At 67.3% G+C, this 54,856-nt stretch carries 52 protein-coding genes and 1 pseudogene (1 of these 53 running past the window's edge); 29 read left to right on the top strand and 24 right to left on the bottom strand.

The window, feature by feature from the left end; genetic code table 11:
- Window positions 1-22 carry the 3' portion of a hypothetical protein gene (locus tag ACYKG1_RS17840; RefSeq protein WP_100473874.1) on the top strand. 521 nt of this gene lie to the left of the window's left edge, so 22 of the gene's 543 nt are visible here — the last part of the coding sequence; the start codon falls outside the window, past its left edge; the stop codon is at window positions 20-22.
- A gap of 160 nt (window positions 23-182) precedes the next feature.
- Window positions 183-2,480, top strand: coding sequence for a TonB-dependent receptor (locus ACYKG1_RS17845; RefSeq protein WP_478471036.1), 2,298 nt, complete (start codon window positions 183-185; stop codon window positions 2,478-2,480).
- Window positions 2,481-2,785: 305 nt separating this feature from the next.
- Here ACYKG1_RS17845 and ACYKG1_RS17850 read toward each other — a convergent pair whose 3' ends face one another.
- Both ACYKG1_RS17850 and rsgA read right to left on the bottom strand, forming a co-directional pair.
- On the bottom strand, window positions 2,786-4,039 hold the full coding sequence (locus ACYKG1_RS17850) for a flavohemoglobin expression-modulating QEGLA motif protein (protein ID WP_262083698.1): 1,254 nt from the start codon (window positions 4,037-4,039) through the stop codon (window positions 2,786-2,788).
- Between the two features lie 86 nt (window positions 4,040-4,125).
- Window positions 4,126-5,235 carry a ribosome small subunit-dependent GTPase A gene (rsgA, locus tag ACYKG1_RS17855; RefSeq protein ID WP_478472768.1) on the bottom strand — a complete coding sequence of 370 codons (1,110 nt, stop codon included), beginning with the start codon at window positions 5,233-5,235 and terminating at the stop codon, window positions 4,126-4,128.
- 113 nt (window positions 5,236-5,348) lie between these two features.
- Between rsgA and ACYKG1_RS17860 the strand changes: the two genes are divergently transcribed.
- From ACYKG1_RS17860 to ACYKG1_RS17870, 3 genes are read left to right on the top strand one after another with little or no spacing between them, the layout of a single operon-like run.
- Entirely contained in the window at window positions 5,349-6,623 is a 1,275-nt protein-coding gene (locus tag ACYKG1_RS17860; RefSeq protein ID WP_262083697.1) for a pyridoxal phosphate-dependent aminotransferase, read from the top strand.
- Window positions 6,624-6,626: 3 nt separating this feature from the next.
- Window positions 6,627-7,244 carry an SGNH/GDSL hydrolase family protein gene (locus ACYKG1_RS17865; protein ID WP_262227694.1) on the top strand — a complete coding sequence of 206 codons (618 nt, stop codon included), beginning with the start codon at window positions 6,627-6,629 and terminating at the stop codon, window positions 7,242-7,244.
- A gap of 4 nt (window positions 7,245-7,248) precedes the next feature.
- Entirely contained in the window at window positions 7,249-7,968 is a 720-nt protein-coding gene (locus tag ACYKG1_RS17870; protein WP_478471037.1) for a class I SAM-dependent methyltransferase, read from the top strand.
- Window positions 7,969-8,012: 44 nt separating this feature from the next.
- Here the strand turns inward: ACYKG1_RS17870 and ACYKG1_RS17875 are convergent, their stop codons facing one another.
- Entirely contained in the window at window positions 8,013-8,792 is a 780-nt protein-coding gene (locus ACYKG1_RS17875) for a polysaccharide deacetylase family protein (RefSeq protein WP_478471038.1), read from the bottom strand.
- A gap of 59 nt (window positions 8,793-8,851) precedes the next feature.
- On the opposite strand from ACYKG1_RS17875, the gene grxD reads away from it, so the two are divergent.
- Complete coding sequence (gene grxD / locus ACYKG1_RS17880) at window positions 8,852-9,778, top strand: Grx4 family monothiol glutaredoxin (RefSeq protein WP_478471039.1); 927 nt, start codon at window positions 8,852-8,854, stop codon at window positions 9,776-9,778.
- A 77-nt stretch (window positions 9,779-9,855) separates the two neighbouring features.
- Here the strand turns inward: grxD and ACYKG1_RS17885 are convergent, their stop codons facing one another.
- On the bottom strand, window positions 9,856-10,395 hold the full coding sequence (locus ACYKG1_RS17885) for a DUF924 family protein (protein ID WP_100473883.1): 540 nt from the start codon (window positions 10,393-10,395) through the stop codon (window positions 9,856-9,858).
- 41 nt (window positions 10,396-10,436) lie between these two features.
- Entirely contained in the window at window positions 10,437-11,213 is a 777-nt protein-coding gene (locus ACYKG1_RS17890) for an AMP nucleosidase (protein ID WP_005414446.1), read from the bottom strand.
- A 158-nt stretch (window positions 11,214-11,371) separates the two neighbouring features.
- Between ACYKG1_RS17890 and ACYKG1_RS17895 the strand changes: the two genes are divergently transcribed.
- From ACYKG1_RS17895 to ACYKG1_RS17915, 5 genes are all read left to right on the top strand, one after another.
- Window positions 11,372-12,781 (top strand): amidohydrolase, encoded by a 1,410-nt coding sequence (locus tag ACYKG1_RS17895; protein ID WP_100473884.1) that lies wholly within the window; start codon window positions 11,372-11,374, stop codon window positions 12,779-12,781.
- On the top strand, window positions 12,781-14,043 hold the full coding sequence (locus ACYKG1_RS17900; RefSeq protein WP_100473885.1) for an amidohydrolase family protein: 1,263 nt from the start codon (window positions 12,781-12,783) through the stop codon (window positions 14,041-14,043). The genes ACYKG1_RS17895 and ACYKG1_RS17900 overlap by 1 nt, the downstream gene beginning before the upstream one ends.
- A 20-nt stretch (window positions 14,044-14,063) precedes the next feature.
- Window positions 14,064-14,696, top strand: a complete 633-nt coding sequence (locus tag ACYKG1_RS17905; protein ID WP_478471040.1) for a DsbA family protein — start codon at window positions 14,064-14,066, stop codon at window positions 14,694-14,696.
- Between the two features lie 95 nt (window positions 14,697-14,791).
- Window positions 14,792-15,733, top strand: coding sequence for a DegV family protein (locus tag ACYKG1_RS17910; RefSeq protein WP_100473887.1), 942 nt, complete (start codon window positions 14,792-14,794; stop codon window positions 15,731-15,733).
- A gap of 77 nt (window positions 15,734-15,810) precedes the next feature.
- Entirely contained in the window at window positions 15,811-16,149 is a 339-nt protein-coding gene (locus ACYKG1_RS17915; protein WP_040007100.1) for a hypothetical protein, read from the top strand.
- 89 nt (window positions 16,150-16,238) lie between these two features.
- Here the strand turns inward: ACYKG1_RS17915 and ACYKG1_RS17920 are convergent, their stop codons facing one another.
- The 4 genes from ACYKG1_RS17920 to ACYKG1_RS17935 form a co-directional block, all read right to left on the bottom strand.
- Window positions 16,239-17,651, bottom strand: a complete 1,413-nt coding sequence (locus ACYKG1_RS17920) for an efflux transporter outer membrane subunit (RefSeq protein WP_478471041.1) — start codon at window positions 17,649-17,651, stop codon at window positions 16,239-16,241.
- Window positions 17,648-18,730: an HlyD family secretion protein gene (locus ACYKG1_RS17925; protein ID WP_478471042.1), complete on the bottom strand. Its 1,083-nt coding sequence runs from the start codon at window positions 18,728-18,730 to the stop codon at window positions 17,648-17,650. Before ACYKG1_RS17925 ends, ACYKG1_RS17920 begins: the two co-directional genes overlap by 4 nt.
- A 21-nt stretch (window positions 18,731-18,751) precedes the next feature.
- Window positions 18,752-20,281 carry an MFS transporter gene (locus tag ACYKG1_RS17930; RefSeq protein ID WP_262227702.1) on the bottom strand — a complete coding sequence of 510 codons (1,530 nt, stop codon included), beginning with the start codon at window positions 20,279-20,281 and terminating at the stop codon, window positions 18,752-18,754.
- Window positions 20,282-20,433: 152 nt separating this feature from the next.
- Window positions 20,434-21,351: a LysR family transcriptional regulator gene (locus ACYKG1_RS17935; protein ID WP_100473891.1), complete on the bottom strand. Its 918-nt coding sequence runs from the start codon at window positions 21,349-21,351 to the stop codon at window positions 20,434-20,436.
- A 141-nt stretch (window positions 21,352-21,492) separates the two neighbouring features.
- Here ACYKG1_RS17935 and ACYKG1_RS17940 point away from each other — a divergent pair, with 141 nt between their 5' ends.
- Both ACYKG1_RS17940 and ACYKG1_RS17945 read left to right on the top strand, forming a co-directional pair.
- Window positions 21,493-21,939 (top strand): universal stress protein, encoded by a 447-nt coding sequence (locus ACYKG1_RS17940; RefSeq protein WP_100473892.1) that lies wholly within the window; start codon window positions 21,493-21,495, stop codon window positions 21,937-21,939.
- Window positions 21,940-21,944: 5 nt separating this feature from the next.
- Complete coding sequence (locus ACYKG1_RS17945) at window positions 21,945-22,415, top strand: hypothetical protein (protein WP_478471043.1); 471 nt, start codon at window positions 21,945-21,947, stop codon at window positions 22,413-22,415.
- 29 nt (window positions 22,416-22,444) lie between these two features.
- Here ACYKG1_RS17945 and ACYKG1_RS17950 read toward each other — a convergent pair whose 3' ends face one another.
- From ACYKG1_RS17950 to frmR, 4 genes are all read right to left on the bottom strand, one after another.
- On the bottom strand, window positions 22,445-23,890 hold the full coding sequence (locus ACYKG1_RS17950; RefSeq protein ID WP_100473894.1) for a GGDEF domain-containing protein: 1,446 nt from the start codon (window positions 23,888-23,890) through the stop codon (window positions 22,445-22,447).
- A 140-nt stretch (window positions 23,891-24,030) separates the two neighbouring features.
- Window positions 24,031-24,861, bottom strand: a complete 831-nt coding sequence (fghA, locus tag ACYKG1_RS17955) for an S-formylglutathione hydrolase (protein ID WP_100473895.1) — start codon at window positions 24,859-24,861, stop codon at window positions 24,031-24,033.
- 50 nt (window positions 24,862-24,911) lie between these two features.
- On the bottom strand, window positions 24,912-26,021 hold the full coding sequence (locus tag ACYKG1_RS17960; protein ID WP_100473896.1) for an S-(hydroxymethyl)glutathione dehydrogenase/class III alcohol dehydrogenase: 1,110 nt from the start codon (window positions 26,019-26,021) through the stop codon (window positions 24,912-24,914).
- Window positions 26,022-26,080: 59 nt separating this feature from the next.
- Window positions 26,081-26,356: a formaldehyde-responsive transcriptional repressor FrmR gene (gene frmR, locus ACYKG1_RS17965; RefSeq protein ID WP_005411009.1), complete on the bottom strand. Its 276-nt coding sequence runs from the start codon at window positions 26,354-26,356 to the stop codon at window positions 26,081-26,083.
- A gap of 185 nt (window positions 26,357-26,541) precedes the next feature.
- On the opposite strand from frmR, the gene ACYKG1_RS17970 reads away from it, so the two are divergent.
- Window positions 26,542-27,576, top strand: coding sequence for a hypothetical protein (locus ACYKG1_RS17970; RefSeq protein WP_478471044.1), 1,035 nt, complete (start codon window positions 26,542-26,544; stop codon window positions 27,574-27,576).
- Here ACYKG1_RS17970 and ACYKG1_RS17975 read toward each other — a convergent pair.
- The gene (locus ACYKG1_RS17975) at window positions 27,558-28,463 is read right to left on the bottom strand and encodes a LysR family transcriptional regulator (RefSeq protein WP_478471045.1); all 906 of its coding nucleotides are present in this window, start codon (window positions 28,461-28,463) and stop codon (window positions 27,558-27,560) included. The genes ACYKG1_RS17970 and ACYKG1_RS17975 overlap by 19 nt on opposite strands.
- Before the next feature lie 131 nt (window positions 28,464-28,594).
- On the opposite strand from ACYKG1_RS17975, the gene ACYKG1_RS17980 reads away from it, so the two are divergent.
- Complete coding sequence (locus tag ACYKG1_RS17980) at window positions 28,595-29,698, top strand: alkene reductase (protein ID WP_478472770.1); 1,104 nt, start codon at window positions 28,595-28,597, stop codon at window positions 29,696-29,698.
- A 49-nt stretch (window positions 29,699-29,747) separates the two neighbouring features.
- Here the strand turns inward: ACYKG1_RS17980 and ACYKG1_RS17985 are convergent, their stop codons facing one another.
- Window positions 29,748-30,425 (bottom strand): SMI1/KNR4 family protein, encoded by a 678-nt coding sequence (locus ACYKG1_RS17985; RefSeq protein ID WP_478471046.1) that lies wholly within the window; start codon window positions 30,423-30,425, stop codon window positions 29,748-29,750.
- Window positions 30,426-30,539: 114 nt separating this feature from the next.
- Here ACYKG1_RS17985 and ACYKG1_RS17990 point away from each other — a divergent pair, with 114 nt between their 5' ends.
- Window positions 30,540-30,956 carry a VOC family protein gene (locus ACYKG1_RS17990; RefSeq protein ID WP_478471047.1) on the top strand — a complete coding sequence of 139 codons (417 nt, stop codon included), beginning with the start codon at window positions 30,540-30,542 and terminating at the stop codon, window positions 30,954-30,956.
- A 51-nt stretch (window positions 30,957-31,007) separates the two neighbouring features.
- On the opposite strand, the gene ACYKG1_RS17995 is transcribed toward ACYKG1_RS17990, so the two are convergent.
- Entirely contained in the window at window positions 31,008-31,892 is an 885-nt protein-coding gene (locus ACYKG1_RS17995) for a LysR family transcriptional regulator (protein ID WP_262083680.1), read from the bottom strand.
- Window positions 31,893-31,998: 106 nt separating this feature from the next.
- On the opposite strand from ACYKG1_RS17995, the gene ACYKG1_RS18000 reads away from it, so the two are divergent.
- Together ACYKG1_RS18000 and ACYKG1_RS18005 are read left to right on the top strand one after the other, a co-directional pair.
- Window positions 31,999-33,057, top strand: a complete 1,059-nt coding sequence (locus ACYKG1_RS18000; RefSeq protein WP_100473901.1) for an NAD(P)-dependent alcohol dehydrogenase — start codon at window positions 31,999-32,001, stop codon at window positions 33,055-33,057.
- Between the two features lie 91 nt (window positions 33,058-33,148).
- On the top strand, window positions 33,149-34,405 hold the full coding sequence (locus ACYKG1_RS18005; protein WP_478471048.1) for an NnrS family protein: 1,257 nt from the start codon (window positions 33,149-33,151) through the stop codon (window positions 34,403-34,405).
- Between the two features lie 67 nt (window positions 34,406-34,472).
- On the opposite strand, the gene ACYKG1_RS18010 is transcribed toward ACYKG1_RS18005, so the two are convergent.
- Window positions 34,473-35,837: a glutamate--cysteine ligase gene (locus ACYKG1_RS18010; protein WP_100473903.1), complete on the bottom strand. Its 1,365-nt coding sequence runs from the start codon at window positions 35,835-35,837 to the stop codon at window positions 34,473-34,475.
- Window positions 35,838-35,989: 152 nt separating this feature from the next.
- Between ACYKG1_RS18010 and ACYKG1_RS18015 the strand changes: the two genes are divergently transcribed.
- Window positions 35,990-36,694 carry a VIT1/CCC1 transporter family protein gene (locus ACYKG1_RS18015; RefSeq protein WP_262083677.1) on the top strand — a complete coding sequence of 235 codons (705 nt, stop codon included), beginning with the start codon at window positions 35,990-35,992 and terminating at the stop codon, window positions 36,692-36,694.
- Between the two features lie 48 nt (window positions 36,695-36,742).
- Here the strand turns inward: ACYKG1_RS18015 and yihA are convergent, their stop codons facing one another.
- Window positions 36,743-37,345, bottom strand: a complete 603-nt coding sequence (gene yihA, locus ACYKG1_RS18020) for a ribosome biogenesis GTP-binding protein YihA/YsxC (RefSeq protein ID WP_262227716.1) — start codon at window positions 37,343-37,345, stop codon at window positions 36,743-36,745.
- A 156-nt stretch (window positions 37,346-37,501) separates the two neighbouring features.
- Between yihA and ACYKG1_RS18025 the strand changes: the two genes are divergently transcribed.
- The 4 genes from ACYKG1_RS18025 (at window position 37,502) to ACYKG1_RS18040 (ending at window position 40,787) form a co-directional block, all read left to right on the top strand.
- Entirely contained in the window at window positions 37,502-38,302 is an 801-nt protein-coding gene (locus ACYKG1_RS18025) for a c-type cytochrome (RefSeq protein ID WP_100473906.1), read from the top strand.
- A 106-nt stretch (window positions 38,303-38,408) separates the two neighbouring features.
- Window positions 38,409-39,059, top strand: coding sequence for a thiol:disulfide interchange protein DsbA/DsbL (locus tag ACYKG1_RS18030; protein WP_262083675.1), 651 nt, complete (start codon window positions 38,409-38,411; stop codon window positions 39,057-39,059).
- A gap of 106 nt (window positions 39,060-39,165) precedes the next feature.
- Window positions 39,166-39,996, top strand: a complete 831-nt coding sequence (locus ACYKG1_RS18035; RefSeq protein ID WP_262083674.1) for a thiol:disulfide interchange protein DsbA/DsbL — start codon at window positions 39,166-39,168, stop codon at window positions 39,994-39,996.
- Window positions 39,997-40,049: 53 nt separating this feature from the next.
- Window positions 40,050-40,787 carry an endonuclease/exonuclease/phosphatase family protein gene (locus ACYKG1_RS18040; protein ID WP_202908127.1) on the top strand — a complete coding sequence of 246 codons (738 nt, stop codon included), beginning with the start codon at window positions 40,050-40,052 and terminating at the stop codon, window positions 40,785-40,787.
- A gap of 71 nt (window positions 40,788-40,858) precedes the next feature.
- On the opposite strand, the gene ACYKG1_RS18045 is transcribed toward ACYKG1_RS18040, so the two are convergent.
- Window positions 40,859-41,728, bottom strand: coding sequence for an EamA family transporter (locus tag ACYKG1_RS18045; protein WP_033835229.1), 870 nt, complete (start codon window positions 41,726-41,728; stop codon window positions 40,859-40,861).
- A 72-nt stretch (window positions 41,729-41,800) separates the two neighbouring features.
- On the opposite strand from ACYKG1_RS18045, the pseudogene ACYKG1_RS18050 reads away from it, so the two are divergent.
- From ACYKG1_RS18050 to fhuE, 3 genes and pseudogenes are all read left to right on the top strand, one after another.
- Window positions 41,801-42,284 (top strand): annotated as a pseudogene (locus ACYKG1_RS18050) (Lrp/AsnC family transcriptional regulator).
- Between the two features lie 77 nt (window positions 42,285-42,361).
- Window positions 42,362-42,913, top strand: a complete 552-nt coding sequence (locus ACYKG1_RS18055) for a M23 family metallopeptidase (RefSeq protein WP_100473911.1) — start codon at window positions 42,362-42,364, stop codon at window positions 42,911-42,913.
- A gap of 185 nt (window positions 42,914-43,098) precedes the next feature.
- Entirely contained in the window at window positions 43,099-45,258 is a 2,160-nt protein-coding gene (gene fhuE / locus ACYKG1_RS18060; protein ID WP_478471049.1) for a ferric-rhodotorulic acid/ferric-coprogen receptor FhuE, read from the top strand.
- A gap of 98 nt (window positions 45,259-45,356) precedes the next feature.
- Here fhuE and ACYKG1_RS18065 read toward each other — a convergent pair whose 3' ends face one another.
- The 3 genes from ACYKG1_RS18065 to ACYKG1_RS18075 form a co-directional block, all read right to left on the bottom strand.
- Window positions 45,357-48,167: a TonB-dependent receptor gene (locus ACYKG1_RS18065; RefSeq protein ID WP_428993188.1), complete on the bottom strand. Its 2,811-nt coding sequence runs from the start codon at window positions 48,165-48,167 to the stop codon at window positions 45,357-45,359.
- A 322-nt stretch (window positions 48,168-48,489) separates the two neighbouring features.
- Window positions 48,490-48,675 carry a hypothetical protein gene (locus ACYKG1_RS18070; RefSeq protein ID WP_262227721.1) on the bottom strand — a complete coding sequence of 62 codons (186 nt, stop codon included), beginning with the start codon at window positions 48,673-48,675 and terminating at the stop codon, window positions 48,490-48,492.
- Window positions 48,676-48,779: 104 nt separating this feature from the next.
- Window positions 48,780-49,187: an ExbD/TolR family protein gene (locus tag ACYKG1_RS18075; protein WP_478471050.1), complete on the bottom strand. Its 408-nt coding sequence runs from the start codon at window positions 49,185-49,187 to the stop codon at window positions 48,780-48,782.
- A 151-nt stretch (window positions 49,188-49,338) separates the two neighbouring features.
- Between ACYKG1_RS18075 and ACYKG1_RS18080 the strand changes: the two genes are divergently transcribed.
- From ACYKG1_RS18080 to ACYKG1_RS18090, 3 genes are all read left to right on the top strand, one after another.
- Complete coding sequence (locus ACYKG1_RS18080; RefSeq protein WP_478471051.1) at window positions 49,339-51,324, top strand: transglycosylase SLT domain-containing protein; 1,986 nt, start codon at window positions 49,339-49,341, stop codon at window positions 51,322-51,324.
- A gap of 66 nt (window positions 51,325-51,390) precedes the next feature.
- Window positions 51,391-51,627, top strand: coding sequence for a hypothetical protein (locus tag ACYKG1_RS18085; RefSeq protein WP_262227723.1), 237 nt, complete (start codon window positions 51,391-51,393; stop codon window positions 51,625-51,627).
- Window positions 51,628-51,682: 55 nt separating this feature from the next.
- Window positions 51,683-52,903, top strand: a complete 1,221-nt coding sequence (locus ACYKG1_RS18090; protein ID WP_478471052.1) for a multifunctional CCA addition/repair protein — start codon at window positions 51,683-51,685, stop codon at window positions 52,901-52,903.
- A gap of 241 nt (window positions 52,904-53,144) precedes the next feature.
- Here the strand turns inward: ACYKG1_RS18090 and ACYKG1_RS18095 are convergent, their stop codons facing one another.
- Window positions 53,145-54,149, bottom strand: a complete 1,005-nt coding sequence (locus ACYKG1_RS18095) for an RHS repeat-associated core domain-containing protein (protein WP_080347447.1) — start codon at window positions 54,147-54,149, stop codon at window positions 53,145-53,147.
- A 115-nt stretch (window positions 54,150-54,264) separates the two neighbouring features.
- Window positions 54,265-54,699, bottom strand: coding sequence for an SseB family protein (locus ACYKG1_RS18100; protein WP_005411035.1), 435 nt, complete (start codon window positions 54,697-54,699; stop codon window positions 54,265-54,267).
- Between the last annotated feature and the right edge of the window lie 157 nt (window positions 54,700-54,856).

Here is a 54,856-nt window from a genome sequence, read left to right on the forward strand (position 1 = left end):
CTGGCCAGGGGAGCGCTTCTGATTCCCACCGACATACCACCATGACGAACAGGTTGCAGGACGCACACCACTGCCCTGCACCATTCGTTGGTTTTTCGTAAAGAAGGTTTCATGTTCCGTTCGCATAGTGGCCATGCACCGCGCATGCGTGCCGGTGACCATCCCCCATGCAACGGACCACCATGCAGACCCGACACCTGACGATCGCCGTGGCGATCGCGATTTCCGCCGCCGCCAGCGCACATGCCGCCACCGCCGCCGATGCCGGCGCCGGCACCGATGCCGCGCTGAGCGCGCAGACGCTGGATACCGTCTCCGTGATCGGCCAAGGCGAAACCCGCCAGGTGCAGCGCATCACGGCAGTGGACAAGCAGGTGCTGCCGCCGGGCACCAGCGGCCAGAAGATCCTCGACCGCCTGCCGGGCGTGTCGGTGCAGTCCAATGATGCCTTCGGCGCGAACGAAGAATCGCAGACCATCAGCCTGCGCGGCTTCGACAAGAGCCGCCTCGGCTACACGCTGGACGGCATCCCGCTGGGCGACAACAGCTACGGCAACTACAACGGCCTGAGCATCGCCCGCGCGATCATCGCCGAGAACCTGGCCGGTGCCGAGCTGTCGCAGGGCATCGGTTCGCTGGGCGTGGCCTCGACCAGCAACCTGGGCGGCACCATCCAGTACTTCTCGATGGACCCGTCGACCGAATTCGGTGGCCGCGCCAGCGTCACCGTTGGCGACGACAACCAGCGCCGCGGCTACCTGCGCGTGGATACCGGCGACATCAACGGCTTCTCGGCCTACGTGTCCGGCGTGCACCAGGACCAGGACATGTGGGCCGCGCCGTACCAGAACCAGACCACCCGCCAGTTCAACGCCAAGGCGGTGTGGAATATCGGCGACCACCGCTTCGGTGCGTTCGTGGCCACCTCGCGCGCGAGCCAGGCCAACTACGCCTACCTGTCCAAGGACATGCTGGCGCGCGGCCTGGGCTATGACTGGAACATCTACGCACCGGACTGGGATCGCGCCGTCGCTGCCGCGTACTGCGCGCCGGGCACCTACAACAAGGCGCGCTGTGCGTTCAGCGGTGGCGTCAACAGCATCGACGATGCGTACTACCAGAGCCGTGCGCTGCGTGACGACAACCTGTACTCGGTGGATGCCGACCTGCGCCTGGGTGAGCAGGGCCGCCTGAAGCTGCTGGCCTACCATCACGACAACCGTGGCCAGGGCCATTGGTGGGCACCGGGCCAGCCGTCCTACCCGGGCACCGACAGGATGCTGCCGATCTCGATCCGCAGCACCAACTACACGATCAACCGCGATGGCCTGACCGCCGCGCTGTCGTGGACAGTGGGCATCCACGAGCTGGAAGCCGGCCTGTGGTATGAACAGAACGACCACAACGTTTCGCGCAACTTCTACTACATCAGCGGCCCGTTCCTGGACGACCTGTACCTGAAGAACCCGGACCGCCTGCTGTTCAACCAGGACTTCGACATCCGCACGCGCCAGTTCTACGTACAGGACCGCATGCGCTTCCTGGACCAGCGCCTGACCGTGGACGTCGGCATCAAGAGCCCCAACACCCGCATGCGCGCCACCGCCAGGCCGGGCGTGGAAACCAGCATCGCCTCGGGCACGCTGACCGCCAAGGAATCAGTGCTGCCGCAGGTGGGCGTGGGCTTCAAGCTCAACGCCAACAACGAGCTGTTCGCCTCCTACGCCGAGAACATCGCCGCCTTCGTCGGCGGTGGCAGCGGCGGCCCGCTGCAGGTGTCGCCGGAATCGTTCGCGGCCAGCGCCGGGCTGGAGCCGGAGAAGTCCAAGAGCCTGGAAGCCGGCTTCCGTACCTTCGGCGAGAAGTACCAGGCGTCGATCGCGGCCTACAGCGTCAAGTTCGACAACCGCCTGCTGTCGCTGAACCCGTGCTCGAGCATCGAAGTCGGCACGCGCCCGGAGTGCGTGACGCGCTTCATCAACGTCGGTTCGGTGAAGAGCCACGGCGCGGAGCTGACCTTCATCCTCAAGCCGATCGATGGCCTGCAGTGGTACAACGCGTTGTCCTGGAACAAGACCACCTACGAGGATGACTACACCTCGGGCGGCGCGATCGTTCCGGTGGCCGGCAAGATCACGGTGGATACGCCGCAGCGCATGGCCTCCAGCGAGATCAGCTGGAACCGCGACGGCTTCTTCGCCAGCCTGCGCGCCAAGTACACCGGCAAGCGCTACTACACCTACACCAACGATCAGTCGGTGCCGGGCGTGACCACCTTCGATGCCGGTGCAGGCTACGATTTCGGCCCGGGCCTGGGCCTGCGCAACGTACGGGTATCGTTGAACGCGACCAACCTGACCAACAAGCGCTACGCCGGCCAGCTGAGCTCGTTCGCGCCGACTGATCCGAAGGGGACGCGTTATGCGATCCATGCGAGTGCACCGCGGCAGTTGTTCATGACGGTGGCGGCGGAGTTCTAAGTCAGAAGCAGGCGCTGCGGCGCATTGAGTGTTCCTGCATGGCGCGGAGGCAATGAAAAGCAAGAGCAAAAGCAAAGAGCCGGGCGTTGCCCGGCTCTTTGCTTTTCAAGCGCAATCCCTCTGGTGGGCCTGCTACCGCGCCCGCAGAAAACTGTCTGGAGGAGGCGGGGCACCCTGGCCAGGACCGTTGGCGCCATGGATGGCGCCATCGAGCACCATGGATGGGCTTTTGCGTGTCCTGGCCAGGGTGCCCCGCCTCCTCCCCACCGATAGCAGGCAGGCGCTGGAGGGGCCGCCAACGCATTTCATTCCGGCGCCAGCTGGTCCATCCGTATCCGGTTGGCGAACAGCGAAAACGCCAGCATGCCCGCCAGGCCGTTCGCCCGGCTCACCCAATGCGGCAGCCAACGCGGCGGCTTCAATATCCCCGCTTCGAACAGCGGCGCGAACGTGATCGCATCGGTCAGGCTCATCTTGCCCGCGAACAACCAGCGGCAGACCTGCAGGCGGTCCTCGGCCAGCATGTGGCGGAAGAAGGTGTGCACCGACACCAGGCCGCGCAGGTACACCGTGTCCTTGGTGAACGCCAGTCCACCACTCGGCGGCACGCCGCGGAACACGCGCTGCGCCGAGGCGAAACTCTCTTCCGCGTTCTGCCCGGCATCGCAGAAGTAGCGGAAGACCTCGATGAAGTCGGCGCCTTCGCGTGCCATGGCAATCGCTTCGGTGCGCAGGCTGATGCGCTTCAGCCGTTCGATGTCGATGCTGCCGGTGATCTGCTCGGCGAAGGTCGCCAGCCCTTCCTGGGTCGCGGTCACCCGCGGCGAGGACAATGCCAGGCTCGGCAGCACCGGCTGCTCGCGGCCGTTCAACGCGGTCAGCGAATGCACCAGCGCTTCATGGTGGAACAGCTGCGCGCGGTCGTAGGCGCTGAAGCGTGCGCTGGTGCGCAGGCGGATGCGGGTCGGGCCGGCGGCGGCCTTGGACACCAGTTCCGGATCGAGCTGCACCTGGATGATGCGTGATTCGAAGAAGGCGTCCAGATCGTTCTGCAGCTGCAGCTGCAACGCGATGGCCGAGACCGGCACCTGTTCTTCCGGCGCCAGCAGTTCGTGGTCCAGTTCGGCCGCGATCTGGATGAAGTGGCGCGCCGCTTCGCGCGTGCTCGGGCCATTGCCCGGCAGCGGCTGCTCGGGGGCACCGAACAGCTGCACCGAGCAGGTATCGACGGCGGCGGTGCCCAGCCCTTCCAGCAGCTGCGCTGCCAGGTCCCAACTCTGCGCGGACTGCTGCACGTAATGGCCCAGCGGGTGGCTGTCATCGCAGTCGGCAGCGATCGCGGCCAGCGCGCGGCGCTCTTCGCTGAAGTCGAGCCGGGGGTAATCCACCTTTGGCAGCACTGGCTGGCTGCGCGCCATGCTGTCCAGGAACGGTGCCTGCACTGTTGCCGGCCAGCTGGTCAGGCCCAGCAGGCGGATGCCTCCCACGGCCTCGACCAGGCGCGCATCGAGCGCTGCATGGTGGGCCACTTCACGGTCCAGCGTCGCGGTCGGTTCCATGCGCGGACTATAGCGCCCTGCCCGCGCGTTGGTAGGTGCCAACCAAGGTTGGCACCTACCAGGAACAGGTTTCCGGCACCGCGGGGTCAGCGCCTGCGCGGCTTGCCCGCCGCGCGGAACTGCTGGCCCTTGCCCTTCCTGCCGCCGCGCTCCTGCGCGGTCTCGGCCTGGCGCACGGCCAGCTTGGCGGCAGCGGCCGCCACTTCTTCCTTCAGCTTGAAATAGTTCAGCAGGCGGCTCTCTTCGATTTCGCCGGCATCGATCGCCGCGCGCACCGCGCAGCCCGGTTCCTGCTGGTGCTTGCAGTCGTTGAAACGGCACTGAGCGGCCAGCGCTTCGATATCGGCGAAGCCACCTTCAGACAGGGTTTCTTCCCCGGTCGGCTTCAGCTCGCGCATGCCGGGGGTGTCGATCAGGCAGGCGCCGGTCGGCAGCGGCATCAGCGCGCGATGGGTGGTGGTGTGGCGGCCGCGCGAATCATTGGCACGCACCGCGTTGGTCTTCATCCGCTGCTCGCCGAGCAGGGTATTGGTCAACGTGGACTTTCCAGCACCGGAGGAACCGACCAGCACCACCGTGCGGCCCGGGCCCAGCCACGGCTGCAGCACCGCCACGCTGGCGGCATCCAGGCCGTTGATCGCATGCAGCGCGATACCCTGCATCTCCAGCTCTTCCAGCACCGCCAGCGCGTCTTCGCTGTATTCGGTCTGGTCGGCCTTGGTCAGCACCACCACCGGTTCGGCGCCGCCACCGCCAACCAGCAGCAGGTAGCGTTCGATGCGGCGCGGATTGAAGTCGGCATCCAGGCCACAGACGATGAACACCGTATCGATGTTGGCCGCGATCACCTGCTGGTGGTAGTGCTCACCGGCGGCGCCACGCTTGATGGCGGTACGCCGCGGCAGCAGTGCGACGATGCGGATGCCGTCCAGCAGCACCCAGTCACCCACCGCCGGGCGTTCATGGCTGGGGAAGCGCGGGCGCTGCCATTCCGGCAGCGACTCGGCCTTGATCGACGCCTCCGGGCCATCGGCCACCACGTAATGGGTGCGGTGCTGTTCGATCACCCGTGCCGGGCGGGCCTGCGGATGTGCGGCCATCGCGGCCTGCCAGTCGGCCTGCTGCGCCGGGCCCGGCCAGGGCCAGCCAATGGTCTGCAGGGCGATGAAATCGGGGGTCTGGGTCATCGCCGCCATTCTACCTGTGCCGGCGCCCTGCCAGCCCAGCAATGACGGGCCCGGAGCCCTTGCCATGCATTGCAGCAATTCCGGTAGGATGGAAGCCCCATGCCTTTTGACGGCCCGCTCCCATGTCCACCAACTCGCCCAAGCCCTTGGCCATCCGCGAGCGCCTTTCCGAAGTGCGCTACGAAATCCGCGGAGAACTGGCGCGGCGAGCCCGGGAGCTGGAGGCGCAGGGTCGCAAGCTGATCAAGCTCAACATCGGCAACCCCGGCGCTTTCGGCTTCCGTGCACCGGAGCACCTGCAGCGTGCGATCGCCGACGACATGGGTCGCACCGACCCGTACACCCACCAGCAGGGCCTGCCGGTGGCACGTGAAGCCATCGCGGCGTACTACGCGCGCCGTGGCGCGCCCGATGCCCATCCGGACCGTGTCTTCCTCGGCAATGGCGTCAGCGAACTGATCGACCTGTCGCTGCGTGCGCTGCTCAATCCCGGCGACGAAGTGCTGGTGCCTTCGCCCGACTACCCGCTGTGGTCGGCCTCGACCATCCTCAACGATGGCCGCCCGGTGTACTACCGTTGCGCGCCGGAGAACGGCTTCCAGCCGGACCCGAGCGAGATCGAGACGCTGGTGTCGTCACGCACCCGCGCCATCGTGCTGATCAACCCGAACAACCCCAGCGGCGCCAGCTACCCGCGCGAACTGCTCGAGCGCGTGGTCGAGATCGCACGCCGCCACAACCTGCTGCTGCTGGTCGATGAGATCTACGACCAGATCCTCTACGACGATGCGGTGTTCCAGCCGGTCGCGCCGCTGGCCGGCGACCACCCGTGCCTGACCTTCAGTGGCCTGAGCAAGGTACACCGCGCCTGCGGCTGGCGCGTGGGCTGGGCCCACCTCAGCGGAGACGATGCCCGACTGGGCGACTTCCGCGCCGCGCTGGACCTGTTGGGCGCGCTGCGCCTGTGCGCCAACGTGCCGGGCCAGTACGCCATCGAGGCCGCGGTGAACGGCCCGGACACCATTTCCGAGCTGTGCACGCCGGGTGGCCGCCTGTATGAGACCCGCCGTGCTGTGATCGAGGCCTGCGAAGCGAGCGAGCATCTGTCGCTGGTCGCGCCGGCCGGTGCGCTGTACGCGTTCCCGGCCGTGATCGGCGCCGCTGCGAAGGGCTTCGACGACCACAACTTCGCGCTGGACCTGATGAACAACGAAGGCGTGCTGGTGGTACCGGGTTCCAGCTTCAACGTGCCCTACCGCCACCATTTCCGCGTGACCCTGATGCCGGAAGCTTCGGTGATGCGCGATGTGTTCGCGCGCATCGACCGCGTGCTGGCGCGGCGTGCCGAGGACGCCACCAAGGTCGTGCCGTTGAAGCCACGCCGTTCGGTGGCCTGACCTGTGACCCTGTCCTACCTGGCGCTGGGCGATTCGTACACCATCGGTGAAGCGGTTGCAGTCGAAGGCCGCTGGCCGCACCAGCTGGCCGCGGCGCTGCGTGCGCAGGGCATCGACCTGTCCGATCCGCAGACCATCGCCACCACCGGCTGGACCACCGACGAACTCGACGCTGGCATCGATGCGGGTGCACCGCAGGGACCGTTCGATTTCGTCAGCCTGCTGATCGGCGTCAACAACCAGTACCGCGGACGTCCGCTGGACGAATACCGCAGCCAGTTCCAGGCGCTGCTGCAGCGGGCGATCGGCTTCGCGGGCGGTGATGCCGGCCGCGTGCTGGTGCTGTCCTTCCCCGATTGGGGGGCGACCCCGTTCGGCGCCGGCAGTGGCCGCAACCTGGCCGTAATCGAGCTCGAGACCGACGAATTCAACGCCGCCGCGGAGGTGATCAGCGCCCAGCAGGGCGTGGCCTTCGTCGACATCACCGACATCAGCCGTGCCCACGGGGACAACCCGGCGATGATCGCCGACGACGGCCTGCACCCGTCAGCGCGGATGTACGCACTGTGGAGCGCACGCGCGCTGCCGGTCGCCGCGCACCTGCTTGGCGGAACGGACTGACGCGATGGATGGCACGCCACGGAACGGCCTCCCCCTGCCCTGCACACCCCTGAGCGCCGCGCAGGCCCGCACGATCGCCGAGGCGTTCCGCCCGGCACGGGCCTGGGGCAGCCGTCGCGACTACTACTACACCCGCGGCAAGCTCGGCAGCGACCCGCTGTACGACGGCGTGCTGCAGCATCTCCCTGACGACGGGCAACCGCTGCTGGACCTGGGCTGCGGGCTCGGCCTGTTCGCCCATGTGCTGCGCCAGCGCGGCGGCAGCCAACCCTACCTGGGCGTGGACGTGGATGCCGGCAAGATCGCGCGCGCCCGGCGTGCCGCGTCCGGCCTGCACGATGTGCGCTTCGACTGCCTGGACGTGCAGGCACCGCTGCCGGCGCAGGCCGGGCATGTCCTGCTACTGGATGTACTGCAGTACCTGGATGCGGGCCCACAGCAGGCACTGCTGCGCGCGGCCAGTGCACGGGTCGCTCCCGGCGGCCGCCTGCTGCTGCGCACGCCACTGGCCACCGGCGATGGCCGCGACCGCACCACGCGCGTGGCCGATCGGCTGGCATGGATGGTCGGCTGGATGGGTACGCGGCCGCGCCACTACCCCGACCTGCAGGTGCTGCAGGCGACACTGGCCGAAGCGGAATTGCAGGTGACATCGCCACGCCCCCTGCATGGGCGCACCCCGTTCAACAGCTGGCTGCTGGTGGCCGAACGCCCTGCGCTGTAGAGCGGAGCCCAGGCTCGGCTGCTCGATACGGCCACGGCCCGGAGCTATCCGGCCGGCAACTGCGCCTTCAACCCACGCTCGTCCAGCGCCTGCAGCACGCGTTCGATGATCGCCAGGTTGTGGCCGTGGGCGGCCCCCTCGTGCAGCAGCACGATGGCACCTGGACGCAGGTCCGGCAGCAGCCGGTCGAGCACGCCCTGCGCCGTGCAGCCGATACCGTCGAAGCCGCGCGCGCTCCAGCCTACCCGGACCAGGCCCAGCCGCTGCAGCACCGGTGCCACGAACGGATTGGTCATGCCCACCACCGAACGGTACCAGCGCACCGGGCGGCCGCTTACCGCCTGCAGGGCATGCTGGCAGCCCTCGATCTCGGCGCGCATCGCCGCCGGGCCCAGCCGCCAGAAGCGCGCCTGCGGGTGGCTGTGGCTGTGGTTGCCCAGGTCATGTCCGCGGCGCAGGATCTCCTGCACCAGTTCCGGCTGCGCCAGCGCGCGCTCGCCCACCAGGAAGAAGGTGGCACGGGCCTGGTGGCGGTCCAGCAGGTCGAGCACGGCACGGGTTTCCGGGCCAGGACCGTCATCGATGGTCAACCAGACGCTGTTGCCGGCCTCCGGCATCCGGCTCAGCACCGGCGCGTAGAAGCGGCTGTTGGGCAGGAAGACCGGCACCATGAACAGGGCGTGGCTGGCCACCATCAGCGGCAGCCCCCAGTGCCAGCCGGCCAGGGCCCAGGCCAGGATCACGGCCAGCTGCGACGCCACCAGCCAAGGCAGCCAGCGCCAGGGCCGGGTCGGGATGCGATGCAATGTTCCTGCGTTGCTCATCCCCCATGATGCCATGGGGGTTAGAATTGATGATTCGAATTCCCGGAACCCCGACGTCCATGTCCCTCGATCCCGCCCTGCGTTCGCGCATCGAATCCATCCTCAACGCCAACCGCGTCGTGCTGTTCATGAAGGGCCAGCCGTCGATGCCGCAGTGTGGTTTCTCGGCCAAGGCCGTAGGCGCCCTGCAGGACCTGGGCGTCGAGTTCGCCCATGTCAACGTGCTGGCCGACCAGGAAATCCGTGAAGGCATCAAGGCCTATGGCGACTGGCCGACCATCCCGCAGCTGTACATCGACGGCGAACTGGTCGGCGGCAGCGACATCGTGCTGCAGATGGCCGCCAGCGGTGAGCTGAGCAGCGTGCTGGGCCTGGCTGCGCCGGACCGTACCCCGCCGAGCATCACTGTCACTCCGGCCGCCGTGGAAATGCTCAAGGGCGCGTTGGCCGATGCCCCGGGCGCCGCCCTGCAGCTGTCCATCGACGCCGGCTTCCAGCCGAACTTCCAGCTGGCCCCGCACGACGAGGGCGCCATCGCCGCCGAGTCCAACGGCCTGCGCGTGCAGTTCGACCTGGCCAGCGCCCGTCGTGCCAACGGCATCACCATTGACTGGGTGGACGACATCCGCGGCAAGGGCCTGGCCATCGACAACCCGAACGCGCCCAAGCCGGTGCAGGAAATCAGCGTGCGCGATACCGACGACCTGGTGCGTGCAGGCAACATCACCCTGGTGGACGTGCGCCCCGCCGACGAGCGTGAAATCGCCGCTGTGGGCGTGCCGTTCAAGACCTTCGACGGCAACGGCCGCGCCGCGCTGGAAGCCCTTCCGAAGGACACTGCACTGGCCTTCATCTGCCACCACGGTGGCCGCAGCGCGCAGGCCGCCGAGCAGTTCCGCGCCCTGGGCTTCACCAAGGTGTTCAACGTCACCGGCGGCATCAACGCCTGGTCGGAAGACGTCGACAACGGCGTGCCGAAGTACTGATCGGCACTGAAAAAGGGGACGGAGGGGATTAAGTCGTTTGTGGCAATAACGACTTAATCCCCTCCGTCCCCTTTTTCTTAGCCGGCGAAACCGCCTTCGGCCAGGTAATCCAGTTCTTCCGGTGAGGGAATGCGGCCCAGCACGGCGTTGCGGTGCGGGAAGCGACCGAAGCGGCGGATGATGTCGCGGTGCAGTTCGGCGTACTGCAGGTATTCCTTGTCACCCAGCACGTCGAACATCGCCACCGAGCGGTCCTGGTCCAGCGGATCTTCGGAATGCTCGAACGGCAGGTAGATGAAGGCGCGCAGCTTGGGCACCAGCTGCAGGTCCAGGCCTTCCTCGATCGCGCGCATGGCGTAATGGCGGGCCAGGCCATCGGTGGCGTAGGAATGGGCGGTGCCGCGGAAGCAGTTGCGCGGGAACTGGTCCAGCAGCAGCATCAGCGCCAGTGCGCCATCGGCACTGCCCAGCCAGTGTTCGCGCGCGCGCGAAGCCGCCGCGTAGTGCTCATCCAGGAACAACTGGCGGAACTGCGCGTCGAACGCATCGTCGCGGGCGAACCACTTCGCAGGGCCCGCCTCTTTCCAGAAATCCACCACTTGCGCGGCAACGTCCATCACCTACTCCCCAGGGCCGGCGCGCCGCCAGGCCATCATCATCATTCGTCGAAGCGCAGGTGGCGGACCGACTTGCCGTTGCGCCGGATAAGCTTAAGCGCCTCGATACCGATCTGGATATGGTTTTCCACGAACTGGGAGCTGACCTTGGCATCGGAGGCCTCGGTCTTGACCCCGTCGGGGATCATCGGCTGGTCCGATACCAGCAGCAGCGCACCGCTGGGAATGTGGTTGGCGAAGCCAGCAGCGAACACGGTAGCGGTTTCCATGTCGATGGCCATGCAGCGCATCGCCCGCAGCCGCTCCTTGAACGCCTCGTCGTGCTCCCAGACCCGGCGGTTGGTGGTGTAGACGGTGCCGGTCCAGTAGTCGTGGCCGAGGTCGCGGATCATGGTCGAGACCGCACGCTGCAGCGCGAACGCCGGCAGCGCCGGCACCTCCGGCGGCAGGTAGTCACCCGAGGTGCCCTCGCCACGGATCGCCGCGATCGGCAGCACCAGGTCGCCCAGCTGGTTCTTGCGTTTCAGGCCGCCGCACTTGCCCAGGAACAGCACCGCCTTGGGCATCACCGCCGACAGCAGGTCCATGATGATCGCGGCATTGGGGCTGCCCATGCCGAAGTTGATCATGGTGATGCCATCGATGGTGGCACTGGCCATCGGCCGGTCCAGGCCGATGACGGGGGCGCCGGTCAGCTCGGAAAAGGTGTGCAGGTAGCCGCCGAAGTTGGTCAGCAGGATGTGCTGGCCGAACTGGTCCAGGGGCACGCCGGTGTAGCGCGGCAGCCAGTTGTCGACGATTTCCTGCTTGCTCTTCATGGGCGGTGGTCCGGTGTACGGCGTGGGAACCGGCTATTTTCAGCCAGCCGGGCGGCCCCGTCGAGGCATTGCCGGCACGCGTGTGAAGAAGGTCACTTGGCAAGCACGCCGCCGTCCGGCTAGCGTCGGCGGCTGGACTACGCTGCGAGGGGAACTGCATGGCATCGACGTTGTTGCGCGCCGGGGTGGCACTGGCGCTGCTTTCATTGAGCACGGCGCCAGCGGTGGGCGCCTCGCGCTTCGTCGCCGATCCCTACCCCAGCACCTACCAGGCCCATCCCGATGCGCCGGTGCTGATCCAGAACGCCACCGTGCTGACCGGTACCGGCCAGCGCCTGGACAATGCCGACGTGCTGCTGCGCGAGGGCCGCATCGTCGCGGTCGGTCGCCAGCTGCAGGCCGATGCCGGCGTCACCCGCATCGACGCGCAGGGCAAGTGGGTCACCCCGGGCCTGATCGACGTGCATTCGCACCTGGGCGTGTACCCCAGCCCCGGTGTCGGCGCGCACAGTGACGGCAACGAAATGACCGCGCCGGTCACCGCCAACGTCTGGGCCGAGCACTCGGTATGGCCGCAGGACCCGGGCTTCGCCACCGCACTGGCCGGCGGCGTGACCAGCATGCAGGTGCTGCCCGGCTCGGCCAACCTGGTCGGTGGCCGTGGCGTGACCCTGAAGAACGTACCGGCCATCACCTACCAGGCGATGAAGTTTCCCGGCGCACCGTGGGGACTGAAGATGGCCTGCGGCGAGAACCCGAAACGGGTCTACGGCGAGGGCAAGGGCGTGGCCCCGGCCACGCGGATGGGCAATGTCGCCGGCTACCGCGCCGCCTTCATCGATGCCGCCGACTACATCGCCAAAAGCAAACCCAAGCCAGCCAAGCGCAAGGGCTGGTTCGGCAGCGACAAGGGCGACAGCGCCGGTGACGCCGGCGGCAAGCGCGATCTCAAGCTGGACACGCTGGCTGGCGCGATCGAAGGCGACATCCGCGTGCACATCCACTGCTACCGCGCCGACGAGATGGCCACGATGCTCGACCTGGCCAAGGAATTCGGTTTCAAGGTGGCCGCCTTCCACCACGGCGTGGAAGCCTACAAGCTGGCCGACCGACTGGCCGCCGATGGCGTCTGCGGTGCGCTGTGGGCCGACTGGTGGGGCTTCAAGATGGAAGCCTTCGATGGCATTCCCGAGAACATCGCGCTGGTCGACCGCCCGAAGAACAGCTGCGCCATCGTCCACTCCGACTCGCCCGAAGGCATCCAGCGCCTGAACCAGGAAGCGGCCAAGGTGATGGCCGCCGCACGCCGCGCACGCATGCCGGAGATCACGCCCGAACACGCCATCACCTGGATGACCGCCAACGCCGCCAAGGCGCTGGGCATTGAAGGCCAGACCGGCACCCTGGAGGCGGGCAAGATGGCCGACGTGGTGGTGTGGAATGGCAACCCCTTCAGTTCGTATGCGCTGGCCGAACAGGTCTTCGTCGATGGACGACGCCTGTACGACCGCAGTGCGCCGGCAGCAACGCCGCGTTCCGATTTCCAGCTCGGCCAGGAGGTGCACTGATGGGCGCGTTGAACAAGCGTCGCCGGGCATGGCTCGGCCCGATCGTCATGGTGCTGGCCTGCATCTCCGCATCCGCACAGGCACAGGACCTGCTGGTGCGCAACGCGACGGTGCATACCGCCAGCACGCGCGGCAGCCTGCAGAATGCGGACGTACTGGTGCAGGGGGGCATCATCCGTGCGGTGGGCAACGGTCTGGCCGCGCCGGCCGGCGCCACCGTGGTCGAGGCCAACGGCCGGCCGCTGACCCCGGCGCTGTTCGGGGGTATCACCGAGATCGGCATCGAAGAGGTTTCCGGCGAAGCGAGCACGGTCGACAGCACGTTGAAGATCGGCGAGCAGCCGCTGCGCCCGGAATTCGATGTCACCCTGGCCTACAACCCGGCCTCGGTACTGATCCCGGTAACGCGACTGGAAGGCATCGGCTTCACTGCACTGGGCGCGGCCACCGGCGGCGGCTTCGTGGCAGGCCAGGGCGGCGTGATGCGGCTGGACGGCAGCGCCGACCCGATCGGCCCGCGCGCCCTGTTCCTGCGCATCGGCGCAGCGGCCTCCGAACTGACCGGGCATTCGCGCGCCGCGCAATGGATGCTGCTGCAGCAGATGATCGACGAAGCACGCGGACAGGTGGCCGCGGACTCGCCGCACGCGCTGCTGACGCCTGCCGGGCGCCGCACGCTCAGCCGCTACCTGGCCGGCCAGGGCCGCATCGTGGTGGAAGCGGACCGTGCCGCCGACATCCGCCAACTGCTGCGCTGGGCCGCCCGCGAGAAGGTGAAGATCGCCATTGCCGGTGGCAGCGAAGCCTGGCAGCTGGCGCCGGAGCTGGCGGCCGCGCAGGTGCCGGTGTTCGTCGACGTGCTGTCCAACCTGCCGGCCAGCTTCGACCAGATCGGGGCCACTCTGGAAAATGCGGCACGCCTGCAACGTTCCGGCGTAGCCGTCTCGTTCGTGCAACGGGGCGACGCCTCCCACAACGCACGCAAGATGCGCCAGCTGGCGGGCAATGCCGTGGCCAACGGCCTGCCCTGGGCCGACGGCCTGGCCGGGTTGACCCGGGTGCCTGCACAGGCCTTTGGCGTGGGCGACCAGATCGGCAGCATCGAACCGGGCAAGCGCGCCGACCTGGTGCTGTGGGAGGGCGACCCACTGGACGTGGCGCACTATGCCGAGCAGGTCTGGCTGGGCGGTCGTGCAATGCCGATGCGCTCGCGCCAGACCGAACTGCGCGACCGCTACCTGCAGCGCAACGCGCACCCCTGACTGCCTGCAAGGAGCCGCCAATGGCCACGCTGCGCTGGTACTTCGACTTCGTCTCGCCCTATTCCTACCTGCATTGGCAGAAGCTGAAGCAGCTGCCCCGGTTCGCCCAGATCCAGACCGTGCCGATCGCCTTCGGCGCGGTCCTGCACCACCTGGGCAACCTCGGGCCGGCCGAGATTCCGGCCAAGCGCCGCTTCATCTACCGCCAGCTGCTGTGGACCGCGCAGGCCGAAGGCACACCACTGCGGTTTCCGCCGGCTCACCCGTTCAATCCGTTGTCGGCGCTGCGCCTGTGCCTGGCGGCGGGTGGCAGCGTGCAGGCAGTGGACGTGCTGTTCGACTGGATCTGGCGCGACGGCAATGCCGCCGACAGCGCCGAGGCCCTGCGCGAACCGGCTGCACGGCTGGGGATCGAGGATGTCGCCAGCGCCATCGCCGCCCCGGCGGTCAAGGAGCAGCTGCGGCGCAACACCGAGGCCGCCATTGCCGCCGGCGTGTTCGGCGTGCCGACCCTGGCCATCGATGGCGAACTGTTCTGGGGCAACGACGCCCACCCGATGATGGCGGCGGTGCTGGCCGCCCCTGGCCTGCTGCAGCAACCCGAGTGGCAGCGCCTGGCCACCCTGCCGGTGGCGGTGCAGCGCAGTCGCTGAACAGGGCGTGGCGCGTTTCCCTCGCGCGCCCCGCCATGTTTTGAGATAGATTTCACGTTTCCGAACCTACAACCGCCCTGGAGGGGGAGCCGCGGATGCGCATCGGAATCGTCGTCGACTCGGCCTGCGACCTGCCGCAGGACTTCATTGCCGAGCACAACATCGTGCTGCTGCCGATCACTGTACGGATCGGCGAAGCCGTGCTGGCCGATCATCGCGATGAGCAGGCCACGCTGAGCTTCCTGCACGCGCATGTGGCCGAACATGGTGCTGAAGCGGAGACCATCCCCTTCAGCGTCAACCAGATCCGCGACCTGTTCCTGCAGCAGCTGGTGATCGATTACGACCACGTGTTCTGCATGACCATCACCAAGACCCGCAGCCCGATCCACGACAATGCGCTGCAGGCCAGCTTCGCCATCCTCAATGATTACAAGCCGGTGCGGCAGGCGGCGGGCTACAACTCACCGTTCGCGCTGCGCGTGCTCGATACCCAGAACCTGTTCGCCGCGCAGGCGGTGACCGCGGTGGAGGCGGTACGCCTGCGTGGCAGTGGCGCCAGCGTGCAGCAGATCCGCGAACGGTTGGAAGAGCTGGCCGGCAACGTGCACGGCTACATGGTCACCCGCGACCTGTACTACATGCGCGCACGTGCACGGCACAAGGGTGACCGCAGTGTCGGCCTGCTCAGCGCCGCGCTGGGCAGCGCACTGGACATCAAGCCGGTGCTGCACGGCTACCGTGGCGAGACCGGGCCGGTGGCCAAGATCAAGGGTTTCGACAGTGCCGTGCAGAAGCTGTTCGCGGTGGTCGGCCAGCGCGTGCGTGTCGGGCTGATGACGCCAACGGTGTGCGTCAGCTACGGCGGCGAACTGGACGAGCTGCGCACCCTGCCCGGCTATGCACGGATGAAGGAGGTCTGTGCCGGCCACGGCGTGACCGTGTACGAATCGGTGATGAGCCTGACCGGCATGGTCAACGTCGGCAAGGGCGCAGTCACCGTGGGCTTTGCCGATGGGCCGCATCGGTTCGAATGAGCGCTGGCCGCGGCCGGAATCTGCACATCGATTCCACCGCGGTTGTGCCAGCCTTGCCGCACTTCAAGGAGAACTCCATGCCTGCGCAGTACCACATCAGCCTGCCCGACCCGTCCAAGGCCCGCGGCAACGACCCTGACCTGTCCTTCCATTCGCAGGGCGCCGCCGGTTTCGCCGAAGAGCTGCAGGATGCCCTGCGCAACGGCACGCTGTTCGAGCGCTGGAAGGCCAAGCAGCCCGACCCGGATGCGGTGGAACCGCAATGGGGCGTGACCGACCCGGATGCCACCGTGACCGGCGAGCAGAAAGACCTGCGCATCAACCTGGTCGCCACCACCCGCATCGACAGTGACGTGTTCAAGCAGCGCCTGCGCCTGCTGGCTGGCCATCACTGGGAACTGCGCGACGTGCGTTGAGGCCAGGCCCTGGCAGTGCCGGCCGCTGGCCTGCAACCGCAACAACCATGAAGGTGCCGGCCAGCGGCCGGCACTCCCCCGACGATTCCCTACCAGCCGCCACCCAACGCGCGGTACAGCTCCACCCGTGCAATCGCCGCCGTGGCCTGGCTGTTGGCCAGCGCGGCCTGGTTGTCCAGCGCGATGCGCTGGGTGCTCAGCACATCCAGCATGTCGACCACACCGGCCTGGTACTGCCGGCGCGCCGCACCCAGTGCGGTCTCGCTCTCGTCCACGGCCACGTGCAGCTGCACGGTCCGCTGCTGCTCGGCGGCATAGCCATCAATGGCGTCATCCACTTCATGCCAGGCCTGCAGCACGGTGCGGCGGAACTGCAGCGCCGCCTGTTGCTGCTGCAGCCGGCTCAGCGCCAGGTTGGCCTTCAACCGCCCGCCCTGGAAGATCGGCACGCTGATCGACGGCCCGATGCTGAAGCGGTGCGCGTTCCAGCCATCCAGATCATCCAGCTGTCTGGCCTGGAAGCCGGCATCGCCATTCAAGGTGATGCGAGGCAGGAAACTGGCCTTGGCCACGCCGATGCCGGCCGTTGCCGCATGCAATGCCGCTTCGGCACGACGGATGTCCGGGCGACGCTCGGCCAGTTCACTCGGCAACCCCACCGCCACGGCCGGCAACGCCGGCCAGTCACGGCGCACGCCCTGCAGCTGAGCATCCAGCGCCTGCGGCGGTTGCGCCAGCAGGAACGCCAGCGCGTTGCGCAGCTGCGATTCGCGATGCCGCAGCGGCGCGATGCGCGCCTGCAACGATGCCACCTGCGCGGCCGCACTGGACACCTGCAGCATGCTGGCCACGCCCTGTTGCTGGCGTGCCTCGGTCAGGCGCTTCATGTCGAGGGCGATGCTGAGGTTGTCCTCGGTGATCGCCAGCAGCTGCCGCGTCGCGCGCAGCTGCAGGTAATCACGCGCGGTTTCCGCCAGCAGCGCGATGCGCACCGCATGTGCATCTTCCTCGGCCATCTGTACGCGTGCGTCCGCGGCTTCCACCTGGCGACGCACGCGACCCCACAGGTCCAGCTCCCAGCTCAGGCCGATACCGGCCTGGAACAGCCCGTAGTCGTCGCGGCCGCCGTTGCCGGACGGATCGTTCAAGCCCACTTCGCTGTTGCGTGCGCGCATGCCACTGGCGGTTGCGCTGACGCTGGGCAGCCGGTCGGCGGCGCTGATGCCACGCGCGGCGCGGCTCTGCTGCACGCGGTTGGCCGCCAGCTGCAGGTCCAGGTTGGCTGCCAGCACCTGGCCGGCCAACCGCCCCAGCAGCGGATCGTCGAAGCCGGCCCACCAGGCCGCGTCCTGGTCGATGGCGTTGCCGGCAACAACCTCACCCTGCCAGTGGCTGGGCAGTTCCGCCTGCGGGCGTACGAAGTCCGGACCCATCGTGCAGGCAGCCAGGGCCGTACACAGGCTGGCCGCAACGATGGCGCGAAACACGGTGACTGCGCTCATGCACCCTCCCCGCTCTTGTGCCCCGGACGGTGCTGCACGCTCTGCGCGCGGGCGCGGCTGCCCAGGTCAACACTGGCTTCCACCGACATGCCGGCACGCAGCTGGTCCAGCAGTGGCTGGCCCGGTTCCAGCACGATCTTCACCGGAATGCGCTGCACCACCTTGGTGAAGTTGCCGGTGGCGTTTTCCGGCGCGACGGCAGCGAAGGTGACGCCGGTGGCCGGTGCGATGCTGTCGATGTGTCCGCGCAGCGGCTTGCCCGGGAACACGTCCACCTTCAGTTCGACCTGCTGGCCGGCCTGCATGCGGGTCATCTGCGTTTCCTGGAAGTTGGCGACCACGAAGGCGCGCTTCAGCGGCACCACCGCAGCCACCGGCGTCCCCGGGGTCAGGTAGGCACCCACGCGCACTGCGCGACGACCAACCATGCCATCGATCGGTGCACGCAGCACGGTGTGCGACAGATCCAGTTCGGCGCGTGCCTGCGCCGCCTCTGCACGCTGTACCGCTGCCTGCGCGGCCTGCACGCCAGCGCTGAGGATGCCGGTGCGCTGGCGTGCGGTCGACAGCGCAGCCTGGCCCTGCTGCAGGTGGGCACTGGCCACGACCTGCTTCGATTGCGCCTGCTGCGCGTTCTGTACGGTACCGGCGCCGTCGCGGGCCAGTTCGCGGTAACGCTGCTGGTCGGCGCTGGCCAGGGTCAGTTCGGAACGGCTGACATCGACGCTGGCCCTGGCCTGTTCGATCAGCGAGTCCTGCTGGGCCAGTGCGGCCTGTGCGTTGGCCAGCTGTGCACGGGCGTTGGCGAGGTCGGCACGGGCTGCCTGCAAGGCCACCTGGTAGTCGCGATCGTCGATGCGGGCGAGCACGTCACCGGCCTTCACCGGCTGGTTGTCCTCTACGTCCACGGCACTGACGAAGCCCGGAATCTTCGGCGCCACCAGCGTGTAGTCGGCCACGACATAGGCATTGTTTGTGGTCTGGTGGCCGCCGTCGCGCAGCAGCAGCCAGGCGCCGATGGCCAGCGCCAGAACGCCCAGGCCCAGGCCGGTATTGAGAGTGGTTCGATTGATCGTCATGAGGGGGTTCCTGCGAAAGGTTCAGGCCACGGCACGTGGCGGATGGATGCGGGTGGGCATCCAGGCAATGAGGGGAATGAAGGCCAGTGCCACCAGCGCGACCACCCAGTACAGGTCGGCCGAGGTCAGCGCCTGTACCTGTGCATGCAGGCGCGCGCCCAGCTGCGGGCCCTCGGCCAGCCACGGTTGCTCGCCAAGGCGGTCGACCAGCACGGTGGAATGGAAATGACGGCGGCCCTGCGCGACGGCATCCAGCACGCCACTGGCGAGCACTGCAGCGAAGCCCTTGACCGTGTTGAACCACGCCGAGGCAAACGGGCCGTCCTGCGGCGCCAGGCCACCGGTGGCCAGCATCAGCAACGGCAGCACCGCCATCGGCTGGGCGAACACCTGCAGCAGCTGCACCCACAGGAAGTTGTCGCGGATCCAGGCCACATCCAGGTGCGAGCCCAGCCAGCAGGCCAGGGCCAGCATCGCCAGGCCCGTGGCCTGCACCCAGCGGCAGTCCACCGCGCGGATGTTCAGCAGCGCCGCCACCAGCGGCAGCGCGATCACCTGTGGCAACGCCACCCACAGCAGCATCGGTGCGGTCTGCAGCGGCCGGTAGCCCTGCACGCTGGCCAGGAAACCGGACGGGATCGAGATCACTGCCAGCAGCACGAACAACACGCCGCCCAACGTCACCAGCGAGTAGCTGAGGTTGCGGTTGGCCAGCAACTGCAGCTTGAAGAATGGCAGCGGGTGGAACCATTCATTGATCATGAACAGCACCATCAGGCCGGCACCGCCACCGATCATCAGCGTGATCATCGGCGAGTCGAACCAGTTCAGGCGCGGGCCCTGCACCAGGCCCAGCACCAGCAGCACCAGCGCCGGCAGGCCCAGCAGCAAGCCGGCCGTATCGAACTGGGCGAAGCGTTCCAGCCGCAGCGGATCCTGCGGCAGGCCCCAGCTGACCATCGCCATGGCCGCCAGGCAGTACGGCACGATCTGCCAGAACGCCCAATGCCAGCCCACCTGCTCGACCCAGAACGCGGCCAGCGGCGTGCCCATGCTCGGGCCGAACGTCGCCGTCAGCGCGTAGCCGGCCAGGCCGTACAGCTTGATGCCCGGCGGCAGGAAGCGCAGCGCCACGCTCATCAGCAGCGGCGGTAGCGCGCCACCGCACAGGCCCTGCAGCGCGCGCAGCAGCAGGAACACCTGCAGGTTCGGGGCAAGCGGGCACAGCACGCCCAGCACCATGAAGCCACCGATCATCGCCAGCGCGAAGCGGCGCAGCGAGAAAGTGGCGGCACACCACGGTGCGAAGGCCATCGCGCTGACCGACATGGCGCTATAGAGGGCGACGATCCAGCTGCCGTCATCGACGCTGAAACCCATCGCACCGCGGATGTCGGCCAGGGCGACCTTGGTGATGTTCTCGTTGAAGCCCGACACCAGCACCGCCAGCAGCACGCCGCACAGGCCGACCAGGACGCGGCGGTCGAGCCCGGGGGCGGCGGCAGGACGGGGCGCTGCAGCGGCCGGGACAGCGGCGGCCGGCGTACTCATCGCCGGGCACCAATCCGTGCAGGGCACGGCATGTTGGGGGTCATTGGAATGCGCTCAGTGAAACTCCGGGGAGCGCAGTCTAGGGAGCCGGTAACGTGCAAAAAATGGCGTCACCGGCATCGCAGGCGTGCGTCGGGCGCACGCCCGTAACCTCAGCGACGGATGTCCTCGACGCTTTCGCACATGGTCTTGATCGAGCGGCGCAGCCACTGGTGGGCAGCGTCGTTGTCCAGGCGCGGGTGCCAGGCCTGCACGATGGCCGCCGTGCGCACCGGAATCGGCAGCGGGAACAGGCGCAACGGCAGGCGCATGCTGATGATGCGCTCCAGCATCACGCTCGGCATCTGCGGCAGGATCAGGTCCGATTCGGCCGCCGCGAAAATCGCACCGTGGAAGGTCGGGCTGATCAGTGCCACCCGTCGCTGCAGGCCGAGCGCGGCCAGGTCGTCATCGATCGGTCCGCGTGGCAGGCCACGGCGCGACACCGCGATGTGATCGCAGGCGGCAAAGCGTTCGGCACTGATCTCGCCATCGAACAACGGATGATCCTCGCGTGCAGCCCCCATGAACGAGGTACTGAACAGGTTCTGCACCTTGGTGTCGGGCGCGTGCTTGCCGGCGGTGCTGATGTACAGATCGATCCGGCCCTGCGCCATCGCATCATCATCGGTATCGCCTTCAGGCACGAAGCGCAGTACCGCGCGCGGCGCCTGCTGCCGGAATATCTCGCGCAGGCGACCGCCAAAGCCACCGATGAAGACATCGTTGGCACGCACGTTGAAGGTGCGCTCCAGGGTACCCACGTCGATCTCGCGGCCCGCATGGAAAACACGGTGGGCCTGTTCGATGACGTCGCGGACCTGCTCGCGCAGCTGCAGGGCGCGCGGCGTGGGCGCCAACCCGCGACCGGCTCGCACCAGCACCGGGTCACCCAGGGCGGTACGGATCCGGCCGAGGGTACGGCTCATCGCCGGGGCGCTCAGGTTCATCCGCCGCGCGGCGGCGGCCACGCTGCATTCGTCGATCAGCACGTCCAGTGCCAGCAACAGGTTCAGGTCCGGCAGGGGCATGACAGTCTCCCGTAAATCAGATGACTCTACGACACGTGTAACCTCAGTGGATTGCGTTATACGCATTCATTGACTGCCGCGCACGGCATGGGTGCGCGCGGAGACATCGGCGACCATCCCCGGCCTGCCAAGGAGACATCCATGTTCAACACCCTGCTGGTCGCCCTGGACGGCGGCCCCCAGCACGCACGCGTGCTGGACCTGGCCGCGGCCATCGCCGGCCCGCGCAGCCGCCTGCACCTGCTGTGCGTGCTCGACCCCGAATTCGCGCTGGCCGCCGATGCCAGCGAAGCCGACCGCATCGAGTACCCGGAAGCCGCGCGCCAGCGCTCACGGGCCGAGGCGGTGCTGGCCGAAGCCCTGGCCGAGCTGCGCGAGCGCGGCGTCGACGCCATCGCGCAGATTCCCTCCGGCGATCCGGGCGAAGTGATCAGCGAGCAGGCCCGGCGCCTGAAGTGCGACCTGATCGTGATCGGCCACCGCCATCTGTCCCGCCTGGAACGCCTGTTCGAACCCTCGATCGGGCAATGGACCATCGACCACGCGCCCTGTCCCGTGCTGGTGGAAACCCGCGACCCACAGCCCTAGCAACCATGGCTTCCCGTTCCCCGTTGTTTCCCACCCGGGTCAGCTACCGTGCCTTCGGCCGCCAGTTCGGCCGTGGCGAACAGGCGCTACTGGCGGCGATACGCCAGCTGCGTGACCCTATGCTGCAGCCCGAAGGGCTGGCCGGCTTGCGCCACCTTGGCCTGGACCGCGAGGGCCGCGATGCGTTCGTCGCCCTGCTGCCATTGCTGGCCGCGCCCGCCGCCCCGATCGACCTGCTACCCGCCGGCTCTCCCTTCATTGCCGCCAGCGAACTGGACCTGCTGGTCTGTCTGCTGCGCATTGCCCAGTGGCGGCATGCACGCCCCCGCGAGGACGACGCGCTGGCAACGTTGCGCCAGCAGTTGGCGCGCTGCGCACGTGCTGTCCACGCGGCGAACCTGACGTTGCGACAGCGCTCGCTGTCACCGGTCGGGCTGAGATTGCTGGACCCGGCCGGCTGGCTGCGTCAGCGCTGAACCCACGCGCGGACGCGGCCGCAGGGCATTCAGCAGTCGATCGTTCCGTGTGCGCTGCCTTCGTCGTCAAGCACCTGCGCATGCAGTACCACCCGGTTGCGGCCGGCGCGCTTGGCGGCGTAAAGGCCGGCGTCGGCATCGGCCAGCAGCTGGTCCGCACTGGCCAGCGCGGGCGGGTGCAGGTAGCCCACGCCAACGCTGATGCTCACCCGCCCCTCCGGCAGCGGCAGCACTTCCACTGCCTCGCGCAGGCGTTCGGCCAGTGCCAGCACGCCCGACAGCGGGCTTGCCGGCACGATCACCGCGAATTCTTCGCCGCCGTAACGCGCAACACTGTCGCCGCCGCGACCGGCAATGACCTTCAGCACCGCAGCCACCGCCTGCAGGCAGCGGTCCCCGGCCGGGTGCCCGTGCTGGTCGTTGAATGCCTTGAAGTGATCGATGTCGACCAGCAGCAGGGCCAGCTCGCTGCCGCTGCGGCGCGCCCGGTTCCACTCCGCCTGCAGCAGTGCGTCGAACTGGCGACGATTGGCCACGCCGGTCAGGCCATCCTGGCGCGCCAGCTGATCCAGCGACGCCTGCCGTTCCATCAGGTCCATCTGCAGCAGGATGCTGCGCAGGCCGAAGCCCAGCGTCGCCACCACGAAACCGGTGACCGCCAGAGGCCGTGCGTGGTCGACCACCAGGGTGCCCACCACCAGCAGCAGCAACGGCAGGATCATCGGCCCGGCCGCCTGCACTGTGCGCGCCAGCCGTGGATGCGGCATGGAGGCCGGCAGCGGCGTATGGCTCAGTGCCAGCAGCGCCAGCAGCAGGAACGGCAGATCGATCAGCAGATCGTTGTAGGCACCGAAGGAATCCTCCGAGGTGAAGTGGTTGATGTAGTAGGCCACCACCAGGTAAGCCAGCGCGTAGAGCGCTAACGCGCGGAAGAAACTGCGCCGCTCGGGCACGTCAACGGCCAGCCATCGCACCACCGCGAACCCGGCGATGCACAGGTTCTGGATGTCGAACAAGCGTTGCATGCTGGCCATCGCCGAATCATCGACGTCGATACGGGCGGCGAACGATTGCGCATGCACGAAGAACAGCACGCCCAGCAGCGCCGCCATCGCGGCATCGATCAGGCTGATGCTCATCCGCTCGCGGCGCGCGCGGGCCAGGATGAACACCAGCGGGACGCCGTACAGCACGTACAGGAACAGGCTGGCCTGCGGCGTCGCATCCGCGCGCCCTGCCCCCAGCGCGTCGATCATGTTCATGACCATGCCGCCCGCCCACAGCAGCAGCGCCAGTGCGGTGGCACGCCAGCCCAGCGCGGCACGGTCACGACGCGCCCGCCACAGGCAGGCGGCCGCAGCCAGCAGCGGCGCCCCGGCCAGGAACACGAAGGAACCCGCGCCGGTCACCCCAGGCCACACGGTGACGACCAGGCCATGGCACACCACGTACAGCAGCGCCAGCACTACCGGCATGCTTCCCCCGATCCGCAAGGCCGTATGCGCGCACGATAGCGCGGCAGCGCGCCACAAGGGCGTGATCCACCGCAGAAAACCCGATTGGACACACCGGCGCCGGAGGGTGCCGGCCGGTGGCCGGCACTACCGGACTGCGTTCAGCCCTGCAGGGCCTGGGCGTGGTGGGCGATATGCTCGCCGATGAAGCTGCCAATGAAGTAGTAGCTGTGGTCGTAACCCGGCTGCAGGCGCAGGGTCAGCGGATGGCCTGCGGCATTGCAGGCTTCCCGCAGGCGCTGCGGCTGCAGCTGGCTCTGCAGGAACTCATCCGCCTCGCCCTGGTCGACCAGCAGCGGCAGGCGCTCGCCGGCCACGGCGATCAGCTCGCAGGCATCCCACTGCGCCCAGTCGGCCGGGTTGTCCCCCAGGTAGGCATGGAACGCCTTCTGCCCCCACGGCACATGGCTGGGCGCGACGATCGGCGAGAACGCCGACACGCTGCGGTAGCGCCCCGGGTTGCGCAGGGCGATCACCAGCGCGCCATGGCCGCCCATCGAATGGCCACTGATCGCGCGCCCATCGGTCACCGCGAAGTTCGCCTCGATCAGCGCCGGCAACTCCTGCGCCACGTAGTCGTGCATGCGGTAGTGCTTTGCCCACGGAGCGCGGGTGGCATTGAGGTAGAAGCCAGCCCCCTTGCCCAGGTCGTAGCCTTCGGCATCGGCCACGTCATCGCCCCGCGGGCTGGTGTCCGGCGCGACGATGATCACCCCGTGCTCGGCTGCGTAACGCTGCGCGCCGGACTTGGTGATGAAATTCTGCTCGGTGCAGGTCAGGCCGCTCAGCCAGTACAGCACCGGCAGTTTCTGTGTTTCCGCCTGCGGCGGCAGGTACACGGCGAACTGCATGTCGCAGCCCAGCGTGGCCGAATGATGGCGGTAGACGTCCTGCCAGCCGCCGAAACAGGCGCGATGCTCAATGCGTTCCATGGGTTCCTCCGGAAGAGTGGCAGGCACGGCGGCCTGCCACCCGGCGTTGCTCAGTAGTGGACCACCGAACGGATCGACTTGCCTTCATGCATCAGGTCGAAGGCTTCGTTGATCTTGTCCAGGTCCATGGTGTGGGTGACGAACGGCGCCAGTTCGATATCGCCCTTCATCGCGTCTTCCACCATGCCCGGCAGCTGGCTGCGGCCCTTCACGCCACCGAAGGCGGTGCCCATCCACTTGCGGCCGGTCACCAGCTGGAACGGGCGGGTGGAGATTTCCTGGCCGGCACCCGCCACGCCGATCACCACGCTCTGGCCCCAGCCACGGTGCGCGCATTCCAGCGCCGCACGCATCACGTTGACGTTGCCGATGCACTCGAAACTGTGGTCCACGCCCCAGGTGGTCATCTCGACGATGACCTGCTGGATGGGCGTGTCGTAGTCCTTCGGGTTGATGCAGTCGGTGGCGCCGAATGCGCGCGCCAGCTCGAACTTGGACGGATTGGTGTCCACCGCGATGATGCGGCCGGCCTTGGCCTGGCGCGCGCCCTGGATCACCGCCAGGCCGATGCCACCGAGGCCGAACACCGCCACGCTGTCGCCTTCCTGCACCTTGGCGGTGTTGTGCACCGCGCCGATGCCGGTGGTGACGCCGCAGCCGAGCAGGCAGACGTGCTCCGGGTTTGCTTCCGGATTGATCTTCGCCAGCGACACCTCGGCCACCACGGTGTACTCGCTGAAGGTCGAGCAGCCCATGTAGTGGTACAGCGGCTCGCCGTTGTAGCTGAAGCGGCTGGTGCCGTCGGGCATCACGCCCTTGCCCTGGGTGGCGCGCACCGACACGCACAGGTTGGTCTTGCCGCTCTTGCAGAACAGGCACTCGCCGCACTCGGCGGTGTACAGCGGAATCACGTGGTCGCCCGGCTTGACGCTGGTCACGCCCTCGCCCACCTCCACCACGATGCCGGCGCCTTCATGGCCCAGCACCACCGGGAACAGGCCTTCCGGATCATCGCCGGACAGGGTGAACGCATCGGTGTGGCAGACACCGGTGTGGGTGATCTTGACCAGCACTTCGCCCTTCTTCGGCGGGGCGACGTCGATCTCGACGATCTGCAGCGGCTGGCCGGGACCAAAGGCGACGGCGGCACGGGACTTCATGGGTGGTTTCTCCAGAGACAGGCAATGACAGGATGGGCGGCGCCATGTTGCGCCGTCGTTTATTTCAGGTACGAGCGGATCAACGCGCTCATGTCGCGCACGCGTTCGGCGCGTTGTTCGTCAGAGGCCGCAGGCTGGCCGAACTCCTCGCGCAGATGGGCCTCCATCACCTCGGACATCAGGCCGTTGACCGCGCCACGGATGGCGGCGATCTGCTGCAGCACCGGCCCGCAGTCGGCTCCGGCTTCCAGCGCGCGGTCCAGCGCATCGCACTGGCCGCGGATGCGACGCACGCGGGCCAGGACTTTTTTCTTCTCTTCGGGGGAGTGCGGCATGGCGAGGCCACCTCGGAACTATACTGGGGGATAGTATACACAGTGACCCAGCCAGTGCCACCGACCGCTCCCTGCCGCCATCGCGATCCGCCTGCAAACCCGAGCTAAAGAACACCACCACGCGGCCGCTACTCCGTGCCTGAAGGCGAATGAGTCGCCGGCTATGACACGGAGTTCTGCTGATCATGCGTCCCCTGCTGCCCGCCTGCCTGGCCATGGCCCTGGCATTTCCTGCACTGGCCGAGCAGGCCCCCTCCACCGCAGCCGCCCGGGTCGATCTGCAGCAACCGGCGCGCATCCGCCTGTTCAGCGCCAATGGCCAGTATCTGGCGATGCGCAAGAACCACACGCGCAGCGGTGCCGAAGCCGAAGTGGTCAGGGTGGAGAGCAAGGCATCCAAGGGCGTGTTCAGTACGCTCGCCTCGCTGGCCACCGGCAATGAGAGCACCTCGATCGGCATGCCCGAGTCATTCGCCACCGGTACGCTGGGCGGTATCCGCAAGCCCTTCTATCGCGAATTCGCGCTGGTGCCGGGCCAGCTGGTCAATGTGATGGCCAACTTCGAGGGCAATCGCCGCTGCGTTCCCGCGGGCGAAAAGGTTAGCGACCCGCGCTTTGCGCTGCCACCCTCCCTTCTGCTGACGCCGGAACCCGGCCTGGATTACGAAGTATCGTTCGGTACCGACGGCAGCAGCTGCGGCATGAACGCCAGGCTGCTGCTGGCCGACGGACGCTCAGTGCCACTCCCCACCGAGTTGCAGCGGCAACGCTCACCGAAGACGTACAAGGTGGAAGGAACGCATCTGTATACCTTCCTGTTCCGCCCTGGCAGCGTGTACTACCGCCCGGTCGGCGAGGCGGAGGACCTGCAGCTGCGCACCGACGATGCCGAGCATGCCGACGCGTTCGAAGCGGCGATGCGCGAGATCGCCTCGCGGCCCGGCACCCAGATGTGCATCGTGTTGCCGGACTTCTTCTACAAGAGCCCCCTGAAAGACCGGTTGGACCGCGTCCTGGACGAGCAGGGCAAGGAATTTCCGGCCATCCTCGAACCGATCGAAGGACTGCGCAAAACCCGCCAGCTTGAGGACCATGTGCCCACAACCTTCCTGGATGCTGCCGCTTACTGCCAGTTGGCGGGGATGATGGCGTTCCCGCCACGCAACTCGCTCGATGGGGCGCCCGACGTGGCGGCCCCAGCTCAGTCAAACACGCCCTGAGCCGCCAGCCGCGCCAGCTCGTCCACCACATAGCGCACCTTCGGCCGCAGGTGGCGGGTCGGTGGCCACAGCGCATGGATGTCGATGTGCCGCTGCATGTGTGCGTCCAGCACCGAGTGCAGCACGCCGGATTCCAGATGACGGCGTACCAGTGAAATGGGCATCTGGCAGATGCCCAGCCCGGCGATGGCCGCGTCGATCACCGCGTCACCATCGTTGAGCTGGTAGGCCGCGTTCGGGACGAACGTTCCCTCGGCATCGTCACTGCCAATCCGCCACCACACCGGCTGCCCGTGGCGGAAGCCAACGATGCTGCGGTGCTGCGCCAGTTCCTCCACGGTAGCCGGCACGCCATGCGACTGCAGGTACTCCGGCGATGCGCAGGTGACCAGGCGTTGGCGGCCCAGCCGACGCGCGACCAGGTGCTCTGCGTGGTGCAGGCCGCCGAAACGGATCAGCAGGTCGATGCCCTCTTCGACCGGATCGACGAAGTGATCGGTGAAGGTCATCGTCAGCTGCAGGTCCGGGTAGTGCCGGCACAGGCGCAACAGCACCGGCAGCACCACCAGGCGCCCGAACGAGGACGGCATGTCGATGCGCAGCCGTCCGCTGGGCAGGCCGGCCGAACCCAGGCAGGCCTCGGCGGCGGAGATCTCTTCCAGCGCCGCCGCACACGATGCGTAGTACGCCTCGCCGTCGGTGGTCAGCGCGATGCGCCGCGTGGTGCGGTGGAACAGGCGCACGCCCAGCCGCGCTTCCAGCCGGGCGATGGCCTTGCCCACCGCCGAGCGCGAGATGCCCAGTGCATCGGCAGCCTCGGTGAAGCTGCCCGAGCGGGCCGTGGTGACGAACGTGACCAGGCCGTTCAACGATTCCAGCGGCAGCATCTCTCACCCCACATTGGGGACAAATAGTCCCGTCCGAAGGGAGATCGAAGCGCTTTATGCGCCTGCATGTCAACTCCATCCTGTGTGCATCGCGCCCCTGGCGCTCCTCCCCCCGCACCGAGATGACCGACATGACCGCCGCCCTGTTCCACCCCTTCGACCTGGCAGGCACCGCCCTGCGCAACCGCATCGCGATGGCCCCGATGACCCGTGCCCGCAACCCCGGTGCGGTCGCCAACGAGCTGACCGCCCAGTACTACCGGCAGCGCGCCAGCGCCGGCCTGATCATCAGTGAAGGCACGCCGGTCTCGCCGCAGGGCCAGGGCTACATCGACGTGCCCGGCATCTGGTCGGCCGAGCAGGTGGCCGGGTGGAAGGTCGTCACCGAGGCGGTGCATGCCGCGCAGGGCACGATCTTCGCCCAGCTCTGGCACGTCGGCCGCATGTCGCATTCCTCGCTGCAGCCTGACGGCGGACAACCGGTCAGCGCCGGTACCCGCCCGGTCGCCAGCGCACCGAAGAACACCTCGTTCGTGTACCTGGCCGATGGCAGCCGCGGCCACGCCGATCCCACCCCGGCACGTACACTGGAGACCGCAGAGATTCCCGGCATCGTCGAGGACTTCGCACGCGGGGCGGACAACGCCATCGCCGCCGGCTTCGATGGCATCGAGCTGCATGCCGCCAACGGCTACCTGTTCGAGCAGTTCCTCAACCCACTCATCAACCAGCGCGAAGACCGCTACGGCGGCTCATTGCCGAACCGAGCGCGATTGATCCTGGAGACGGTGGATGCGATGGCCCAGCGCATCGGCGCCCACCGCATCGGCGTGCGCCTGGCGCCGAACAACCTCACCTTCGACATGCCGTACTACCCCGACAACGAGGCCACCTACCTGTACCTGGCCGAGGAACTGGGCAAGCGCGGGCTGGCCTATGTGCACCTCAATGACAACCTGCAGGCGGGGCAGTCAGTGCTGGGCGAGGCCTTCCTGCAGCAGTTCAAGCAGGCCTACGGTGGCAACGTGATCCTGGCCGGCGGCATGACCCGCGAACGCGCGCTGCGCCTGGTCGACGAAGGCACCATCGATATCGCCGCCTTCGGCCAACCGTTCATCGCCAACCCGGATCTGGTCGAACGCCTGCAGCGGGACATCGCGCTGGCCACGCCCGACCGCAGCACCTACTACGGGGGCGGCAGGGAAGGCTACCTGGACTACCCGGCTGCAGGCTGATCCCGCACGAGGTCGGATCCCTACCACAGGCGGGGCTCCGACCTTTGGTTCAGGCGTCCTCGCGCACGTAGGCGAACGACTCGTCCAACCGCGCAAAGCCGATCACGTCAGCGACGATCGCCTGCGCGTCGTCTTCACTGATGTTGCCTTCTTCAATATCGTCAACGCGGGCGAACAGCCGCTGCAACGCCACGCACTGGTCGCCGCGCAGGAAGGACTGATGGGTCTGCAGCCAGCGCTGCAGATTCCCGGCCAGCTCGCCGTGCGACAGCAGCGTGTACGGCGGCTGGTAGTCGGCAACGGCTTCGACCATCTTGCGGAACAGGAAATCCTGGTAGCTGGCGGCCAGCACATCCGCGCGGTCGTCGTCATGCCACACCATCACCACCGGCGGCTCGCTGAAACCGGGCGCGTTGCTCCAGAAGCAGTAGCTGTCACCCGCGCCGGTGCGCGCAAAGGGCAGCAGCTGCAGGTCAGTGCGCAGGGGGTTGTAGTGATCCTCGGCGGTCAGCTCCTGCCACGCCTCGAGCAGCTCATCGTGTTCCAACGGCTCGTAGTCCTGGGCGTACAGCAGCACCGGCGGATCCGCCTGCAGCGTAGGGAACACCACCTCGGACCATTCCGGATGGGGAGTGCCCCAGCTCAATCGACCCGCGGCATGCAACTGCTTGAACAAGGGCGGGAAGGACTGGCCGGTGGCCTGTTCGATGTCAGATAGCGCGCTCATGGATGTCCTTGCCGATGGAGGCCGCCCAGCTTGCCCGAATCCGCGCAGGAGATGTACCGGCAGCAGCCGGCGGCAGGACTAGACTGCAAGCACCGGAAGCTGGAAATCGCCGCCATGAACGCCACTGCCCGCAGCTTCATCGTCAACATCGACGTGCCCGACCTGGCCGCCGCCGAAGTCTTCTACGTGGCCGCCTTTGGATTGCATATCGGACGTCGGCTCGGTGCCGGCGCGGTGGAACTGCTCGGTGGACCGACACCGCTGTACCTGCTGCAGAACGAGGCTGGCAGCGCCGCCACCGAAGACGGCGATGTACGCGACTACGAGCGCCACTGGACGCCGCTGCACCTGGACTGGGTGGTGGATGACATCGACGCCGCGCTGACACGCGCGGTAACGGCTGGGGCAACACTCGAACAACCGATGCGCGCGCGACGCTGGGGGTGGATCGCCGTACTGGCCGATCCGTTCGGCCACGGCTTCTGCCTGATCCAGTTCAGCCGCGAAGGCTACGATGCGCTGGTCGAATGACCGATCGTGGTCGGTGCCGGCCCTTGGCCGGGACTGCATCTCCCATCGCAGCTACTCCCGCAACATATCCACGAACGCGCGCAGCGCGCCAGGCATCTGCCGCTGCTTCGGGTAATACAACGCGAATCCCGCGAACGGTTCGCTCCAGTCTTCCAGCACCGCCACCATCTGCCCCGAATCGATGTACGGCCGCGCGGTGTCTTCCAGCACATAGGCCAGCCCGATGCCATCGAGCACGGCACTGACCACGGTGCCCTGCTCGCCCAGGGTCAGCCGCCCCGGCACGTCGATCTCCAGCGCCTGCCCCTCGCGCTCGAACTGCCACTTGTACAGATGACCACTGGCAAAGCGGAAACGGATGCATTCGTGCATGGCCAGCTCACGCGGGTGCCGGGGTGCGGGCCGCCGCCGCAGGTACTCCGGCGCACCAACGATCAGGCCGCGCAGCGGCGGGCCCATCGGCACCGCGACCATGTCTTCGGGCACGAACTCATGCAGGCGCACACCGGCGTCGTAGCCCTCGGCGACAATGTCGACCAGGCCATCGTTTTCGGTCAGTTCCACGCGGATGTCCGGATGCGCGTGCAGGAAGCGCGCCAGCCGCGGCCCCAGCTGGGTCGGCACCGCCGCGCGGGTGGCGTTGATGCGTAGCAGGCCCGCCGGAGCGGCGCGGAACTGGTTCATCTCTTCCAGTGCGTCATGCACCTGCCCCAAGGCCGGCTGCAACCGCTCCAGCAGGCGCTGCCCGGCCTCGGTCAGGGCAACGCTGCGGGTGGTGCGATGGAACAGGCCCACGCCCAACCGCTCTTCCAGGGCGCGGATGGCATAGCTCACCGCCGAGGTCGACAGCGCCAGCTCGGCGCCGGCGCGGCGGAAGCTGCGGTGACGGGCGACCGCCGCGAACGCGGCCAGGTGGGACAGATTGTCAGTGGCCATGATTGTGCAGTTCCACTTGATGAATCATGCCGATATCCGGGCTTCTTGGCCCGGGTTACGGCGCGTATTGTAAAACGCCTTTCGACAAACCCGCCAAGGATCCCCCATGTCCCTCGCCCGTGGTTACGCCGCCCATACCCATACCGACCCGCTGGTACCCTTCGAGTTCGAGCGCCGCGCCGTTGGCCCGAACGATGTGCGCATCGAGATCCTCTACAGCGGCATCTGCCATTCGGACCTGCACCAGGCCCGTGATGACTGGGGTGGCTCGATCTACCCGATGGTGCCGGGCCACGAGATCATCGGCCGGGTCACCGAGGTCGGCAGCAACGTCACCCGCTTCAAGGTCGGCGACCACGCCGGCGTGGGCTGCATGGTCGACTCGTGCCGCCACTGCGACGCCTGCGAGCACGATCTGGAGCAGTACTGCGCCGAAGGCGCGACCTGGACCTACAACGGCCGTGAACGCGAAAGCGGTGCGCCGACCTACGGCGGCTATTCCGACCACGTGGTGGTCGAGCAGCGCTTCGTGGTGAAGGTGTCCGACAGCCTCGACCTGAAGGCGGCCGCGCCGCTGCTGTGCGCCGGCATCACCACCTGGTCGCCGCTGCGCCATTGGAAGGTCGGCCCCGGCCAGAAGGTCGGCGTGATCGGCCTCGGCGGCCTCGGCCACATGGGCGTGAAGTTCGCCAAGGCGCTCGGCGCGCACGTGGTGATGATCACCACCACGCCGGAAAAGGGTGCCGACGCCAAGCGCCTGGGCGCCGATGAAGTACTGGTCTCGCGCGATGCCGCGCAGATGAAGGCCCACGCCGGCAGCTTCGACTTCCTGCTCAATACCATCCCGGTCGGCCATGACACCAACCCGTACATGGGCCTGCTCAAGCGCGAGGCCACCATGTGCCTGGTCGGCGTGCTGACCGAACTGGACCCGCCGCTGACCGGCGGCAGCGTGATCTTCGGCCGCAAGCACCTGACCGGCTCGGCGATCGGCGGCATGGCCGAAACCCAGGAAATGATGGACTTCTGTGCCGAGCACGGCATCGTCAGCGACGTCGAGATGATCGACATCAAGAACGTCAACGAGGCCTGGGAACGCATGGCGAAGAACGATGTGCGCTACCGCTTCGTGATCGACATGGCGACGATGAAGAACGCCGCCTGACCGATTGGCGACTGTGAACGAAGAACCCCGGCACTGCCGGGGTTCTTTTGGGTCGCGTCGGCCGCTGGCCGGCACGACCCATGCATTGGGCATGACGAAGGTCAAGGAGGCGGCAACCGCCCAGGCGCAGACTCACCGCATGGCCCGCCTGCCCTCCCCTGCGATGCTGATGCGCGCGCCGCATCGACTGCTGTTCTTCATCGGCGCCAGCAACCTGCTGCTGGCGATGCTGTGGTGGGCGTTGTGGCTGGGCGCATTGCGCGGGTTGTGGACGCCGCAGCCACCGCCACTGCCGCCGGCCTGGTTGCACGCGCTGCTGATGCAGTACCTGGTGCTGCCCAGTTTCATCTTCGGTTTCCTGCTCACGGTGTTCCCGCGCTGGATGGCGCAACCGGAGCTGCCACGCAACCATTACGCGCCGGTGGGCATCGGCCTGTTTGGCGGGCAGGCGCTGCTGATTGCCACCGCCTGCGGCTGGGCACCCGGGTTGTGGCCCGGCCTGCTGCTGGCACTGGCCGGCTGGAGCGCCGGACTGATCGTGCTGGGACGCGTGCTCAAGGCCGCCGGCCCCAACCGCAACTGGCATGCGCGCGCCTGCCATGCAGCTCTGCTGTTGGGCTGGCTGGGGCTGCTGCTGTTCATGGCGGTGGTGCGCGGCCACGCCACGCTGATGCCGGTCACTGTGGCACTCGGTACGTTCGGCCTGCTGCTGCCGGTCTACCTCACCGTCGCGCATCGGATGATCCCGTTCTTCGCCAACAACGTGGTGGACGGCTACGTGCCGTGGCGACCGCTGCGCTGGCTGGCCGCGATGTGGGCGCTGCTGATGCTGCGCTTGCTGCTGAGTGCGTTGCAGATCGACAACCTGCTGTGGCTGGCCGATGCGCCGCTGCTGGTGTTGTCGCTGCAGGCGCTATGGCACTGGTGGCCACGCGGGCCGATGCCGGGCCTGCTCGTGGCCCTGTTCCTGGCGCTGGCGTGGCTGCCGATCAGCTTCGCGTTGTATCTGCTGCAGGACATCGGCCAGATGCTCGCCCATCCGCAGCTGCTCGGCCGCGCGCCGCTGCACGCACTCGCCGTGGGACTGTTCGGCAGCCTGCTGGTGGCGATGGTGACCCGGGTCACCCAAGGTCATTCCGGGCGACCGCTGGTGATGCCGGCAGTGGCCTGGTTCGCGTTCGTCGCGCTGCAGGCAGTGGCGATCATGCGCATCCTTGCCGAGCTGATGCCCGATGCCTATGCGTGGCATTTCGCCGCCGCCATCGGTTGGCTGCTGGCACTGTCCCCATGGGTGGCCCGGCTGGGCTGGATCTACCTGAGCCCTCGACGCGACGGCAAACCGGGCTGACCGCATCGCCGGCCAGGCAACGTCCATCGGTAGCGCCGGGCCATGCCCGGCCGCCACCGCAATCCACTCAGTACGCGAACTCGCGGAACACCGGATCGACATCACCGTGCCAGCGGCCATGGAACAGGGCCAGCTTTCGCTCGGCCGGGGTCAGGCCGGATTCGACGATCTCCTGCAGCACGTCCAGGAACTTGCTCTCGTCCTGGCCATCGGCATTGCGCGCCGCGCGGCGCTTGAGGCCTTCCACCGAAATCTTCACCGCCTCGCGGGCCAGGTCGCGCACCGTGCCGTTGCGGAACGGCAGGTTCATCGCATGCTTCGGCACGCCGTCACGCAGTGCATGGCGCTCGGCCAGGGTGAAGTCACGCACCAGGTCCCACGCCGCATCCAGCGCGGTGTCGTCGTACAGCAGGCCGACCCAGAACGCCGGCAGCGCACACAGGCGGCTCCACGGGCCACCGTCGGCACCACGCATCTCCAGGTACTTCTTCAGGCGCACTTCCGGGAATGCGGTGGTCATGTGGTCCGACCAGTCGCGCAGCGTGGGCAGCGCACCCGGCAGCACCGGCAGCCTGGCCTGCATGAAATCGCGGAAGCTCTGCCCGCTGGCGTCGTGGTAGGTGCCGTCGCGGTAGGAGAAGTACATCGGCACGTCGAGCAGGTAGTCGACATAGCGCTCGTAACCGAAGCCATCCTCGAACACGAAGTCGAGCATGCCGGTGCGGTCGGCGTCGGTGTCGGTCCAGATGTGCGAGCGGTAGCTCAGGTAGCCGTTCGGCTTGCCTTCGGTGAACGGCGAATCGGCGAACAGCGCGGTGGCGATCGGCTGCAGCGCCAGCGACACGCGGAACTTCTTCACCATGTCCGCTTCGGTGGCGTAGTCCAGGTTCACCTGCACCGTGCAGGTGCGGGTCATCATGTCCAGGCCGAGCGAGCCGACCTTGGGCATGTACGCGCGCATGATCTTGTAGCGGCCTTTCGGCATCCACGGCATTTCATCGCGCTTCCACTTCGGCTGGAAACCCATGCCGAGGAAACCCAGCTGCAGTTCACCGGCCACCTGTGCCACTTCGTTGAGATGGGTACCGGTCTCGACGCAGGTCTGGTGGATGGTCTCCAGCGCCGCGCCGGACAGTTCCAGCTGGCCGGCCGGTTCCAGCGTTACCGAGGCCCCGTCGCGCAACAGGGCGATGGTGTTGCCATTCTCCCGCACCGGCTCCCAGCCGAAGCGGACCAGGCCGTTGAGCAGCGCTTCGATGCCGCGCTCGCCTTCGAAGGTCGGCGGGCGCAGGTCATCCAGGCGGAACCCGAACTTCTCGTGCTCGGTACCGATGCGCCACTGTGCGCGGGGCTTCTCGCCGGAGGCGATCACCTCCACCAGCTGCGAGCGGTCGGTAATGGGGGTATCGGCGACGTGGCTGGGGCTCGACAAGGGGAAGGCTCGCTGGACTGTGGCGGGGGATGTGGGGCCCGGGGCCTTCCATCGCAAGGGCGCACTATAGCGTGGCGACCCGTTGCGTCATGCGACGGTGGCAGGTTGCAGCATCCCACCGACGCCCTCTTGACCCTCGTACACTCAAGGCCATGAGCCGCCATTCGCGACACCCCGAACTGCATCGCTCCGAGCGCGTCGGCTGGCTGCGTGCCGCGGTGCTGGGGGCCAACGATGGCATCGTCTCGGTGGCCGGCCTGGTGGTGGGCGTGGCCGCCAGCGGTGCCTCCGCAGTGACCATCCTGGCCACCGGTGTGGCTGGCACCGTGGCCGGCGCGATGTCGATGGCCGCCGGCGAGTATGTCTCGGTGCAGACCCAGGCCGACACCGAAGACGCCGACCTGGCGATGGAAAAGCGCGAACTGCACGAAGACCCGCACAGCGAGCTGGAAGAACTGGCCGCGATCTACCGCCACCGCGGCCTGGAGCCTGCGCTTGCCCGGCAGGTGGCCGAACAGCTCACTGCCCACGATGCACTGGGCGCCCACGCCCGCGATGAACTGGGCATCACCGATACGCTGCGCGCCCGCCCGCTGCAGGCGGCGCTGGCCTCGGCCGGCGCCTTCACCTGTGGCGCGGCGCTGCCGGTGCTGACCGCACTGCTCGCGCCGTCGGACAAGGTCGCGATGATGACCACCGCCAGCACCCTGCTCGGCCTGTGCCTGACCGGCGCGATGGCGGCCCAGGCCGGCGGTGCTTCGCCGTTGCGCGGTGCACTCCGCGTCGTGTTCTGGGGTGCGTTGGCGATGGCCGCCGCCGCCGGCGTCGGTCGCCTGCTCGGCGCCCATGTGGCATGAGTACCGGCAGCGTATTTCCCGCTGGAATGAGCCGCTGTTGCCGAGTTCTTACTCCAGCCCCAGCCAGCCGCCGATCACGCCACGGGCTTCGTCCACGCCGGTGCGGTCCTCGCCGGAGAACACCTGCACGCTGACGCTGTCACCGTAAGCCGATTGCAGCTCCTTGCGCACCTTCTGCAGGGACTGCATCTGCTGGCTGCGGCTGAGCTTGTCGGCCTTGGTCAGCAGCGCGTGCGCCGGCAGGCCACGCTGCACGGCATAGGACAGCATCTGCCGGTCGTAATCCTTCAGCGGATGGCGGATGTCCATCACCACCACCAGCCCCTTCAGGGCCTCGCGGGTACGGAAATACCGGTCGATGAAGGCCTGCCAGTGCGCCTGCAGGTCCAGCGGCACCTTGGCGTAGCCGTAACCGGGCAGGTCGACCAGATGGGCGTCCGGGGTGACCTGGAAGAACACCAGCTGCTGGGTACGGCCGGGCGTCTTGGAGACACGGGCCAGGGCGTTCTGGCGGGTCAGCGCGTTGAGCGCACTGGACTTGCCGGCATTGGAGCGGCCGGCAAAGGCCACTTCGGCCCCTTCGTCGGGCGGCAGCTGCCGCACGTTGTGGGCCGAAAGGTGGTAACGGGCGCGTTCGATGAGCAATGACATGTGCCTAGGATCGCATGTTGCGGCGCCGCGCGCCCGTGCCGGCGGCCGCTGCGGCCATTTTGCTGCACTGCTGCGTTGACCGTGCGCGGAAACGGCGTTGATAATCCGGGCGATGCCGGCGGCCACCGCCCGGCCCGGTCCATACGGAGCTTCAGCATGCGCCACGCTCGCGTTCTTGCCGTATCTGCCCTTGCCACTGCCGTCGTTGTTGCCGCTGCTGCGTTCGCGCAGACCACGTTGACCCCGCTGCCCGACAACGGGCCGATCAACACCGCCTCGCTGGAGGTGGACTTCAGCAAGACCCACTGGGGCGATGCCAAGGCCGGCCAGACCAAGGCCTCGGCCTGCGCGGCCTGCCATGGCGCCGACGGCAATTCCACGGTGGAGATGTACCCGTCCATCGCCGGCCAGAGCGAACGCTACGTGGCCCAGCAGATGGCCCTGATCGCCAATGGCCAGCGCAGTTCGGGCGCAGCGGTGGCGATGGTGCCGTTCGTGCAGAACCTCACCCCGCAGGACATGCGTGATATCGGCGCCTTCTTCGCCACGCAGAAGGCCACCGCCGGCATCGCCGACGACACCGTGGTTGCCGACGGCCCCTACAAGGGCATGAAGTTCTATGAGATCGGCCAGCAGCTGTACCGCGGTGGCGACGCCAAGCGTGGGCTGCCGGCCTGCATGGCCTGCCACGGCCCCAGTGGCGCCGGCAATCCGGGTCCGGCCTATCCGCACATCGGTGGCCAGCACGCCAGTTATGTCGCGCGCCGCCTGCAGGAGTACCAGGCCGGCCAGACCAACGAAACCGACAAGGCGCACTTCCAGATCATGGCCGCGGTCGCGCAGAAGCTCAGCGAGCAGGAGGTGCAGGCGCTGTCGAGCTACCTGCAGGGCCTGCACAACAAGGCTGATGATGTCGCCGCAGCCACCCCGCCGGTGCAACCGGCTGCCGCCCCCTGACCACCACTGGTCGGCCCGGGCCGTCACCGCGGCCCTCGCCTGCGGTATGTTTCCTTCACGCCGGCGACCGCGCCGGCGTTGCTTTTTTCAACGGAGATGCGTGTCGATGAGGTTGATTTCCCGCCTGCTGTTGTCCTTGCTGGTGCTGCTGCCGCTGGTAGCCTGCGCCGCCACCCCCGCTAATGCCCCGCTGGTCGAGGGCAAAGACTACGAGCGCATCGCCCAGCCTGGCCCGTTCCAGCCGCTGGCCGGCAAGATCGAGGTGGTCGAGGTGTTCGGCTACACCTGCCCGCACTGCGCCCGTTTCGAACCGCAGCTGGAAGCCTGGGCGGCCAAGCTGCCGGCCGACGTGCGCTTCACCCCGGTTCCGGCCGCCTTCGGCGGCGCCTGGGACGCCTGGGCCCTGGCCTATTACGCCGCCGATGAAGTCGGCGTGGCCAAGCGCAGCCACGCGGCCGTGTTCAAGGCCCTGCACCAGGACGGCTCGCTGCCGATGCAGAACGTCTCGGCCGATGAGCTCGCCACCTTCTACAAGGCGTACGGCGTGACCCCGGACCGTTACCTGCAGGCCCTGCGCGGTGATGCCGTACAGAAGAAGGTCGATGCCGCCCGCGCATTCGCCCAGCGCACCAGGATCCCGGGGACCCCGGCGCTGATCATCAACGGCCAGTACCTGGTCCGTGGTGACAGCTTCGACGATCAGCTGCGCATCGCCTCGGCGCTGATTGCCCAGGCCCGCGCTGCCCGCGGCCGCTGAACCAACACCCACCACCGACACGGCGCTGTCGCCGCCGCGTGTCATCATTTCCCTCTGGCCGGCGCCTGCCGCCGGCCCCACCATTCCAGATGCTGGAGACGTTTCCATGAAGATCCGTTACGCCCTCGCCCTCGCAGCGCTGCTGCCGATCCTGGCCGCCTGCAAGGCCGACGACGGCAGCACCAACACCACCGCCGCCCCGGTCGAACCGGCAGCTACCCCGGCCACCACCGAACCCGCTGCGCCTGCCGCTGGCGCCGAGGGCGCGGCCCCAGCCGCCGCCGAAGGCGAGAAGGCCCCGGCCGAAGCCGCCCCCGCCGCCGCGCCGGCCCCGACCACCGCTGCGCTGACCGGCCCGGCCCCGGTGGAAGGCACCGACTACCAGGTGATCCCGAACGGCCAGCCGTTCCAGCCGGCCGCCGGCAAGATCGAAGTGACCGAGATCTTCGGCTACGTCTGCCCGGCCTGCGCCGCGTTCCAGCCGCTGGTCGGCCCGTGGAAGGCCGGCCTGCCGAGTGACGTGAACTTCGTCTACGTGCCGGCCATGTTCGGCGGCACCTGGGATGACTACGCCCGTGCGTTCTACGCCGCGCAGACCCTGGGCGTGCAGGAAAAGACCCACGAAGCACTGTATGCCGCCATCCACTCGCAGAAGACCCTGAAGGGCGAGCGCGGCCGTGACTCGGTGGAAGACATCGCCAAGTTCTACACCGCCTACGGCGTGGACCCGAAGCAGTTCGCCGCCACCATGGGCAGCTTCGCGGTGAATGCCAAGACCAACTCGGCCAAGCAGTTCGCCCAGCGCAGCCAGATCAGCGGCACCCCGTCGATCATCGTCAACGGCAAGTACCTGGTGAAAGGCAAGAGCTTCCCGGACATGCTGCGCATTGCCGACCACCTGATCGCCCGCGAACGCGGTGCGGCCCAGGCTCACTGATCCAAGAGAAGCGTTTCCCGGCCGTGAATTCCCCCCGTACACGGATCCTGCGCTTGCTGACGGCCAACATCCAGGCCGGCTCAAGTACCCGCCGCTACAGCGACTATGTGACCCGCAGCTGGTCACATGCGCTGCCGGCGGGTCGCAAGCGCAGCAGCCTGGATGCGATCGCCACCCTGGCGCGCGAACATGACATCGTCGGCCTGCAGGAGGCCGACCCGGGCAGCCTGCGCTCGGGCTTCACCAACCAGACCCACTACCTGGCCCAGCGCGCCGGCTTCAACTACTGGAGCCACCAGCCGAACCGGCGCATGGGCGGCGTCGCGTCCAGCGCCAATGGCCTGCTGAGCAAGCTGGAACCGGTGGAGGTACAGGACCACGCCCTGCCCGGCCGCATCGGCGGGCGCGGCGTGCTGCTGGCCAAGTTCGGCGACGGTACCGACGGCCTGGCGGTGGCGGTGGCCCATCTGTCGCTGGGCGCGGGCTCTCGGATGTCGCAGCTGGGCTTCATCGCCGAGCTGCTGTCCGACCATCCCAATGCGGTACTGATGGGCGACTTCAACTGCCTGGCCGAACGCCCGGAAATGCAGGTGCTGTACCAGAAGACCCGGCTGCAGCCGCCAGGCTGCATCGTGCCGACCTTCCCCAGCTGGCGCCCCGACCGCGCCATCGACCACATCCTGGTCAGCAGTGGCCTGCAGACCCGTACCGTGGAAGCCATACCGGCCGCATTTTCCGATCACCTTGCCCTGGCGATGGCGATCGACGTCCCAGCCAACGCCCTGCGCTGAACCCGAAAAAGGGGACGGAGGGGATTAAGTCGTTTGAGGCACAAACGACTTAATCCCCTCCGTCCCTTTTTTCATGCGGTGACCGGTACCTTCAACCGCCGCGCGGTCATCGTGCTGCCCACCGAGGCCAGCACCGTGCAGCCGATCGCCAGCCACTGCAGCCCGTGCAGGTGCTCGTGCAGCAGCAGCATCGCCCACAGCGCGGCGACCGCCGGTTCCATGCTGATCAGGATGCCGAAGGTCTCCTTCGGCAGGCGCTTGAGTGCCATCATCTCCAGCGACATCGGGATCGCGCTGGATACCAGCGCCACCAGCAGGCCAGCGGCCAGGATCTTCGGATCGAGCAGCGCGGCACCGGCATGCACCACGCCCACCGGCACCACCACCAGCGACGCCGCCAGCAGCCCCAGCGACACCGAATGCCCAGCGTGCAGGTGGCCGGCGCGCTTGCCGAATACGATGTACAGGCCCCAGCACGCCGCTGCGCCCATCGCATACAGCACGCCGGCCGGATCCAGCGCCGGGCCGCCGCCGATCGGCAGCAGCAACAGCAACCCCACCGCCGCACAACCCACCCAGAGGAAATCGATGGGCCGCCGCGACGACAACATCGCCACCGTCAGCGGTCCGGTGAACTCGATGGCCACCGCAATGCCGAAGGGAATCGTGCGCAGGGCCATGTAGAACAGCAGGTTCATCAGGCCCAGGGTGAGCCCGTAGCGCAGGATGGTGATCGCATCCACGCGGCTGGTCTTCCAGCGCCACGGCCGCCAGAACAGCAGCAGCAACAGCGCCGAGAAGCCCACGCGCAGCGCGCTGGTGCCTTGGGCGCCGATCAGCGGGAACAGGTGTTTTGCGTAGGAGGTGCCGATGGCCAGCGAGGTGACCGAGCCAAGCACCGCCAGCGCCGGCAACATCGGCGCAAGTCGTGAGGTCTGCATGGGCAAAGTCTATTGCGCCGGCGCCGAGCACTTGGCTCAATTGACGGCCCGTTCGTGCAACTTCTGCTCGCCATGGCCACCGCCCCTGTGCTCGACAGCTTCGACCGCGCCATCCTCGACCTGCTGCAGCGGGGACAACACGCTGCCGCAGCGCGAAATCGCCGAGGCCGTGCACCTGTCCACCCCGGCCGTGCAGCGCCGCATCAAGCGCCTGCAGGACAGCGGCGTGATCGCGGCCAACGTGGCGGTGCTCGCCGCCGCCAAGGTCGGGCGGCCGCTGACCATCATCGTCGAGGTGCGCGTGGTCAGCGAGCAGCGTGAACGCGTGGCGCCGTTCAAGCGCCGCGTGCAGGATGACCCCGCGGTGCAGCAGTGTTACTCGATCACCGGCGATGGCGATTTCCTGCTGCTGCTTTCGGCGGCGTCGATGGAGGAGTACGAGGCGATCACCGAGCGCCTGTTCGGTGGCGATGACAACATCGAGCGCTTCCGCACCTCGGTGGCACTGGGCACGCTGAAGCGGAGTTTCGAGGTCCCGCTGGCACCGGTTCTGTAGCGTCGAGCCATGCTCGACTGCCTTTTTACCGCAAAGCGACAGCCATCGAGCATGGCTCGACGCTACAGTCGGAAACCATGAATGCACTCCCCTCCCCCGCCCGTCGCCTGCGCCGCTGGCTGCTGCGTGGCCTGTGGCTGGCCATGGCCCTCGTTGCGGCGATGGCGTTGTGGAACAGCCCATGGGCGGCCGCACCGAAGATGCTCTGGTCGCTTTCGCGGATGCCGGCCGCCACGCACCTGCCGGTGCCGGTGGAGGGCGTCCGCCCCCGCCAGATCGCCGACACTTTCGGCGCGCCGCGTGGCCGTGACCGCTCCCACGCCGGCATCGACATCTTCGCCAAGCGCGGTACCCCGGTGCGCAGTGCCACCGCCGGCGTCGTCGTGGATGTCAGCGACCGCGGCCTCGGTGGCCGCCAGGTGTGGGTGATCGGGCCCGGGCGCGAACGCTACTACTACGCGCATCTGGAGGACTGGGCCGAGGGCCTGGCGCGCGGCCAGGTGGTCCAGGCCGGGGACCTGCTCGGCCACGTCGGCGACAGCGGCAATGCCAGGGGCACGCCGCCGCACCTGCACTGGGGCATCTACGGCGCCGACGGCGCGCGCGATCCACTGCCACTACTGCGCTGAGCCCCATGCACGGCGTCGCACCTCGCTTGAGCGCCTTCGTCGTTCATGATTTGTAAATAGGAATAGTTCGTATTACCATTTCTTTCGTTTCCGGTGGTGCCAGGACGGCCTGCCCGCCCGTTTCCCACCCGTAGCGCCTCGCCTTCTGGATGCCGGCCGAGCGCGCGTGCTCGTCCAGGACCCCCATGACCCGTTCCGCCTTCCGTATTCCGCAGCCCCAACGGCTGTCCGTTGCCGTGCTTGCCGTACTCTGCGCCGTGGCTCCGGCCGCCTTCGCCGACACCGCCGCCGACCCGACCACCCTCGACAAGGTGGTGGTGAAGGGCGAACGCGCCGAAGGCTATTCGGTGCGCCGCACTTCGGCCGGTACCCGCTTCGACCTTGCACCGCGCGAGATCCCGCAGTCGGTCAGCATCATCAGCCACCAGCGCATCGAAGATCAGAACCTGGACGACATCATCGACGTGCTGGCCAACACCACCGGCGTGACCAGCACCCAGTCCGACAGCGAGCGCACCGAGTTCTACGCGCGCGGGTTCTACATCGATGCCTACCAGTTCGATGGCCTGCCGACGCAGATGGTGCAGAACTGGAGCTACGGCGATTCCGGCCTCGACCTGGCCCTGTACGACCGCGTGGAAGTGGTGCGCGGTGCCACCGGCCTGCTCAGCGGTGCCGGCAATCCCTCGGCGTCGGTGAACCTGATCCGCAAGCACGCCGACAGCGCCGAGCTGGCCGGCAGCGTCTCGGTGAACGTCGGCAGCTGGGGCCGCACCCGCACCACGGTGGACGTGGGCAGCGCACTGAACGCCAGTGGCACGGTGCGAGGCCGCGTGATCGGCAGCTACCTGGACACCGATGGCCAGATGGACCGCTACAACCAGCGCAAGACGCTGGGCTATGCCGTCATCGACGCCGACCTGACCCCGGACACGCAGTTGAGCGTGGGTTACGACTACCAACAGAAGCGCGCCAATGGCGCGACCTGGGGCGGCTTCCCGATGCTGTACTCCGATGGCTCGCGCACGGGCTACGACGAATCGTTCAACGCCAGCCCGAACTGGACCTACTGGGACACCACCAGCAAGCGTGCGTTCGCCACCCTGCAGCACGCCTTCAGCAACGGCTGGAAGTTCAAGGTGGGTGCCACGCACGATGAGACGAAGGCCGACGACAAGCTGTTCTACCCGGCCTACAACGACTGGACCACGGGCGCGTCGAATTTCGACAAGAGCACCGGCACAGGCATCTCGCCATCCGCGGGCTTCTACAACACCGAGCGCAAGGTCACCGGCGTTGACGGCTACGTTGACGGTCCGTTCCAGCTGTTCGGCCGTGAGCACCAGTTCATGGCCGGCCTGAGCTACAACAAGCGCGAGTATGCCAACTACGGCGACTACCAGGTCGGAGGCGCGGGCCAGACGTGGGACCCGTTCGCCAGCTATCTGAACTGGACGGGCAACATCAGCGAACCGAACTGGAACCCGCTGGCACTGGCCAGCGAGGGCACCATCACCCAGAAGGCCGGCTACGCGGCCGCACGCCTGTCACTGGCCGACCCGCTGAAGCTGATCATCGGCGCCCGCTACACCGACTGGAAAAGCGAGGGCGAAGGCGCCGACCGCGCGCACAAGGTCACCACGCCCTACGCCGGACTGGTGTTCGACATCAACGGTACGTACTCCACCTATGCCAGCTACACCGAGATCTTCCAGCCGCAGACACTGAAGGACCGCAACGGCAGCTACCTCGACCCAGTCGACGGCAAGAGCTACGAAGTGGGCGTCAAGGGCGCCTGGTTCGATAACCGCCTGAATGCCTCGCTGGCCGTGTTCCGCATCGAACAGGACAACGTCGGCCAGGCCACCGGTGAACCGGTGCAGGGCAGCCAGAACGAATTCGCCTATCGCGCTGCGCGCGGCACCGTCAGCCGTGGCTTCGAGTTCGAAGTGAACGGCGAGCTGGAACCCGGCTGGAACGCGACCTTTGGTGCTTCGCGTTATGTGGCCAAGGACATCAACGACGCCGACATCAACACCAACCTGCCACAGACCGCGTTGAAGCTGTTCACCAGCTATACCCCGCAGTCGCTGCAGGAGCTGACCGTCGGTGGCGGTGCGAACTGGCAGAACCGCATTTACTACCCGGTACCGGCCTATGGCCGCATCGAGCAGAGCGGCTACGCACTGGTCAGTGCCTTCGTGCGCTACCGCATCTCGCCGGAGTTCAGCGTGCAGGCCAACCTCAACAACCTGCTGGACAAGAAGTACTACTCGCAGATCAACGGCTACGGTGCGTACGGCGATGGCCGCAATGGCTCACTGACGTTCACCTGGTCGTTCTGATCAGGCGCGGGGCATGATCGCCTCGCACCTGTAGCCGAGCGTGAGCTCGGCTCTACGCCACAACGCGGCGCCGGGATTAACCCGGCGCCGCTCTCACATCAGAACCGCAGGTCCGCGCGCAGGTACCAGTAGCGGCCACGCGGGATGTCGTAGGTCGAAGCGTCGTAGCCGTTCAACGAGCACGACAGGCAGATCGGCGGATCCTTGTCGAACACGTTGTTCAGGCCCGCAGTCAGCTGCAGCCCCTTCATCCAGTCGATCTTGTAGCCCACCTGCATGTCGTGGAAGGTGGTGGCCGAGAGCGTGTTGGTGCCGGCGGCCTGGTTGCTGCACACCGGGAACGCCACGGCATCGCCGCAGTCCTCGGTCAGTTCAGAGATGTGCCGCACCGTCCAGTTCGCACTCCAGCGGTCCAGCGTCCAGCCGATGCTGGCATTGCTGGTCCATTCCGGAATCGAACTGTCAGCCACTTCCACGCCCGGCTTCTGCGGCTGCTTCTGCCCGGCCGCGCCGGTGGCTTCGTAACGGCCGACGAAGGTGTTCTTCCAGGCCAGCTTGAACTGGCCGATGGAGCTCTGCGGCAGCGTCCAGAACAGGTCCACGTCCCAGCCGTCGGTCTTGATCGAGCCCAGGTTGGTCAGGCGGTTGTTGAAGCTGCTGACCGCACCGGTGCTGGCGCGGGTGATGCCATCGCAGTACACCGGGTCGAGCGTGTCCACGCACAGGTCCAGCTGGGTCTGCGCGTTGATCGCCTGGATCGCGCCATCGATGGCATGGCGATAGAAGGTCACTTCCACGTCGAAGCGCTCCGACCACGATGCGTTGTTGCCGAACCACGGGCTCCACACGAAGCCGGTGCTGAAGCTGCGCGAGCGCTCCGGTTCCAGCTCGCGGTTGCCGCCGGTGGTCACCGAGATCTGCGAATTGGCCTGCTGGAAGCCGGCCGGCACGCCCAGCGCGGCACAGTTGGCGGCGCTGCCACGCGGCGGCGTACCGCCCAGGCCCACCGAGCACGGGTCGAACAGCTGCAGGTCGGCGCGCGCGGCCGAGCCGTACAGTTCGCCGATCGACGGCGCACGGAAGCCTTCGGCATAGGTCGTGCGCAGCACGAAGTCGTCGGTCACCTGCCAGCGCAGGCCGTACTTGGGAGTGAACTCGCCACCGAAGGTGGAGTAGTCCGAGTAGCGCCCAGCCAGGCTCAGGTCCAGCTTCTTGCCAAGCGCCGAGTCGGCGAAGATCGGGACGCTCAGCTCCAGGTACGCTTCGTTGACGTCATACGAACCGGACGTCGGCTGCGACGGCACACCGTTGTAGTGGCCGATCACCGTCAGCGGATCAGGCTGGTACCAGCCCTTGTACTTGCGGTACTCATAGCCGCTGGCGAACGACACCGGGCCGGCCGGCAGGGTGAACAGGTCGCTGGACAGGTTGGCGGTGAACAGGCTCAGCTCGTTCTGGCTGCGGTCGCGCACCACCGGCTGGATCCACTTCAGCATGTCCGGGGTGATCGAGCCGACACCGCCGAAGATGTTCAGCGGCACGCAGCCCGGCGTTGCCGCACACACCGCCGGATCACCCAGCGCCATGTTGACGTTGTAGATGTTGTAGCTGCCGTAGTTGGTCTGTTCGGCCTTGTTCTTGCTGTACATGCCGTTGACGTCCCAGTACCAGCTGCGGTCGGCGGCCTGGAAGTTGCCGACCAGGCCGGTGGCCACGTACGTCGTGTTGACCTCCTGCTTGAACACGCGCGCGCCGCCCTCCACCGGTCGGCGGCCGATCAGGCTCATGTTGCCCGAGGACACCAGATCGAAGCCGAACGGGTTGTACGGGTTCAGGCGCGAGACCACGATGTTGTCGGCCAGCGGGTTGCCGGTGGCACCGTCCGGGCCGAAGAACAGCGGCTCGGGGCCGGCCTGGTTGGTCGACTCGCGGCGGTTGCCCAGCGCCTTGATGTACCACTGCACGTTGTCGGTGATGTCGAAGCGGAACTGGCCGAACAGGCCCTTACGCTCGGACGGGGTCAGCACCATGTTGTATTCGGCGAAGTTGAAGCGATCGGCGCTGGTGAAGCAGTGGTAATCGTCGGTGCGGTTGCAGCCGGCGCTGCCGTCGTAGCGCGGGCTGTTCACTCCGGTGTTGGGCACGATGTCCTGTTCCGCACCGGTGTTGGGGTCGACGAAGGCGAAGCGGCCCTGCGGAATGCCGCCGCTGCCGAAGGCCAGGCCGGTGCCCGGGATCGGGAAGCGCGACTGCTCGCGGTCGCGGGCGAACACCGGGTCCTGCTTGGTCCAGCTGGCACCGAGGAACAGGCTGTAGCGATCGCCACTCTTGCCCCACGCCAGGTCCACGCCCTTCTGCGTGCCGTCGCCCTTGCTGTACTCGCCGTAGTTCAGGGTCACCTGGCCGCCATCGAAGTCGCGGCGGGTGATGATGTTGACCACGCCGGCGATGGCGTCGGAGCCATACAGCGACGATGCGCCATCCTCCAGCACCTCGATGCGTTCGACGATGGCCAGCGGAATGGTGTTGAGGTCGGTGGCCGCACCCACGCCCGATGCCGACGACTCGTTGACCCAGCGGATGCCATCGACCAGTACCAGCACGCGCTTGGCACCGAGGTGGCGCAGGTCGACCTGCGCCGAACCGGCACCCACGCCGCTGCCATCCGGCGGGAAGCCGAAGTTGCCGGACGAATTGAACTTGGCATTGAGCGCCGAACCGGAGCCGGTGAGCTGCTGCAGCACCTCGCTGATCGAGTTCAGGCCGGTGCGTTCGATATCGCCGCGGGTCAGCGTCTGGATCGGGACCTGGCCCTCGACTTCAGCGCGCTTGATGCGGGTACCGGTGACTTCCACCGCGTCGAGGTTGGTGGTGGATTGTGCAGCGGCACCCAAGGGTGCCAGGGCCATCACGCACAGCGTGACGGCAACCGCCAACGGGCGGTGGTGCAGGTGATTCATTCGCTCTCTCTCCAAAGGAATGTCGGGACATGGACTGCCGCGCTCCCCCCTGCATGGCGGCAGCGTCTCCTTTGTAAACAAGCGGTAAAAATCACGGCGTGATGATCGACACTATTTCACGTAGTTTTGACGCAATTGACGGCCATTTACGTCACATGAGGGCGTCTTAGAACCGGACGATACTGTTCACCACTCTTTATCTTGATGCCGACTGCGACAGCCTGCGCCGAGATCCGCCACAGCCCATCAAGCGGTCTTGCCAGCGCCGCCGCTAATTGCCTGGCGCGTCGATGCGCAGGTCGATCGGCGCGGGCGAGGACGCCGGCCAGGGTGGGCACGAGGTGCGCTGCTGGAACGCCAGCAGGCCGGTCGCCTGGGCCATCGGCAACGTGGTGATCACCAGCGCCAGCAGCACCAGCAACACATCCACCAGCGGTGCCAGATTGGGGGTGGCCATCAGTGAGGTCGCGCGCTGTGTCCCGTATCGCATGCCACGTTCCCTGACAGGAAGAGCGGCCCGCCGACAGCAGGCCGCCCGTTGCGGGATTCACCGCATGAAACTCACTGCACGAAGGCGATGCGCTCCATGCCAGTGGCCTCGGCGGCGGCCAGGATCCGCGCCATGCCTTCGTACTCGGCTGACGGATCGGTGGCGATGCGCAGCTCCGGCAGGTTGCCGGCATGCTCGCCGGCCTGCGCCTGCAGGCGCGCCTGCAGATCGTCGATGGCCATCGGCTGGCCATCCCAGCTCAGCTGGTTCGACGCATCCAGGCGCAGCTCGATCGGCGGCGGTGGTTCGGGGCGATCGATCGTGCGATCGGTGGACTGTGGCAACTGCACGGCAATCGGCCGGGCCACGATCGGCGCGGTCACGATGAAGATGATCAACAGCACCAGCATCACATCCACCAGTGGCGTGACATTGATGTCCGCCAGCGGGCCGCTTCTTCCTGCGCTACTGAACGCCATGTGCCGCTCCCTGCAGCCGGGCCGTTCGCCCAAGGCCGACGTTACGACGCCTGCCATCACCTGCGGCAGTGGCCTGCGCGGGTTCATTCAGCTGTCGTTGCCGACGCCCGGCGTGCACGCAATGCGAAACTGAATTCAGCCATTGCCCGCTATGCTGCCCGCCATGACCCGACGCTCTTCGACCGCCCTGTCCCTGCTGCCCTTGGCCACCACGCTGCTGATCGGCTACGCCAATGCCCAGTCCCTCGACGCCCAGAACGCGCAGCTCAAGGCCGCGATCGCGGCCGCCGAACGCGGCCAGTTCGATCCCGGCCCGGCCGCTGCGCTCAGCCGCCATCCGGCTTACGGCTGGCTGGAGTACGCCAACCTGCGCCGCAACATCGACACCGTCGATACCGCGCAGGCCCAGGCCTTCCTCAAGCGTTACGACGGCCAGGCTGTGGCCACCACCTTCCGCAGCGTGTGGCTGCCCTCGGTCGCACGCCGCCAGGACTGGCCGACCCTGCTCGCCAACTGGGCGCCTACCGACAACACCGGCCTGCGCTGTGCGCAGCTGACCGCGCGCCAGGTGACCGGCAAGGTCGATCCGCAATGGATCAGTGAAGCGCAGGACCTGTGGCGCAAGAACGGCAAGTCGCTGCCGGACGGCTGTGATGCGGTTTTCGCCGTGCTGCAGGCACAGGGTGGTCTGAGCGACGCCCTGCGTTGGGAACGCATCGACGCCGCCGCCGACGCCCAGCAGCCGGCGGTCATGCGCAGTGCCGCACGAGGCCTCCCTGCCACCGACCTCGCATTGGCGAACACTTACGCTGCCTTTGTCGACAAACCCAATGCCAGCGCGTTGAACTGGCCGCGCAACGAGCGCAGCCGGCGCATTGCCACCGATGGCCTGGCCAAGCTGGCCAAGGCCGACCCCGGCGCCACCGAACAGCAGCTGCCGCAGTACGCCCAGGCCCTCGGCCTGAGTGCCGAGCAGCAGGGCCAGGTGCTGTACCAGATCGCGCTGTGGACGGTGGCCTCCTACCTGCCCGATTCGGCGCGCCGCCTCAACGCGGTGCCAGAATCGGCGTATGACGAACGCCTGCACGAGTGGCGCGTGCGCGAGGCAATGTCGCGCGGCGATTGGCCGGCGGCGCTGACCGCAATCCGCAAGATGGGCAGCAAGCAGCGCAGCGATCCGCGCTGGCGCTACTTCGAAGGCCGCATGCTGGAGAAGACCGGCCAGGCCCAACAGGCGCAGCCGCTGTTCCGCGAGGCGGCGCGCGCACCGACCTTCCACGGCTTCCTCGCCGCCGACAAGCTGCAGCAGGGCTACACGCTGTGCCCGTGGAAGCCGAACGACAGCGCGCAGGCGCAGGCGGTGATCGCGCGTGACCCGGCCATCCAGCGCGCGATGGCGCTTTACCAGATCGATCGCGCCGGCTGGGCCGTGGCCGAATGGAACAGCGCGCTGTCGCGTTTCGATGACACCCAGCGCCGCCTCGCCGTGCGCGTGGCGCAGGACAACGGCTGGTTCGACCGCGCCGTGTTCGCGCTCGGCAAGCAGCCGCAGGAGCAGCGTCTCTACGACCTGCGCTTCCCGCTGCACCACGACGCCACCATCCGCCGCGAGTCGGCACGCAACGCGATCGATCCGGCCTGGGTGGCGGCGGAGATCCGCGCCGAGAGCACTTTCACCCCGCGTGCGCGCTCGCCCGCCAATGCCATGGGCCTGATGCAGGTGCTGCCGGCCACCGGTGCCGGCGTGGCCAAGTCGATCGGCCTGACCGGCTACGGCGGTGCCGACAGCCTGTATGACCCGGATACCAACATCGCCATCGGCACCGCCTACCTGCGCCAGCTGATGAACAAGTACGACGGCCTGCCGTACGTGACCATCGCTGCCTACAACGCCGGTCCCACGCCCACCGCGCGCTGGCAGAGCCAGCGCCCGGGCTTTGATCCGGACCTGTGGATCGAAACCATCAGCTACAAGGAAACCCGCGAGTACGTGGCGCGCGTGCTGGCGTTCAGCGTGATCTACGACTGGCGCCTCAACGGCGATGCGCTGCCGCTGAGCGACCGCCTGATGGGTCGCCTGGTGGACAAGCGCAAGAGCTTCAGCTGCGCGGCCAACGCCGACCAGGGCGGCGATTGATCGCAGCACGGTCGTGCCGGCCGCTGGCCGGCACGACCCGATATCCTTTCCCTGGGGAGGGAAACAATGAGCCTGCTGGCCTGGATCGGCATATTCGCCGCTTGGAGCCTGTTCACCACCTGGGTGCTGCGCTGGGGTGGCGCGGCCTGGATGGAAGGCTGGAAGTCGTTGGCCTTCGTCGACAGCTGGGGCAGCCTGTGGGACGAAGCGCAGATCAAGCTCTACTTCCTCTGTCTGTGGATCGTCTACGGCCTGTGGTTCGTGGCCGGCCTGTTCGTGCCGGAGTGGCGCGGTTCGCCGTGATGCCGCTGCATCGGTAGTGCCGGTACATCGGCGCCGGGCATGCGATCATCCCCCCATGAAGATCTATCTTGTCGGCGGCGCCGTGCGCGACCGCCTGCTGCAGCGCCCTGCCGGCGACCGTGACTGGGTGGTGGTCGGCGCCACGCCCGCGCAGATGGAAGCGCAGGGCTACGCCGCCGTCGGCCGCGATTTCCCGGTGTTCCTGCATCCGAAGACCGGCGAGGAATACGCGCTGGCGCGCACCGAGCGCAAATCCGGCCGTGGCTATCGCGGCTTCGTGGTCGATGCCGATCCGGCGGTGACGCTGGAAGAAGACCTGCAGCGCCGCGACTTCACCATCAACGCAATTGCCTGTGACGAAGACACCGGCACGCTGGTCGATCCCTATGGCGGTGTGCGCGATATCGAGCAGCGCGTGTTGCGCCACGTCGGCCCTGCGTTCGTGGAAGATCCACTGCGCGTGCTGCGCGCGGCGCGCTTCATGGCGCGCTTCGCGCCACTGGGCTTCACCGTCGCCGAGGAGACCATGGCGCTGATGCGCGAAGTCGCCGCCAGTGGCGAACTGGATGCGCTGGTGCCGGAACGCGTCTGGCAGGAACTGCGCAAGGCGCTGGTCAGTGAACGGCCCTCCGCCTTTCTGCGCACGCTGCACGATGCGCAGGCACTGGGCCCGATCCTGCCCGAGCTGGAAGCGCTGTATGGCGTGCCGCAGCGTGCCGAATTCCACCCGGAAGTCGACACCGGGATTCACCAGGAGATGGTCAGCGACATGGCCGCGAGGCTGGCGCCGGGCGATGACCTGGTCGGCTTCGCTGCCCTCACCCACGATCTCGGCAAGGGCCTGACCCCGCCGGAGGAATGGCCGCGCCACATCATGCACGAGCAGCGCGGCATCAAGCCACTGAAGGCACTGTGCGCGCGGTTGAAGATTCCCACCGAGCACCAGCAGCTGGCAGAAGCGGTCTGCCGCGAACACTTGAACGTGCACCGCATCGACGAACTGCGCGATGCCACCGTGCTGGAACTGCTGGGCCGCTGTGATGCACTGCGCCGGCCAGAACGCGTGGCTCGTATCGCACTGTGCTGCGAGGCCGACAAACGCGGCCGGCTCGGCTTCGAGGACGCCGCTTACCCACAGGGCGAGACGCTCAAGCGGCTGCACCAGGCGGCACTGTCAGTGCAGGCGCGGGACCTGGATACCACGCATCTGAAGGGCCCGGCCATCGGCGAAGCGCTGGCCAAGGCGCGGGTGAAAGCCATCGCCGCTGCCCGCTGAAGCACCGGGTAGTGCCGGCCGCTGGCCGGCACCTTCACATCTCCCGTCTATCGACGGCGCTTGCGCGAAAAATGGTCGACAGCATGAGCACCCAACAAGATGGGTTGCATCAAGAGGAACAGCCATCCACCCAACCGGAGCGTCTCCACCGGATTGAACCGGGTGATGAAGAATGCGAGCAGTATGAATACGACTAGAAGCCCAAGCTCGTACACAAGGAGAGATCGATTAAAAAATCTCATCACTTCAACCTGTCCTCAGCGATTTTCTGTCCAGTTCCAACTGCGGCATCAGCACCGCGTTGGCCCGCATTAGACAATGCACCCTGTACCGCCCCTTGCTTTGCTCCAATTGCGCCGGCGCTCGCAGTCGCCTCTGCAATATGTGCACCGATGCCAGCAGGTGAACTCACTGGCGCCTTCATCATATTACTCACTGCCCCTTGAGTAGACGCCTGCGAAAAGTCTCCAGCAAGTTTTCCAATTCCGCTGCCCGCCAAACTGCCAACACTCCCGCCGACAGCCGATAAGCCCAGTTGAGCGCTTGTCACTGGTGTTCCTTCGATTGCGCCCTGTGCAGCCGTACCCGCAACACCAGTCGCGGCACCCACCGTCGCTTGAATTGCTACGACCTGACCGATCGAAATCGTCCCTCTCGCCAGGGCTCCAACCACCAGGCCGCCGGTACCACCAGTTACAACTCCAGCAACGCCGGCAATTGCCAGCTCTGTCTTGTTGATTGGCTTTCCGGGATTCATATACTTCTGAATCCCATAGTCAACCGCCATGCCACCGGCGCCTCCAAACAGGGCTGGGCAGATTGGACAACGGCCATCAGGATCTTTGAATGTGTAGGGTGAGTTGAATCCATATGCATAGGCATTGAAATGTCTCCCATCACCATTCCCGTACATTGTGACTGGATCCACTGACAAGAAACGCCCCAAGCCTGGATCGTAATAGCGCTGCTGCATGTAGCTCAGCCCAGTCGCCGAATCACTCACGTGCCCGGCGTAACCCACTCCATCTTCAATACCAGTTCCAATCTGCGCTCCGTACGGCTCATAGCTATAGCGCTTTGTCACCCGGCCAGTCTCATCTGACTCGGCAACTACTGACCCCAGAGCATCAGTATGAATATATGTAACCGTTTCCGCCTTGGATTCAAAAGCATAGATTACAGAGAAAACAGCGAAAACTAGACCAACACCTATCGACCGCATAGCTACTCTCTCCTTGAACAGCATGTTCGCTCTTAAGCTCTTCACCAATGCTCTTGCTCTTACATTCCCAAATCGAATGGCATATCAATGCCTAGCAGCAAGGAACGAAGAGGACGGTTCGATTTCTATGCCATCAATCTCAATGCGCCATGCCACGTGTGATCGCTGCCGCACGCTGCTTCAGCTGGGCCACGGCATCGGGAATCATCTCCATGCCCACGTCCAGGCCCGGGTTCAGCACCAGGCCGACGCCATCGCCGATACCGGCCAGCAGCGCGTGCACCGCGATCGGCATGGCATGCGCGAACTGCGGCAGCTGCTCGTGCCACAGGCCCGCGCGCTCGGGGGCGGTGAACACCGCGAACATCGGCTCGCCGCTCTCGCTGGTCAGCACCAGCGGCGAGATGCTCTCGTCCCAGGCGCCGTCTTCGCCAATAGCCTTGTCCAGCAGCACGAACGCCGTCGAGGTCAGCAGCCCGTCGAGGAACTGCGATGCGGTCAGCGTGCCGTCCTGGGCCTGCAGCAGGCGCACCTCGAGGTCGTTGAGGGGTTCGAACGGGGTGTCGTGGTCCATGGTCGGTTCCGGTACGTGATTGCAGGCTGCAACTTTAGCAGGCCGGGGGTGAGGCACGGCAGCGCATCGGCAGGGACTCGCGGGGCTTCAGTGGCCGATGTACCAAAGCGCCCAGCGCTCACCGGCCTGGGCCCCGCCATAGGGATTCGGGGCCGTG

It is taken from the genome of Stenotrophomonas sp. 85239_Sma, from assembly GCF_056481725.1.

What these genes read in the sequence shown, in the direction of transcription:
- ACYKG1_RS17875 (WP_478471038.1), bottom strand. Translation starts at nt 8,792, where the DNA reads ATGAGCAACGCAGGAACATTGCATCGCATCCCGACCCGGCCCTGGCGC.
- ACYKG1_RS17900 (WP_100473885.1), top strand. Translation starts at nt 12,781, where the DNA reads ATGGGCGCGTTGAACAAGCGTCGCCGGGCATGGCTCGGCCCGATCGTC.
- grxD (WP_478471039.1), top strand. Translation starts at nt 8,852, where the DNA reads ATGTCCCTCGATCCCGCCCTGCGTTCGCGCATCGAATCCATCCTCAAC.
- ACYKG1_RS18055 (WP_100473911.1), top strand. Translation starts at nt 42,362, where the DNA reads ATGAATGCACTCCCCTCCCCCGCCCGTCGCCTGCGCCGCTGGCTGCTG.
- ACYKG1_RS18025 (WP_100473906.1), top strand. Translation starts at nt 37,502, where the DNA reads ATGCGCCACGCTCGCGTTCTTGCCGTATCTGCCCTTGCCACTGCCGTC.
- ACYKG1_RS17920 (WP_478471041.1), bottom strand. Translation starts at nt 17,651, where the DNA reads ATGAGCGCAGTCACCGTGTTTCGCGCCATCGTTGCGGCCAGCCTGTGT.
- ACYKG1_RS17870 (WP_478471037.1), top strand. Translation starts at nt 7,249, where the DNA reads ATGGATGGCACGCCACGGAACGGCCTCCCCCTGCCCTGCACACCCCTG.
- ACYKG1_RS18045 (WP_033835229.1), bottom strand. Translation starts at nt 41,728, where the DNA reads ATGCAGACCTCACGACTTGCGCCGATGTTGCCGGCGCTGGCGGTGCTT.
- ACYKG1_RS17915 (WP_040007100.1), top strand. Translation starts at nt 15,811, where the DNA reads ATGCCTGCGCAGTACCACATCAGCCTGCCCGACCCGTCCAAGGCCCGC.
- ACYKG1_RS18015 (WP_262083677.1), top strand. Translation starts at nt 35,990, where the DNA reads ATGAGCCGCCATTCGCGACACCCCGAACTGCATCGCTCCGAGCGCGTC.
- ACYKG1_RS17895 (WP_100473884.1), top strand. Translation starts at nt 11,372, where the DNA reads ATGGCATCGACGTTGTTGCGCGCCGGGGTGGCACTGGCGCTGCTTTCA.
- ACYKG1_RS17945 (WP_478471043.1), top strand. Translation starts at nt 21,945, where the DNA reads ATGGCTTCCCGTTCCCCGTTGTTTCCCACCCGGGTCAGCTACCGTGCC.
- ACYKG1_RS18080 (WP_478471051.1), top strand. Translation starts at nt 49,339, where the DNA reads ATGCTGCCCGCCATGACCCGACGCTCTTCGACCGCCCTGTCCCTGCTG.
- ACYKG1_RS18100 (WP_005411035.1), bottom strand. Translation starts at nt 54,699, where the DNA reads ATGGACCACGACACCCCGTTCGAACCCCTCAACGACCTCGAGGTGCGC.
- ACYKG1_RS17905 (WP_478471040.1), top strand. Translation starts at nt 14,064, where the DNA reads ATGGCCACGCTGCGCTGGTACTTCGACTTCGTCTCGCCCTATTCCTAC.
- rsgA (WP_478472768.1), bottom strand. Translation starts at nt 5,235, where the DNA reads ATGGCGGCGATGACCCAGACCCCCGATTTCATCGCCCTGCAGACCATT.
- ACYKG1_RS18070 (WP_262227721.1), bottom strand. Translation starts at nt 48,675, where the DNA reads ATGGCCACCCCCAATCTGGCACCGCTGGTGGATGTGTTGCTGGTGCTG.
- ACYKG1_RS17860 (WP_262083697.1), top strand. Translation starts at nt 5,349, where the DNA reads ATGTCCACCAACTCGCCCAAGCCCTTGGCCATCCGCGAGCGCCTTTCC.
- ACYKG1_RS17940 (WP_100473892.1), top strand. Translation starts at nt 21,493, where the DNA reads ATGTTCAACACCCTGCTGGTCGCCCTGGACGGCGGCCCCCAGCACGCA.
- ACYKG1_RS18085 (WP_262227723.1), top strand. Translation starts at nt 51,391, where the DNA reads ATGAGCCTGCTGGCCTGGATCGGCATATTCGCCGCTTGGAGCCTGTTC.
- ACYKG1_RS17950 (WP_100473894.1), bottom strand. Translation starts at nt 23,890, where the DNA reads ATGCCGGTAGTGCTGGCGCTGCTGTACGTGGTGTGCCATGGCCTGGTC.
- frmR (WP_005411009.1), bottom strand. Translation starts at nt 26,356, where the DNA reads ATGCCGCACTCCCCCGAAGAGAAGAAAAAAGTCCTGGCCCGCGTGCGT.
- ACYKG1_RS17990 (WP_478471047.1), top strand. Translation starts at nt 30,540, where the DNA reads ATGAACGCCACTGCCCGCAGCTTCATCGTCAACATCGACGTGCCCGAC.
- ACYKG1_RS18030 (WP_262083675.1), top strand. Translation starts at nt 38,409, where the DNA reads ATGAGGTTGATTTCCCGCCTGCTGTTGTCCTTGCTGGTGCTGCTGCCG.
- ACYKG1_RS18090 (WP_478471052.1), top strand. Translation starts at nt 51,683, where the DNA reads ATGAAGATCTATCTTGTCGGCGGCGCCGTGCGCGACCGCCTGCTGCAG.
- ACYKG1_RS17850 (WP_262083698.1), bottom strand. Translation starts at nt 4,039, where the DNA reads ATGGAACCGACCGCGACGCTGGACCGTGAAGTGGCCCACCATGCAGCG.
- ACYKG1_RS17890 (WP_005414446.1), bottom strand. Translation starts at nt 11,213, where the DNA reads ATGAAGAGCAAGCAGGAAATCGTCGACAACTGGCTGCCGCGCTACACC.
- ACYKG1_RS17910 (WP_100473887.1), top strand. Translation starts at nt 14,792, where the DNA reads ATGCGCATCGGAATCGTCGTCGACTCGGCCTGCGACCTGCCGCAGGAC.
- ACYKG1_RS18075 (WP_478471050.1), bottom strand. Translation starts at nt 49,187, where the DNA reads ATGGCGTTCAGTAGCGCAGGAAGAAGCGGCCCGCTGGCGGACATCAAT.
- fghA (WP_100473895.1), bottom strand. Translation starts at nt 24,861, where the DNA reads ATGGAACGCATTGAGCATCGCGCCTGTTTCGGCGGCTGGCAGGACGTC.
- ACYKG1_RS17960 (WP_100473896.1), bottom strand. Translation starts at nt 26,021, where the DNA reads ATGAAGTCCCGTGCCGCCGTCGCCTTTGGTCCCGGCCAGCCGCTGCAG.
- yihA (WP_262227716.1), bottom strand. Translation starts at nt 37,345, where the DNA reads ATGTCATTGCTCATCGAACGCGCCCGTTACCACCTTTCGGCCCACAAC.
- ACYKG1_RS17935 (WP_100473891.1), bottom strand. Translation starts at nt 21,351, where the DNA reads ATGCCCCTGCCGGACCTGAACCTGTTGCTGGCACTGGACGTGCTGATC.
- ACYKG1_RS17985 (WP_478471046.1), bottom strand. Translation starts at nt 30,425, where the DNA reads ATGAGCGCGCTATCTGACATCGAACAGGCCACCGGCCAGTCCTTCCCG.
- ACYKG1_RS17845 (WP_478471036.1), top strand. Translation starts at nt 183, where the DNA reads ATGCAGACCCGACACCTGACGATCGCCGTGGCGATCGCGATTTCCGCC.
- ACYKG1_RS18065 (WP_428993188.1), bottom strand. Translation starts at nt 48,167, where the DNA reads ATGGCCCTGGCACCCTTGGGTGCCGCTGCACAATCCACCACCAACCTC.
- ACYKG1_RS17980 (WP_478472770.1), top strand. Translation starts at nt 28,595, where the DNA reads ATGACCGCCGCCCTGTTCCACCCCTTCGACCTGGCAGGCACCGCCCTG.
- ACYKG1_RS17885 (WP_100473883.1), bottom strand. Translation starts at nt 10,395, where the DNA reads ATGGACGTTGCCGCGCAAGTGGTGGATTTCTGGAAAGAGGCGGGCCCT.
- ACYKG1_RS18000 (WP_100473901.1), top strand. Translation starts at nt 31,999, where the DNA reads ATGTCCCTCGCCCGTGGTTACGCCGCCCATACCCATACCGACCCGCTG.
- fhuE (WP_478471049.1), top strand. Translation starts at nt 43,099, where the DNA reads ATGACCCGTTCCGCCTTCCGTATTCCGCAGCCCCAACGGCTGTCCGTT.
- ACYKG1_RS17930 (WP_262227702.1), bottom strand. Translation starts at nt 20,281, where the DNA reads ATGAGTACGCCGGCCGCCGCTGTCCCGGCCGCTGCAGCGCCCCGTCCT.
- ACYKG1_RS18095 (WP_080347447.1), bottom strand. Translation starts at nt 54,149, where the DNA reads ATGCTGTTCAAGGAGAGAGTAGCTATGCGGTCGATAGGTGTTGGTCTA.
- ACYKG1_RS18005 (WP_478471048.1), top strand. Translation starts at nt 33,149, where the DNA reads ATGACGAAGGTCAAGGAGGCGGCAACCGCCCAGGCGCAGACTCACCGC.
- ACYKG1_RS17995 (WP_262083680.1), bottom strand. Translation starts at nt 31,892, where the DNA reads ATGGCCACTGACAATCTGTCCCACCTGGCCGCGTTCGCGGCGGTCGCC.
- ACYKG1_RS18035 (WP_262083674.1), top strand. Translation starts at nt 39,166, where the DNA reads ATGAAGATCCGTTACGCCCTCGCCCTCGCAGCGCTGCTGCCGATCCTG.
- ACYKG1_RS17975 (WP_478471045.1), bottom strand. Translation starts at nt 28,463, where the DNA reads ATGCTGCCGCTGGAATCGTTGAACGGCCTGGTCACGTTCGTCACCACG.
- ACYKG1_RS17970 (WP_478471044.1), top strand. Translation starts at nt 26,542, where the DNA reads ATGCGTCCCCTGCTGCCCGCCTGCCTGGCCATGGCCCTGGCATTTCCT.
- ACYKG1_RS17925 (WP_478471042.1), bottom strand. Translation starts at nt 18,730, where the DNA reads ATGACGATCAATCGAACCACTCTCAATACCGGCCTGGGCCTGGGCGTT.